This is a genomic window from Aeromonas sp. R7-1 (assembly GCF_040908115.1).
In the GTDB taxonomy this organism is placed as follows: Bacteria; Pseudomonadota; Gammaproteobacteria; order Enterobacterales; family Aeromonadaceae; genus Aeromonas; species Aeromonas caviae.
Genome location: NZ_JBFODD010000013.1, coordinates 1 through 55,771 on the forward strand (window position 1 = coordinate 1; position 55,771 = coordinate 55,771).

Below are 55,771 nucleotides of genomic sequence, written 5' to 3' on the forward strand. Positions count from 1 at the left end.
TGTTAAAGAGCGACGCAGCTTTTGGCTGCTGCGGGAGTGGCATTCTACTCAACCGCCTTCTCGAGTCAAGCCTTATTTTCAAAGGCTTTTCGAGGCTACCGACCGGGTTGTTTGCGTTGCCGCTTGCCCTGTCGATGGAGGCGCATTATAGAGACATAGATCACATTGGCAAGCTCTCATCGCAATAAAATTGCAAAAAAATGCCAATTCTTAGTTATTCATATCAAAGCACAGTTTTTATACAGGCTTATCCACAGGACAATCCCGGAAGGGGCTCATTCTGCACCCTATTGCCTCCCGTTCCTCTCTGCCCGTCTCCTGTTCGAAGGGTTGCTGACCATATCAATCCATATATAAAGGAAGAGAATCGCAAAGTGACGCTCAAACCAGTCCTGCCTCAGCAACCCAGGCAGCGATCAGCTCGGCTGCCGCCATGGAGCGGCAACCCGATATATTCTGCCCGGCCCAGAGTGGCGAGAAACCGCTGTCACCCGCCTTTTCGGCTGCGGCACGCAACGGAGCCAATGCGCCGCTGGCATACGGGAAGTCTGGCGGCAGCACCGAAAGGGGGCCGAGTTCCCGCATCAAGCGGTTGACTATCCCCCGCGCCGGACGGCCGCTGAACAGATTGGTCAGTGCGGTGTGTTGGCCATGCCTCCCCTGCAGCGCCGCACGGTGCAGGGACGAGGTCGTCGCCTCGTGGCAACAGAGGAACGCCGTTCCCATCTGGACTGCGCTGGCCCCCAGTGTCAAGGCAACCTTGATCCCCTTGCCGTCGACTATGCCCCCGGCGGCGATGACAGGCAGATCCACTGCCGCCACTACCTGTGGTAGAAGGGTAAAGGTGCCCTGCTGCAAGCTGAGATCCTCACTCAGGAAGTGGCCGCGATGGCCACCCGCCTCCAGCCCCTGGGCGATGACGGCATCGGCTCCGTGGTCAGCAAGCCACTGCGCTTCTGCCACCGTGGTGGCGCTGGCAAACACTTTTGCGCCTGTGGCTTTTACCTGGGCAAGCAATTCGGGCTCGGGCAAGCCGAAGTGGAAACTGACCACGGCAGGTCTGAACTCTGCAAGCAGGGCCGCATGCTCGTCATTGAAGGGGGCCCGAGAGGGGGCTCGCGACGGCGCAGCGGCATCCACCCCGAACTCGGCGTAATAGGGTAACAGTACCTGGCGCCAGCGCTGCTCCGCTGCCGGTTCCGGCTCATGCTGCCGATGGCAAAAGAAGTTGATGTTGTATGGGCCCGGCCCGCTGGCGGCGAGACGGCTCAGCTCCTGGCGCAGATCGGCACCACTCAGCATGGCGGCAGGCAGGGAGCCCAGAGCCCCCGCACTGGTCGCAGCCATCGCCAGGGCGCTGTTCTGCACACCCGCCATGGGGGCCTGAATGACGGGATAGCGCATCCCCAGTTCGGCAAAGAGCGTCATATGACGGTTTCCTGTTTCTGATGGTGAGTCTGCCTGTGCGCCAGAGGCGGGTTGAGTCGGCAGAGCGCACCTGACGTGCTGACACGTCGTCTGGCGATATCGCCTGTCCAGTTCCCGGCCAGACATCCTGTCTTCGCTTTCATCCATCAGGCTCCTTGAGGTTCATGGCACATCGGGCCCGCGAAGGGCCCGAACGTGAAGTGTCAACGCACGCTGCGCAGCAGGAAGTCCGGCTGGCCACAGGAGCGGCGCTCCCGCTTCTGCATCTCGTCGGAGCAGGGAACGGCATCCGTCCCCTGCTTGTTGATGCAGATGTAGATCTCCCGCAGGAAGCGGCCCCCATCAGCGCAGGCCACCGTGATGTTATCGGGGGCCAGCCACTCGTTGGCGCTCGCCAGATCGGCCTTGAGCTGGAAGCTGTTTTTTCTCAGCGGCTCTTCCGGCGATTGATAGTCGGCCGGGATCTTCACCTTCTGGCGCAGATCGCTGGCCAATTGGTGAAATGCCTCCTGGCTCAGCCCGGAACAGGTGCCGTGCTTCTCCCATTCATGGCGATAGAGGAAGCGGCTGGGGTAGAGCCCGGCAAACTGCTGCTCCATGTCCGCATCCAGCCGCTCGCGGGTGCAGCTGGCGGGGTAGCCACGCTGATACTGGGGCCAGAGCCCATGCAGCACGAACCCCAGCTTGCGGGCGCACTGCTCCCGATCCCCTGGCTTGATGGCGCAATGCTCGGGCGACCAGGAGAGTGCCATGGCGTAATAGTCAAACTCCCCCGCATAGCCTTTGCCCTGGGCGGCGGAGATCCACAACAGCGACCCCACCAGCCATACCATGACCTGCTTCATCTCTCATTCCCCCTCATCTCTTTGCACCCGGTGGCGCCCCATTTTGCGCCCTCATGCTCCCATAACAGGGAGTCAAAGAACAATCGCTCAAAATGGCCTTACTCACTGTGGGTCAGACCAGTAAAAGGTTTCCCCTGCCGGATCAGAGGCGTAAGCTGGCTCTCCGGCGGGCCTTCATGACGCGCCACGTTTCCCCGATTTCATCAGCAACAGGACGTAACATGATCCGCAAGAATCCCTCAGGTCACCTGCCCGTTATCGACGAATCCGCCTATATCGACAAGACCGCCATCATCTGTGGCAAGGTGATCATCAAGGAGAACGTGTTTGTCGGCCCCTATGCCGTGATCCGCGCAGACGAAGTGGACGAGAGCGGTGACATGGAACCCATCGTCATCGGCGCCAACTCCAACATTCAGGATGGCGTCGTCATCCACTCAAAATCCGGCGCTGCCGTCACCATCGGCGAGTTCAGCTCCATCGCCCACCGCAGCATCGTCCACGGCCCCTGCGAAGTGGGTAACCGGGTCTTCATCGGCTTCAACAGCGTGCTGTTCAACTGCCACATCGGCGAAGGGTCCGTGGTGCGCCACAACTCCGTGGTCGATGGCTGCGATATTCCCCCCGGCTTCTATGTTCCCTCCACCACCCGCATCAACCAGCAGAGCGATCTGGCGCAGATCCCGCGCGTCACCGTGGACGCCACCGAGTTCTCCGAGGATGTGGCTCACACCAACATCGACCTGGTCAGGGGTTACAAGGCGCTCTCCAACGAGTTTTGATCCGGCGAGCGGTTCACGACACACAACGGGCGCCACGGCGCCCGTTGTCACAACTGTAAAGAGGGCGAAAAGAGGGTGTAAAGGTGGTTGAGCCCGGCGCACGCGTCGCGTTTGATGGGGGCGTTCCCATCAATGGAGTCATCATCATGTCACGCTATCCTGTCGCCATTGCCCTGCTGCTGGGCACCACACTCCTTCATGCCGGCGAGATGCCGCCCCCGATGGGCGCCCGCCAGGGAGGTCCCATGACACCGCCCCCCTCCGTGCTCTATCACGCCAGCAAGCAGGGTGCGGATCCCCAGGCCCTGGTCCAGGCGCTGTCCAAAAACATTGATGCCGCCAAGCCGGATACCCGCTACGAGGTCACGGTCAGCGTGCGCGAACTGCCGCCCCAGCCACTCAAACCCCAGCCCGCCGGTGCGCCGCTCAAAGGGCAGTGAGATGAGTCTGCACCGCCCTTCACTCTGGCTGCTTGCCATGGCCATCGCCCTGCCCGCCATGGCGGGTCCGGGGAACATGGGCAGACCGGGCGGATGGGAGAGCCCTGCCCCGCAGTACGGCCATGGGGCTGGCCCCGGCTTCGGCCACCCCGTCGACAGGCTGCCGGGAGGGGTGGAAACCTTGCTGCTGGCCGGGCTCACCTACTATGTGCTCGACGGCATCTTCTACCGTCGGCAGGAGAACCACTATGTGGTGGTCTCCCCACCTCCTCAGGTCCTGGTGGTGGCAGAGACAGGGCTCATCCCCCTGGGTCTGGATGGCCGCCGCTATTACGTCAGGGAGGGTCACTACTACCTGCGAGAAATAGACGGGCGCTACACCGAGGTGCCGCCGCCAGCGGCGCTGCGCTGAATCGCACGGTGGAACAGATACGAGCAGGGGGCCTTGGCCCCCTCTTTCATTACCGGGGTGTTTACCCCACTCGGGCCTGAGCCGCGTACCTCAGGACGGGTCATGCAGGGGCAGCGTCATGGTCACTCTCAGCCCCCCCTGTGCGCGATTGCGCGCCTGGATGGTGCCCCCCTGCAGAATCACCGCCTTGCGGGCGATGGCGAGCCCGAGCCCGTAGCCCTTGCCCATGCGGGGTGAGCCGATGCGCACGAAGGGGTCGAAGATCCCCGCCAGCTTCCCCTCCTCCACCCCGGGCCCCCGATCGGCGATGGAGAGCTGCACCTCCTGGCCCAGGCGCAGCAAGCGAACACTCACCATCTGGCCCGACTGCGAGAAACGCAGGGCGTTGCGCACCACGTTCTCCACGGCGCGGCGCATCAGCTCCGCATGCCCCAGCAGGAGGCAACCCTCCCCCAGCGCCGCCTCGAGCCCTATCTCGACCCCGGATTGCTGGGCTTCGAACCTGGCATCCTGGACGACGGTCTCCACCAGCGCCCGCAGGTCGTAGTGGCTCTGCTCCAGCCCGTGGCCCTGCTCGGCACGGGAGAGGGTCAGCAGCTCCCCTATCATCCTGTCCATCCGCTCCGTCTCGAGCCGGATCCGCGCCAGGGCGTCGCTTGCCTTCTCCGGGCGCTGCTCCGCCAGGCCGATGGCCATCTGGATGCGGGCCAGGGGGGATCGCAGCTCGTGGGAGACGTCGTGAAGCAGTTGCTCGCGCCCCTCGACCAGCTGCTGCAACCGCTCCACCATGAGATCGAACTCCTTCGCCACCTCCGTCAGCTCGTCCCGGCGCCAGCGCAGAGTGGGCCACAGCCTGACCCCCAGATCCCCCCTGGCTACCCGATCGAAACTGCGCCGCAGGGCGTTCATGGGCCGGGTCAGGTGCAAGGCGAACAGAATGCTGAACAAGAGTCCCCCCAGGCCGCCAATCCAGAGCATGGGCGGGGGAATGTTGAGCCAGGAGAGGGGGCCGGGGGCCGGCCCGCCGGGGAGGACGCGCGGGTCCGCTCTGGTCTGCAGCAGATAGGTCTGCCCGTCGCTGGCAATCACGGTGCGTGTCAGCACGGTGCCCGGGCCAGGTTCCCTGGAGGCTGGCATCCTGGATGCCCGGGGCGCTGGCCGGGGAGGCGCATCGGAGACATCAAGGAGTGTTATCTGCAGCAACGGCGGAGACATCGCCTGGCTCAATGCCGTCGCAGCCTCGATCCCCCCCTTTGCCAGCACGGCTGCCGCCATCTCCAGATGCTGGCTCGCCAACTGCTGGGCCAGGTGCTCTTCCGGGGGGGCACGCTCGGCACGAAAACCGAGCCAGAGCAGTTGGCTGACCAGCACGATGGCCAGCCAGAACCCCAGCAGAATCTTCCAGAACAAACGTCCCTTGAGGATCACCGTATCTTGTACCCTATGCTGCGCACCGTCTCTATGGTGACGGCCTCCCCCGCCTTCTGCTGCAATTTCTGCCTCAGGTTGCAGATGTGCACATCGACGCTGCGATCATAGGCCTCCCGCGGGCGCCCCACCCCTTGCAGGGAGAGGGTGTCCTTGGTAACCACCTGCTCCGGTGCTCGCACCAGCAACACCAGCATGTTGAACTCGGTGGCGGTCAGCTCCAGCGGCTCCCCCTGCCAGAGGCAGACCCGGTTGGCCGGGGTGACCGTCAGATCCCCCAGGATGAGGGCATCCGGCGAGGGGGTTGCGCTCCCCCCCTCGTTGACCCGCCGCAGAACGGCCCGCAGCCGGGCCACCAGCTCCCTGGGGTAGCAGGGTTTGGGCACATAGTCATCGGCCCCCATCTCCAGTCCCACCACTCGATCCACGTTGTCCCCCTTGGCGGTCAGCATGATGATCGGCAGGCGGCTGCGCTGGCGCACCTGGCGCAGCACCTCGGTGCCGCTCAAGTCGGGCAGCATCACATCCAGCAGCAGGGCGCTGTAACGGCCGGAGAGGGCATGGTGCACACCTTCCCCTCCGGTCAGCACCTGGGTGGTATCAAACCCCTCTCCCCCGAGGTATTCACTCAACATGGCGCCCAGTTCGGCATCGTCATCCACCAGCAGGATCTTCATATGCGGTCTCCCTTGTCGGCGGCCATTTTCGCCGCTTGCCACGCACTTGGCAGCCATTTTTACGAAACCCTTACGCTTGGCGCAAAGAGCCTTAACCCGGCTCTGGGGTAGAGTGCCGCCGTTACCGTCATTCAGGATACAGGTTGTCATGCCCACGCTCTCCCCTCGTCTCTTCTGGCTGCTGCCCCTGTGCGCCCTCGCCCTGTTGCTGGCCTGGCGCCCCCAGGCCAAGGCACCCGCCAGCGACTACATCACCGCCAGCGCAAAGACCCGGGATCTGGAGCAGCTCATCATGGCGGACGGCACCCTGAAGGCGCGCAAGCAGGTGAGCGTGGGCGCCCAGGTGTCGGGCCAGATCAAGAAACTGCACGTGACTCTGGGGCAGGAGGTCAAACAGGGGGATCTGCTGGTCGAGATAGACGATCTGCCCCAGCAGAACGCCCTCAAGGATGCCCTGGCCCAGCGCGACAACCTCCAGGCCCAGCTGGATTCCAAAGAGGCCACCCTTCGCAATGCCCGCCTGGCATACCAGCGCCAGCAGCAGATCGTCGCAAGAGGCCTTGGCAGCACGGCCGACCATGACAGCGCCAAGGCGACCCTGGACGAGACCCTGGCCGATATCCGGGCCCTCAACGCCCAGCGGGTGCAGGCCGAGATCGCGGTGGACACAGCCCGGGTCAACCTGGGGTATACCCGGATCCTGGCCCCCCTCTCCGGTACCGTGGTGGCCATGCCGGTGGAGGAGGGGCAGACCCTCAACGCCAGCCAGAGCACCCCTACCCTGCTCAAGATCGCCCAGCTCGACACCATGACGGTGGAGGCCAGGATCTCCGAGGCCGACGTCATCAACGTCCGGGTCGGCATGCCGGTCTATTTCACCATTCTTGGCAACAGCCAGCGCCGCTTCGAGGGATCCCTGCGCGCCATCGAGCCCGCCCCCGACACCATCAATGACGACGACACCACCAGCAGCAGCGACAGCAGTGCCATCTATTATCACGGCCTGTTCGAGGTGCCCAACCAGGATGGTCAGCTCAAGATCAGCATGACGGCCCAGGTCTATCTGGTGGTCGCCCGGCTCAAAGATGCGTTGGTGATCCCCGCCATCGCCCTGCTGGGGGATCAGGTCAGGGTGATCGACGACGGAGGCCGGATCAGCCTGCGCCGGGTCAAGGTCGGCCTGAACAACAAGGTGGATGCCCAGATCCTGTCGGGCCTGAGCACCGGTGAGCGGGTCATCGTCAGCGAAGTGAACGCAGGCCAGAGCAACGCCGCCGGGGGCATGCCGCCCCCCATGGGGATGTGACCATGGACGCCTTGTTGCACCTGCGGGGCATCCGCCGCCACTTCGGAGAGGGTGAGCGCACCGTCACCGTGCTCGATGGCATCGATCTGGCGATCGCCCGTGGAGAGATGGTGGCCATCGTCGGCGCTTCGGGCTCCGGCAAATCCACCCTGATGAACCTGCTGGGCTGCCTGGATCAGCCGAGCGAGGGGGCCTATCTGGTGGCCGGGCGCGATACTGCCACCCTCAGCCGGGACGAGCTCGCCGCCCTGCGCCGGGAGCACTTCGGCTTCATTTTCCAGCGTTATCACCTGCTGGCGGATCTCGATGCCCGCACCAATGTGGAAGTGCCCGCCCTCTACGCCGGTCTGGATCCGGCCGAGCGACGCCAGCGGGCCGAGGCCCTGCTGACCCGCTTCGGCCTCGCCAGCCGGCTCGAACACAAGCCAAGCCAGCTCTCCGGCGGCCAGCAGCAGCGGGTCAGCATCGCCCGCGCCCTCATCAACGGCGGCGAGGTGATCCTGGCCGACGAGCCGACCGGGGCCCTCGACAGCCAGAGCGGCGCCGAGGTGATGGCGAGCATTCAGGCCCTGCATCGCCAGGGCCACACCCTGGTGATCGTCACCCACGACATGGACATCGCCCGCCACGCCGAGCGGATCATCGAACTAAAAGATGGCCGGGTGATCGCCGATCGCCGCACCCGCGAGCCACTGGCCCTTTCCCAGGCGCCCCAGGCCGCCACCAAGACGTCCGCCAGGGGGAAGACCCCGCTGATGGCGGGGCTCGGGAATGCCCTGCAGATGGCGCTCAAGGCCATGGTTGCCCAGCGGCTGCGCACCTTTCTCACCATGCTCGGCATCATCATCGGCATCGCCTCGGTGGTGACCGTGGTGGCCCTCGGCCAGGGCTCCCGGGAGCGCGTGCTGGAGAACATCAACGCCATGGGCACCAGCACCCTGGAGGTGTTCCCCGGCCGCGGCTTCGGGGACATGCGCTCCGCTACCATACAGACGTTGCGGATCGGGGACGCCGAGGCCATCGCCCGGCTGGACTACGTGCACAGCGTCACCCCCAGCCTCAGCACCAGCGCCACCCTGCGCCTTGGCAACACCGCCGTCTCCGGCACCATCAACGGCGTCGGCGCCCAGTTCTTCCAGGTCAGGGGCTATCGCCTGGCCCAGGGCATGGGCTTTGATCGCCAGAGCGAGGAGAGCCTGGCCCAGGAGGTGGTGATCGACGAGCACACCCGGGACAAACTGTTCGCCCCGACCCAGTCCCCCCTGGGCCAGGTGATCCTGCTGGGGGATCTGCCCTGCCGGGTGATCGGGGTCGCCATCAAGAACCAGAGCGGCTTTGGCAGCGACGAGACCCTCAACGTCTGGATCCCTCATACCACCGCCATGAGCCGCCTGCTGGGGCAGAGCCATCTGCGCAGCATCAGCGTGCGGGTACGGGACGAGGTGAGCCTGGACGCCGCCCAGGACGGCATCAGCCGCCTGCTCACCCTGCGCCACGGCAGCCAGGACTTTTTCCTGCTCAACACCGACAGCATCCGCCAGACCATCAGCCAGACCAGCGCCACCCTGACCACGCTGATCGCCCTCATCGCCCTCATTTCCCTGATCGTCGGGGGCATAGGGGTGATGAACATCATGCTGGTCTCGGTCACCGAGCGCACCCGGGAGATAGGGGTGCGGATGGCGGTCGGCGCCCGGACCCGGGACATCCAGCAGCAGTTCCTCATTGAAGCCGTGCTGATCTGCCTGCTGGGGGGCGTGCTCGGCATCGTCCTCTCCCTGGTGCTGGGCCAACTGTTCGACCACTTCAGCAGCGGAGTCCGGATGAGCTACTCCCTTGCCGCCATGGGGGTGGCCTGCCTTTGCGCCAGCCTGATCGGGGTAATATTCGGCTTCGCCCCGGCCCGCCGGGCCGCCAGGCTGGATCCCATCCACGCACTGGAGCGCGAATAGCCCGCATTGACGACGGGGTGACGCCACTCACCCCGACACCGGATCGAGGGCCGATGCCCGGCCCCGCCACCAAGCCTGAACGCCCGCACTTCTTCCCTGAATGCGCGGGTTCTTTGACCGGGTCCCGTACCCGGTCTTTTTTTGTCTTCCGCCCGCCACACCCACAAAAAAAGCCGCCCGAAGGCGGCTCTTGTCATCACGGGCCAAGCGGTTATTCCGGGCCATCAGGCGCCGATGATGCCGCCATCGTCCCGGGTGATCCGCAACACAGCGGAGCGGGGAATGGCGGTGCCGCCGTCCGGGAAATGGGAGGGCGCCCCCTCCTCACCCGGATGCTGCACCCCGACGAACAGGGTGCGCCAGTCTGGCGTGAAGGTGAGGCCCGTTATTTCGCAGGCCACGGGGCCGGTCAGGAAGCGGCGCACCTCGCCGCTCGCGGGATCGGCGCACAGCATCTGGTTGTTGCCCATGCCGGCAAACTGCTTCTCGTTGGAGTAATCGCCGTCGGTCTGGATCCAGAGCCGCCCCGCCTCGTCGAAGCCGATGCCGTCCGGGCTGTTGAACATGTTGTCCGGGTGGATGTTGGCACTGCCCGCCATCAGCCCCTCCTTGTGCACGCCGGGGTTGCCCGCCAGCAGGAAGAGATCCCACTCGAAGCTGTCGCTCCCGTGATCGTCCCCCATCGGGCGCCAGCGGATGATCTGGCCATAGGGGTTCTCGGCCCTGGGGTTGGCCCCATCCAGAGGTTGGTTCTCCTTGAGGCCGCGGTTCTTGTTGTTGGTCAGGGTGCAGTAGACCTCGGCCCTGTGGGGATGCACGGCCACCCACTCGGGCCTGTCCATGGTGGTGGCGCCGAGCCGGGTCGCCGCTTCCCGGGCGAAGATGAGCACCTCCCCCTGATCGGCGAAGCCGTTCTCCCGGGTCAGGCCGTGCTGGCCGTGTACCAGGGGCAGCCACTGGCCAGAGCCCTTGAGCTCCCCCTCTCTGGCGTCGAAGCGGGCCACATAGAGGGTGCCCTCGTCCAGCAGATCCCGGTTCGCAGGATCGTTACCCGGCGCCACCTTGTTCTTCGAGACGAAGCGATAGATGTGTTCCCCCCGCTCGTCGTCGCCGAGGTAGACCACGGCGCGGCCATCCTGGTTGACGGTGAAGGCTGCATTCTCATGCTTGAAGCGGCCAAGGGCGGTACGCTTCTTCGGGGTGGAGGCGGGATCGCGGGGATCGATTTCCACCACCCAGCCGAAGCGGTGCGGCTCCTGGGGATGCTTCGCGAGATCGAACCGCTCGTCAAATTTGTACCAGCCAAAGCCTGCATCCTCGGCGGCCAGGCCGTAGCGGGCAGTGCGCTGGTCCAGCACCGGCTTGCCCGCACTGCCGAAGTAGCCGTTGAAGTTCTCCTCGCAGGTGAGGTAGGTGCCCCAGGGGGTCTGGCCGTTGGCGCAGTTGTTGAAGGTGCCAAGAGCGGTGCGCCCCTCGGGGTCGGCCTGGGTCTTGAGCAGGGCATGGCCCGCCGCCGGGCCGCTCAATGTCATGGGGGTGGTGGCGGTGATGCGGCGGTTGAGGGCCCCCCTGGGGTTGGCCTGCCACTTGTCATCTTTGCGTACCAGCTCCACCAGGGAGACCCCGTGGGCCGCCTGGGCCTTGGCGACAGCCTCTGCACTGAGGGTCTTGCCGCCATCCGCAAACAGGTATTCGTAGTTGGTGTATTCGTTGTTGACGGCGAGCAGGGCGCGATCCGGGCCCAGGGAGAAGAAGCTCATGCCGTCGTTGTTGTCGCCAAACTGGCGGGCCTGGGCCTTGGCGTCGTTGCTTTGGGCAAAGGCGGGGGCATCGGGGAAGAGGGCATCTCCCCAGGCGATCAGCACCTCGGCCTTGTAGCCGGGCGGCACCACTATGGTGTCGGCCACTGAGGCGGGCACGGCCTGGAAGCCAAGCAGCGGCCGGGTGGCGGCGGCCACGGCCTGGGCCACGGGGCTCGCGGCAAAGAAGGCCACCATGCTGGCGGCGCCCACCCCTTTGAGGAAGCCACGGCGGCTGAGACCCGCCTCAATGAGGCGGTTGAACGCCGGCTCCTGCTCGCGGGGGTGGTTGGCACTGTCTTTCTCGTCAAAACGGCTCATCGGCTTTTCCTTGTTATCTCGGCGCAATCATTGCGTCATCACGGCGTCCGGCCACAGCATGGCAGCGCTTTATTAAACGAGGATGACAAATGATGAGATAACCGGCTGACCCGGCAAGACGCCACCGCCAACGACAAGGGGCGGTGGACACCAGTCCCACCGCCCCGAAAGACATGTCGCCGACAGAAGGGTTGAACCCTATCCGCACTTCTTCAGACTGATATGCCCGTTTGTGCCGGATAGCACCCGCGGGCAGCGTCTAATTGCACTTCTTCAGACTGCTATGCCCGTTTGTACCGGATAGCACCCGCTGGCAGCGTCTAGTTGCACTTCTTCAGACTGCTATGCCCGTTTGTACCGGATAGCGCCCGATGGCAGCGTCTAGTTGCACTTCTTCAGACTGCTATGCCCGTTTGTACCGGATAGCGCCCGATGGCAGCGTCTAATTGCACTTCTTCAGGCTGATATGCCAGTTGGCGCCGGATTGCACCTGATGTTTGGCGGCGAAGCTGTCCATGTTCAGGGCCACCGACACCTGCAACAGGCTGTTGAGGTAGACCAGGGGCTGGCCCTCCGGCACATCGCCAAAGCTGCTGACGTAGGGGGCCTTGCCCTCGTATTTCAGCGCATCCCCTTCGCTGATCCTGATGCAGGCGTTGTCGCCTTTGTGGATACCCGCCTTGGTCAGCAGGCTGTCGTCGATATTGGTCCAGACGTTGCCGTACTGCACGTCCAGGATCGGAATGGTGCCCTTGAGGGTACCGTCTTGCTCGGCCACCGCAGGCTGATAGGGGATGGTCACCACCTCGGCGGGCAGCAGAGGCCCCACCTGCTCGAAGCTGATGGCACTGGAGGCAAGGCGCGCGCCGGTGTAGGCGTAGACGTCGCGGCCGTGGAAGGTATAGGACTTCTCGGAGCCCTTGAGGCGGTTGGTCTTCTCGTCGATCTGGCGCACCGCCTCAATGCCGAAGTGCTCCGCCACCAGGGTCAGGGTGCCGTTGTCCGGGCTGACGATGTAGTGGCCGCTCCTGGTCTTGAGTACCACCGACTTGCGTTCGGTGCCGACACCGGGGTCCACCACGCTGACGAAGACGGTACCCGCGGGCCAGTATTGCAGGGTCTGATAGAGGCGGTAGGAGGCTTCCCAGATGTTGTAGGCCGGGATCTCGTGGGTCAGGTCATGGAGCGGCAGGGTGCGGTCCACCCCGAAGGCGACCCCCTTCATGGCCGAGACGGCGCCATCCTTGAGACCGAAGTCGGTCTGGAACACCAGAGCCTCGTTGGCAAGGGCACTCGCCCCCACCAGAGAGAGGGCGAGCACGAGGGCGCGGGGGACGATACGAATATCCATGTCAGGGCTCCTTCAAAGACGTTTGGACGTCCAGATTGCCACTCATGGAAATCTTTGCAACCCCTGATGCCCGAATGGGGGGCGAAATGACTCGCCAATCCGCCCCGTGCGGGTGTATCCATGGGGCATCCAACGCCGGGAGCACATCAGATGACCAGAGAGCATCACGACACCATTTTGCTGAGCCTGGGCAATACCCGAAGCCAGGTCGCGCTCACCGCGGCCGATGGCACCAGCCAGACATTTGCATTGACACTGGGGCTCGATGCCCTGACCCCGGGACCCTTTCGCCAGGATCCACCGACGCCCCTGGAGCTTGAGCAAGCCATCATGGTGGTGGAGGATGTACTGATGCCCCTCGCGGCACGGATCCCGCCCCACCCCGTGCTGCACCTGCAAAGCCCGGAGCCCCTGGCCGAGGTGCTAGGCAACCGGGTGCAGAGCCGGGAAAACATTGAGCGGTTGTTCGGCCAGCTTGCCGCCATGGTGGAGGGGGATCCCCTGGCATCGGCCCAGTTGCCGAGGGAGAAGCGCATCGCCGCCGCCCTGCTGATCCTGCGGGAGTGGATGCACCACCTGGATGCCGGGAGCATCGTCCTGGTCGATGGGTGATGCCCTGTCACACAGCGGGTTCGAAGCGCCGCCGAGACACCGCCCAGGCCAGCCCCAGGCTTGTCAGGGGGCTGCCGACGAAGAGCAGATCCATCGCGACGCCAAGACCGGCCCCGTCGCTCACCCAGCCCAGCAACACGGGTACCCAGTTCGCCACATAGGCGATCACATAGAAGAGGGAGAGCAGCCGCGCGTGGCTGGCCGGGGGCGCGATGCGATTGATCAGGGTCGCACTGCCCACGAACACGGCCCCCTGGGCATAGCCCGCCACCAGCAGCCCGAGTCCCGCCAGCCAGCTGGGCAGGCCGTGAACGGCCCCGGCAAAGAGCAGCACGCACAGCGCCAGGGCCAGCACGCCGCTTTGCAGGGTATGGCGGGCATCGAGGCGACGGGCCCAGAGCTGGCAAAGCCCAGAGAAGACCAGATAGGCCGCGACAAGATAGCCGAACAGCCCCAGATCCGTCATGCCCAGCATCTCGCTCACCACCTTGGGACCCATGGCCAGCAAGCTGGCCGCCACCGCCCAGGCGGTGAAGAGCGCCAGGGCGCAAAGGAAGAACCCGGCCCCCGTGGCCCTGAGCCCCTCCCCCAGGGATCCGCCACTCTGCCCGCTCGGGGCGGCCTCCGTCGCCCTCACCCCTTTGGGCCAGCTCAACACCAGCCCCCCGATGGCGCAGGCCGCCATCCCCAGGATCAGCAAAAACGGCAGCGTGGTCGGGTAGAGATCCTGCTGCAGCGCCAGCCCGCTGAACACGGGGCCAAGGGCCAGCCCGGCGGTGAAAGACAATGTGGCGCTCAGCGCCGCCCGCTTGCCCCCATCCCTGGGGCCAAAACGCAGCAGCGCCACATTGGCGGCGCCGGTCAGGCTGCCCGTGCCAATCCCGGCCAGCAGCCGCGCCAGCAAAAGGGTCCAGAAGCTGTCGGCCAGGGAGAAGAGCAGGGCTCCGCCCCCGACCGCCACCAGGGCAGGCAGGATCAGGGTGCGCAGATCCGCCACGCGTCCTGCCAGGTTGCCCACCCCGAACAAGGCGATGAGCACGCCCCCCGCATAGCCGCCATAGATGAGGCTGAGGCCGAGATCGCTCAGAGCCAGCGCCGCCTGGTAATGGGGATAGAGCGGGGTAGGCACGCTGCTGTTGAGCAGGGCCGACATCAGGGCGAGGGAGAGAAACCAGCGCAGACGAGGATGGACAACCTGACCTGGCCCGCAAGCCGGGACGCTTGAGACAGACATGGACACTCCAGTGGCAGACGAATGAAACCGCAATCGGGAGCGACATCATAGCGATCCCGCCCACCCCGGAGTACGGCAGTTCTGCATCACGCCGACTCAATCCTGCATCACGTCGGGGTGGCGCGCGCCCTGGGCCGGGGCGCGCCGGACCCGGTCTATCCCCTTGTGCTGCCATCCCCGCTGGCATCTAATATTGCGGCGCCAATCGGGCGTTCTGCTTGAGTGAGGAGCAAGCATGATCAACTGGAACGATGCCCGCTTCTTCCTGGCCCTGGCACGGCGGGGCAGCCTGCGGCAGGCCGGACTCGAGCTCGGGGTGGATCAGGCCACCGTCGGGCGGCGGATCACCCTGCTCGAGCAGCAGCTGGGGGCCAAGCTGTTTATCCGCACCCCCAGACACTATCGGCCCAGCCCCCTCGGGGAAGCGCTGCTGCCCCAGGCCGAGGCCATGGCGCTGGCGGCCCTGGCCATGATGCGCACCGCGAGCCTGGGAGAGCTGGAAGGGGAGCTTTGCATCGCCACCACGGATACCCTGGCTCAGGGCTTCGTGCTGCCCGCGTTCACCCTGCTGCGCCAGCGCCACCCCGGCATCCGCCTCAAGTTGCTGACCGCCGTCAGCGTGAGCGACATCCCCAATCAGGAGGCGGATCTCGCCATTCGCAGCGTGCGCCCCGAGCAGGGAGATCTCGTGGTCAAACGGCTCGCCACCATCAAGATGGGGCTCTACGCCTCTCCCGACTACCTGGCCAGGCGGGGCACGCCCCGCTCGGGTCAGGCACTGCAAGAGCACGACCTGCTGCTCTTTCCCAGAGAGCTGGTGGCCCGTCACTGGCTGAGTCTGTGCGGCGAACCGCTCCACGAGCCCAACGTGGTCCTGCAGAGCAATGCCCAGCTGGTGCTGATGGCCGCCGCCCGGCAGGGGCTCGGCATCGCCCTGCTCTCCACCTTCCTCGCCGAAGAAGACCCCGCCCTGGTGCGCCTGCTGCCTGACCAGCACGATCCCATCGACATCTGGATGGTGCTGCACCCGGACGTGCAGAAGACGGGCCGAATGCGCGCCCTGGTGGCAGCCCTGGAGGAGGTGTTCCAGCCCCTGCAACAGACCCAGCCCTCCGCCACCCCCTGTCAAACGCACAGGGATTGAGCGGGTATGCCCCCCATACGGGGCACTTTCTTCGCAACGAACCATGTTAGAGTCCGCCGCTGTTTTTTCCTTTGATAACGGGGCCTTACATGAAGAAGTTTGTTGTTTCATCCAGTGTCATCCTGATGGCGGGCTTGCTGACAGCCTGTGCGAGCGAGTCGTCGCGCACCCTGGAGGTACCCAAGGTTGCCTCCTATCAGAGCCACTATCAGGGCGCACGCAGCCCCATCGCCGTCGGCAAGTTCGACAACCGTTCCAGCTACATGCGTGGCATCTTCTCCGACGGCGTGGACCGGCTGGGCAACCAGGCGAAAACCGTGCTGATCACCCACCTGCAGCAGACCGGCCGCTTCAGCGTACTGGATCGCGACAACATGGCGGAGATCCAGGCCGAAGCCGGGATCAAGCAACAGGCTCAGCAACTCAAGGGCGCCGACTACGTGGTCACCGGCGACGTCACCGAGTTTGGTCGCAAGGAAGTCGGTGATCATCAGCTGTTTGGCATCCTGGGTCGCGGCAAGTCACAGATCGCCTATGCCAAGGTCAACCTGAACATCGTCAACGTCACCACCTCGGAAGTGGTCTTCTCTTCCCAGGGTGCCGGGGAGTACGAACTCTCCAACCGCGAGATCGTCGGCTTCGGCGGCACCGCCAGCTACGACTCTACCCTGAACGGCAAGGTGCTGGATCTCGCCATCCGCGAGGCCGTCAACAATCTGGTGAACGGCATCGAGACCGGTGCCTGGCGCCCGGCCCAATGAGGAGAGACGAGATGACGCTGTTCCGTCCTTCCCTGCTGCTGGTCAGCGGCCTGCTGCTGAGCGCCTGCGCCCAGGGGCCGCAGACGCTCTACAACTGGGATCAATATCAGGGAGTGGTTTACCAGCACATGCAGGGTGACGACACCGGGGTCGAAGCGCAGATCGATGCGCTGGAGAAAAACCAGCAAGAAGCGAGCGCCAAGGGGCAGGCTGTGCCACCGGGCTTTCACGCTCACCTCGGCATGCTGTACGCCCAGCTCGGCAAGGATGCCCAGACTCGCGAGCAGTTCGAAACCGAGAAGCGCCTCTTCCCCGAATCGGCCCCCTTCATGAACTTCCTGATGTCCAGCAAGAAGGGAGAGACCCAATGACCCTGCGCACCCTCCTTGCCCTCACGCTGGGCGCCCTCCTCCTGGGCGGCTGTGCACAGGGCCCCGGCTACGACTACAGCAACTTCAAGGAGAGCAGACCAACCTCCATTCTGGTGCTGCCGCCGGTGAATCACTCGCCGGACATCAAGGCGGGCCCCAGCCTGCAATCCCAGATCACCTATCCGCTCGCCGAGTCCGGCTATTACGTGCTGCCGGTGGCGGTCACCAACGAGACGTTCCGGCAGAACGGCGTGACCGAGCCCGCCGACATCCAGGCGCTGCCCATCAAGAAGCTCCACGAGATCTACGGAGCCGATACTGCCCTCTACCTCGACATCAAGGAGTACGGCACCAGCTATCTGGTCATCTCCAGCGAGACAGTGGTCACCGCCAGTGCCCGCCTGGTGGATCTGCGCACCGGCAAGCTGCTGTGGGAAGGCAGTGCCAGCGCCAGCAGTGCCGAGCAGCAGGGCAATTCGGGGGGCGGCCTCATCGGCATGCTGGTGGTGGCGGTGGTCAATCAGATTGCCAACACCCTGACCGACAAGGGCCATGAAATCGCCGGCATCACCAGCGTCAGGCTGCTCAGTGCCGACATGCCCAACGGCATCCTCCCTGGCCCCCGCTCGCCGAAATACCAGGCTCGCTAAGGCGCGTCGTCTCACTCCACACAAGAGGGCGCCATGCCCTCTTGTTTCAGCCCCCCCTTTTCCCCCGCCCACCATCGAATGCGATCTTATCGTCTATCTTTTTGATATTGCTGGCTCATTTTTGTGCACACCCCATGGCGCCCCACCAACTTCATCTGGTGATGCCCGGCAAAATCAGTTACAAAAAAGGCCTCTGTCACCACGGGAGCGTTCACGCCATGGCCGCCTCACTGCTGCGTTTCCTCCCCCGTCGATGGCTCACCCGGCTTGGCTGGCTCTGCCTGGCCCTGATGGGGCTCGGATTGGTGTGCAACTACACCTACCTTCGTATCAGGCACGACATGGCGCTCATCACCGCCAAGCAGCCCAACCTGTTCGAGGTGTTCTATCAGCGGGCTCGCATCCTGGCGCCGGAGAAACTGGCCACCTTCATCGACAACAGCAGCATCAAGATGCCCATCTTCAGCGAGAACGGGGATGCGACGGCCTATGCCTATGGCTATGATCTCCCCACCCTGAAGCGCCTGGCGGTCATTCCCGTGTTACCCCCGGCCAACCAGATGCTCCTCGCCTACCAGTACGTCATCTCCAACCCCGAGGTCCTCAACCTCTACGCCTTCTATGATGATCGCCGCATGCTTGGCATGGTCGCCAGCAAGGGGATGCTGCCGAGCCAGTTGTTGCCCATCAACACCGACCTCAGCGACATCGAGCCCTGGACCCACTATTTCGGTTGCGCCTTTTTCGCGGCCACCCATGTCCCCTGCAGCACGGATGAAGCCTGGGTCTCCGGTCTCTATACCGACACCTTCACCGGGTTGCAGGCCATCACCCTCTACTTCCCCTTCATCTATTACGAGCCCGCCATCAAGGACTACCGCTATGGGCTCAAGGGCATCGACATCGCCGTCGACCGGGCGTTCAAGGAGGTACTGCGCCCCTTCGAACATCTCAACCCGACCCGGACCGTCCTCTCCTTCGAGGAGGTCGAACCCTGCCGTCCGTTCCACCTCTGCCTGAGTACGCCGCTGATGCGCACCAAGGCGGGCAGCGACCTCTACCTCAAATGGTCATACCGCTACGGTGACTTTGCCCGGGCCGTGCTCTACGGGCCGGCCTTCAAGATCTATCTCATCGTCATGCTGCTGCTGATGCTGACGGGGCGCAGCCTGGTTACTCGCCTGCGCACCCTGGCCCAGACCGACCACCTGACCCGACTGCCGCGCCGTGACATCCTGAACGAGGCGCTGCTGCAGGAGCACGACTACCTGATGATCCTCGACATCGACAACTTCAAGTCCGTCAACGATACCCATGGCCACGGGGTGGGTGACCTGGCGCTCGTCGCCTTCGCCGCTCACCTCAAGGCCAATATTCGCAAGGGCGATGTCGCCATTCGCTGGGGCGGGGAAGAGTTCATCGTGCTGTTCAAGGGGATGGACGATGACAACATGGTGCATCACTCCGCCGCCCGCCTGCTGGAGCGGCCATTGCGCATCCCCGAACTGCCCGCCCCCATCACCTTCTCCGCCGGAGTGACCCGCATTCGCGATTACCTGACGGTGACCGAGGCGGTGCAACTGGCCGACGACCTGCTCTATCACGTCAAGCAGCACGGCAAGCGCAATATCGCCTATTACCAGGGGCAGACCATCCGCCTTGTCCGCGATCCAGGCGCCGATTCGGCCCCCTGAGCGCCCCGGCTTCTGCCGCGCCCCCGCTATCTGTTACCATCCAGCCACGCTGATTGTTTCCGTCCCTGCCCCGGGGCGGGATAACCCCATACTGGTGCCCTATGTCCATTGCCTCTTTCGCCGAACTGGCCCTCTCCCCCCGCTTGCAGCAAACCCTGACCGAGCTTGGCTACGCCGCCCCCACCCCGGTGCAGGCCAGCGCCATCCCCCTGATCCTCGCGGGGCGGGATCTGATGGCGGGCGCCCAGACCGGCACCGGCAAGACCGCCGCCTTCGTGCTGCCGCTGCTGGAGCAGTTGCTGCAACACCCGACGAGCGATGCCCCTAGCCCCATTCGCGCCCTGGTGCTGGTGCCGACCCGCGAGCTGGCGGTGCAGGTTGCCGAGAGCGTCACTCGATACGCCAGAGGCACCGACCTCACCAGCACGCTGGTCTACGGCGGGGTGAGCATCGCCGCACAGGTGGAGGCGCTGAACGCCGGGGTGGATATCCTCATCGCCACCCCGGGCCGCCTGCTCGATCACCTGCGCCAGGGGGCGCTAAGCCTCGCAGCCCTGCGCCATCTGGTGTTTGACGAGGCGGACAGGATGCTCGACATGGGCTTTATGGACGAGATCAAGGCGCTGCTGAAGCAAATCCCGGCGGATCGCCAGACCCTGCTGTTTTCGGCCACCTGCGACGACAACCTCTTTGCCCTCTGCAAGGTGCTGCTGCGCGACCCGGCGCTGGTGGAAGTGGCACCGCGCAACACCACGGCGGCCGAGGTGGAGCAGCGGGTCTATGCGGTGGACAGCGATCGCAAGGTGGCGCTGGTCCAACATATGCTGACCGTGAAGGGCTGGGCACCGGCGCTGATCTTCAGCCGCACTCGCCAGGGGGCCGACAAGCTGGCCCAACAGCTTGGCAAGGGGGGCATCAATGCGCTGGCCTTCCACGGGGATCTGTCACAGAGCGCGCGGGAAAACGTGCTGCTGGCGTTTCGCGCCGGCACCTTGCAGGCGCTGGTGGCCACCGACGTGGCGGCTCGCGGCCTCGATATCAGCGATCTCAACCATGTGATCAATCTGGAGTTCCCCCATCAGCCCGAGGATTACGTCCACCGCATCGGGCGCACCGGCCGCGCCGGCAACAAGGGGCTCGCCATCACCCTGTTCAGCCCGGAAGACGCGCCGCTTCTAGAGAAGGTGGAGGCAGTGCTCGACACCCGTCTGCCCCAGCAGTGGTTCCCGGGCTTTGAACCGGATCTCACCCGCTTCGACCCCGAGCCGCGCCGCGCCAGCAAGGGCGCCCAGAAGCAGAAGGCCAGAAAGCAGGCACTCGCGGGCAACAAGGGCGGCAAGGGACGAACATCCTGACACGACTGTTTGCTGGGGCAGCCATGTGGCTGCTCCAGCATCACCACTCTCCAGACCCAGGCCTGTGGGGTGACGCCAACCGCTTTCCTGCCGCTCCCCCCTTGTTTTTCTCCGCGCCCTCCTCCTCAGTCCGCTTGCCCTGACCCGGCGACCCTTTGCCACACTCTGCTACAAAAGAGGTAGTCAGGGGGCACACTTTCGCCACAAAGCAGGCGTGCAATGGAGGCATGGACAAGGAGGACATCATGAAACCCGCATCCCTCGTCTGGGCCCTGCCCCTGACCCTGATCTGGCTCGCTGGCCTCACCCAGTGGCCCGCCAGTGTCTGGCCCTGGCGCCACGAACTGCTGATCCTGACCGGTCTGATTGGCCTTGGCGCCATGACCCTCTCTTTGCTGCTCGCCCTGCGCCTGCCCAGGCTCGAAGCCTGGTGCGGCGGGCTGGATCGCATGTTGCACCTGCACCGCAGCAGCGCCCTCTGGGCCACCGGCACCCTGGTGGCCCACTGGCTGCTGGTGGAAGCCCCCAAGTGGGCCGTCGCCGCCGACTGGCTGACCCGGCCGGCGCGCCGCGGTGCTGGTGCTGGTGCTGGTGCTGGTGCTGGTGCTGGTGCTGGTGCTGGTGCTGGTGCTGGCAACGATGCCCTGTGGCACGAACTCGGCAATACCCTGGGGGAATGGAGTTTCTATCTGCTGCTGGCGCTGGTGGTGGTAAGCCTGCTGGCGGTGGTGCGCTACGAGCGCTTCAAGGTGGTTCACCGGCTGGCTCCGGTCATCTATCTGATGGGCTGGCTGCACGGGCTCTGCCTGCTGCCGCGCATCGGCGCCCTGACCCCGGTCGGCCTGACCCTGCTTATCGGCGGCGGGCTGGGTACTCTGGGGGCGCTTTACTCCCTGTTTGGCCGGGTGGGACGGGACGCACGCCGCCAAGGGACGGTCAGCGCCCTCATCCCTCTGGACGAGTGCACCCTGGAGATCAGGGTCACCCAGGCCTCTCCCATTACTGGCTACCGCCCCGGGCAGTTCGCCTTCTTCGACTTTGCCGGGCGCGGCGAGCCCCACCCCTACACCCTGGTCGATGTCTCGGCAGACTGCCGCACCCTCACCCTGGCGGTACGCGCCCTCGGGGATCACACCCGCTGGCTGCACCGCCACCTCAAGGTGGGGGATACGGTGATCGTGACCGGCCCCTATGGCGCCTTCGCCCTGCCGGATCCAGCCCCCGCGCTCTGGGTGGGCGCCGGTATCGGCATCACCCCCTTCGTCGCCTGGCTGGAGGCCCTGGTACGCCGTGGCGAACAACGCCCCGGCACCACCTTGCTGCAATGCGCCCCCACCGCCGAGGCCGCCCCCTATCACGGTCGGCTGGCCGAGCTGTGCCGCCGGGCCGGGGTCGAGTACCAATTGCACCTGGAATCCGAGCGCGGCCGACTGAATCTGGCCGCCCTGGGCAAACGCCAGCACACCCCGGTGTGGTTCTGCGGCCCCGAGCCCATGGCCCAGAGCCTGGATGCCCATCTGGCCGTCCCGCTGCACCGGGAGCTGTTCCGCTTCCGTTGACGGGCCAGTCGGTGCAGCCAGCCATCGGCAGCGCCGTTTTTCTCGGTGCGAGGCGCACTCGGGCCGGCAAACAGCAAGATTGTCCAAGCGGGCGACACAGGCTTGGGGCTAGATTAGGGGGGCAGTCTGGTACAGGAGGGAAAGATGGCGCAGGACAACCAGTTCATATTCGCACACAGTCAGCACCTGGCGAGCCTGACTGCGCTGCGGGTCAACATGACGGAATTTCGCTACGACCGTCACGCCCACGAGGAGTACTCCTTCGGGGTCACTCTGGCCGGGCGGCAGAACTTCTTCTGCCACGGCGGAGCCCACTCCAGCCCGGCAGGCAGCGTCATCCAGTTCAATCCCGGGGATGTCCACGACGGTCATGCCGGTGACAACGCCAGCCTCGACTACACCATGCTCTACATTCCGCCCCACGAACTCACCCCGCTGTTTGCCGATGCTGCGGGCGAGCGGGCAATGGGGACCTACCGATTGTTGAAGCCCCTGGTGCGCGATGAGGCGCTGAGCGCCTGCATCCTCGAGCTGGCCCAGGCGGTGCGCGGCCAGGCCGACAGCATAGAGCAGGAGTTTGCCCTCTATCGCCTCGCCACCCGGGTGATGCAGCAGGCGGGACGTTTTGAGCCCAATGGCCGGGTGAGCCGCATCGATCGCCTCCTGTTGCAGGCCAGGGACTTTATCCACGCCCACTTCCAGCAGGATATCTCCCTGGCCGACATCAGCGCGGCGGCCAACATCTCCAAGTACCACTTCCTGCGGCTGTTTCGCCAACAGCTTGGCATCACACCCCATCAATACGTGATCAACTGCCGCATCAATGCCGCACGGCGCGCCTTGGCCGCCGGAGAGTCGGCGCAGGATCTGGTGTACCGCTACGGTTTCACCGATCTCAGTCACCTCAACCGTCGCTTCAAGCGCATCTATGGCATGACTCCCACCCAATACAGTGCCAGCCTGATCCGCTGAGCCCAAGGAACACCCCATGATTGAGCTTCTCGCCTATGCCATCGGCATCATGTATACCCCTGGCCCCGTCAACCTTATCGGCCTCAATGCAGGCCTGGGTGGCCGCACCCGCGCCTCCCTTGGCTTCTTCCTCGGGGTCGGCTTGGCGATGTTCGTGCTCCTGCTGCTCTTTGGCTGGGCGGGCACCCGCCTGGTGCGGGAAGATACCCTGATCTATGTCAGCCTGGTGGGGTGCCTCTATATCGCCTATCTCGCCATCAAGATCGCCAGCGACAGCGGCGAGCTCGGTGCCAACGAGGCGCCTGCCCGCCCTCTGGGGGTGCGCAGCGGCTTCATCATCCAGCTGCTCAACCCCAAGGCGATGATCGCCACCCTGCCCATCACCAGCATCCAGTTCCCGGCAGCCCAGATCCACGGCTGGAGCCTGCTGCCCTGGTCCCTGCTGCTCGGCCTGCTGGCCGCCGGCGCCCCCGGCAGCTACTCGATGGCTGGCAGCCTCATCGGACGTCATCTTCAACATCCTCGCTGGTTCAGGTACTTCAACCTGCTGATGGCCGCCCTGCTGCTCTACAGCGCCATAGCCCTGGCCTACCAGCATGTCTATCTACCGCTGGCCGGCTGATCCGGCGAAGCGCCCCATCAAGAACCCCGGTGAAACGCCCACCTATGCCGGGGTTTCGCCTTCACAGAGCAGACACAGGCCGGGCACTGCTGCACCGGCCTTTTCGGGTCATTTTCGCCATGGGCTGGCTATCCTCAACGGGGTCTCTTGCCCAATATGGAGCTACCCATGGATCGCTACTACAAACACCTGGCCATCAGCGGCCTCATCTCCTTTGGAGGCCTTGCCCTGATACTGCTGCTGCAAACCATCCCGCTCATTTCCAACATCATGACCGCCATCTTCTTTGCCGGATCGGTGGGGGCCGTCATCAACAACTATTACCGCCTCGCCAGGCTGCACGACAGCGGTGCCATCGCCCACATCAGCCAACCCCGGGTGATCGTGACGCAGTTTTATGTTTCCCTGCTCTTTTCCGGCATTCTCGGTTTTATCGCCTACGGACTCTTTGCCAGCAGCCTGCTCCAGGGGGACCTGTTTCCCAAGTTCAAACACATGGAGCACCCCTATGTCTCCTTGCAGACTCTGCTGACCCTGGCCTCTCCTGCAACCAATCTGGATGCCGCCAAAGCCGTCATCTGGGCCTTTATCGCCGGTTTTTCCGAGCGATTCGTCCCCAATGCCATCGACGCCCTGACCAAGGCCGTCCCCCCTTCCGGGCAAGACACCCCGGGATAAGGGCCCGGGCAAATAGGAGCATTGCCACCCCGGGTGCAGACCGGACTACCCGGCATCCGGATGCAACACGTTGGCGCCGCCTGTTGTTGTCGTATCGCCATCACGGGCCAGCACCTTATCTCCTGGTGTCAACGCAGCAGTACAGCTGCCACGAGCAAGCCCTCATTCGGGCATTGATGCATTCGGAATGAATAAGCATCATCTTGCGGCCCCTGGTCATGGATAAGAATGTTGTATGTCCTTTGATAAAAAGCACGGTGAGTTCATCTTCAATGTGCAGGAACACCTGGTCACCTGCGAGCTGATCGGCCCTTTCAATGAAGAGGGTATGCTGGCGTGGATTGCACAGATAAAGTCCGTGGTGAACAGCCTGGACGGTAAGCGTTTCTGCGCCCTGGTGGACCATCGTCAGCATCAGGGGATGGTGCTATCTGCCCTGCCCCATCTGCAGGAAACCTATCAGTGGCTGACCCAGAAGAATCTGGTGGCCATCGCCTCCCTCTATTCGGCCAAGGTGCTCCATCACATCGCCCTCTCCTGCCTCTCTCTCACCCATCCGGACCATATCCGGGCATTCAACGACCCCCAAGAGGCCATCGCCTGGCTGGATGCGCAATATCGGGCTCAGTGACCAACCCGGCCTGTGTTGATACGCCATATGCCGCGCCCTCACCGCCCAGATCCGGATAAACAGGCCCCAATCCCTGCCCTGAGGTGCTGAGCCCGGCAGCAACCGATGGCTATTCCCCGAGCGACAGGAAAGAGGCCACCGTCAGACCCGCCGCATCTTGCCCGGTTATCTGTACCGGCAGGGCAGCATCCCGGCCAAGGGGCATCTGCGCCGCCCGCACGCTGCCGCCCCAGAAGCTCGCCACCAGTATCAAAGCCCCGGCCAACCCGTATTTGATCCAGAATTTCATCGTCTTGCTCCCCTCTCTTTGGCCCTCGCCACCCCTGTGACAAGCGGACCCATTTATCAGTGGGCAGAAGATAGGGGGGATTTGTGAAGGGAAAATGAGGTTGTGTGAAGCCAGGGTGAAGATGGTGAAAATAGCCTCTTCTCTCCATGTTTGTATGAAGAGCAATCTGCAGGCATCTCTCTCACCGTATCTTTATTCGGACTGAAAAAGTGGAAATCAATATCCCGACAAAGCCGCTCATCGGAACAAAATACCGTTAAACCCTCCATGAATGATACAAGATCACACAAAATCATGACAACGCAGCATTTTAATTTTAAAAAAACAAAAGTTGACCCAAACGAGCCACTGCAATAATGTTGTGAATACTAATCCACATCCCGACCTGTATTTTTACAACTAGTTATCAATACCCATTTATCAAAGGTGGTTTATGTCTTTTTTAACACCCGCAGAAAATTTACCACTTCTTAGATTTAATGACCTAGTAATCAGAACCGCTACGTTAGATGATATGAACAGTATCTATACAATGGGTTATGATGCTTGGGGAAATGGATTAGAACTCAACAAGTATTTGTTTTCCTGTAATAATTCTGAAAAATATAAAAAAGGAACCTGGTATATTCTTGAAGAACGCAATTGCATTTTAAGTTCTATTATATGTTATTCACTACCTTCCATTTATGACATTTCAACCATAGGTATAGGGTCTCTATCTACAGTTTCTGATAAAAGGCGAAATGGCTTTGCCAGAATACTATTAGACGCAGTAAAAAAAGAGTATCGCAACCAATTTAAAACAAGAGTATTTATTCTTTATTCCGATATTAACCCTGACTACTACAAGATATCAGGATTCGAACCTTTACCAGATTTTCTTCAAAAGAAAAAAGATACTACATGTATGGTTAATTGTAATGACATCGACATGGAAACAATAATTAAAAACTTTAGAAAAAACGCTCCATTATATTTCTAGCCCCCACTATTTTGTAGAGTTGTACCATAACTAACATAAGGAAATGAAAAATTAGTCCGCATACCGCCACGCAGCAAATCATGGCAAAACCGGCAGCATGCTTTGGATGTCAGTGGCTTCTCGGCCACTACCTGTACGCGATCGTCCGAATACGCTTCGCTATTCGAACCTACAGCACAGATAGCGGCCCCTCACCCTGGCCCTCTCCCGAAGGAGAGGGGATGGTCCGTGCCAATTCGAAGCCCGGTTGCCAGACCAAATCAGAGGCGCATATTTGCTCCCTTCTACCCTCGCGGGAGAAGGGTCGGGGATGAGGGGAGGTAACAATATGCCCCATCATGTAGGGTCGATTAGCGCAGCGTAATCGTCCGCATAGCGCCGCGCACCGAGTCATGGCAAGACAGGCAGGAAACCCTGGATATCAGCAACCGCTCGGCGATTCCTTATCGCGATCGTCCGAATACGCTTCAGTAGCCCTATGTGAAGTTAAGATCGAATGGTTTTGGAAACATCTACTCAACCCCTTCATCCCTTGCAGAAGCAGGATTGGAGATGTAAATTACATTACATATTTAAATATGGAATGCATGCAGCATATTTTTCGAAAAGTACCGAATACCATTTACTATTCGTAATAATAACGAAGTCACAGGAAGAAAAATGAAAGTAAAGGAAATAACAAATGTATCAGAATACGTAGATTATATCGAGTCACTTAAAAATAATAAATCTTTATGGTTTAGAGGGGTATCTAGCGAGACTCACAAGCCATTACCAGGGTTAGTTTGGAGAAATATCCAACATCAAGAGTCCAGTCTAGAACATGCTTTTTTAATTTCTTACAAATCATATTTAAATTCAGGAAGTTTGAACTCATGGGAAATTTTTGCTCTGATGCAACATCATGGCTTACCCACCCGACTACTTGATTGGTCAGAATCAGCACTAGTGGCGCTTTACTTTGCACTATCTTCAGAACCAAGAAGAAATGGAGATCGCGCTGTTTGGGTTATGAACCCTTATCAGTTAAATTTGAAGTCTTTAGGATTAGCCACCCTTTACTGTCCTGCTGCAATCAATAATCGTGTAATAAACACTCCATCTCAAGGATTAATAGATCTGGATGGTTATCTAGGCCCCAACCTCAAGAATAACCTCACTAATATACCTAGAATGCCAGTTGCAATAAATACAACTCAAAGTATTAGGCGAGTTAGTACTCAAAAAGGCTGCTTTACAGTTCATGGTAGTTCATCAAATAGCATAGACCAATATTTTGGCCCACAAGATGAATTCTATAAAATTAGAGTCAACATAAAGAATGATGAACACAGACTATTGATGCTAAATACCATAAGTGCGTTAGGGATTGATGAGGAATTTATTTTTCAAGATTTAGATGCACTTTGTAACAAAGTTAAAAGGCTATGCGGAGTCCATTATTAAACACTAATGAAGACTACACTAACCACTTTCTACAATATGTTTTCTAAGTAATTAAATGGCAACTTCCCCTACTCAGCAGAATTTCACTAACGATATACCGTTTGCAGTATGTGGTTGAAAGAACACGATCAAAATACGCTATGTATCGCACTACATCCAGAAAAAGGTAGGCAATGTGCTTCTTCGTGATAAGTACACTCACATGAGAGTCTACCCGCAGAGAAAAACCCACCCGCATTCCGAGTGGGTTCTTTTTTTATTATCACCAGACCAATTCGGGATATTTACCCCAACGGCGGCGTGCGCGGCGGCACCATCCGCTTGCTGCCGGTGGACTCGAAAGCCGAAGCAAAGCGCAGCAGGTTGTTGTCGTCATAGGCGCGACCGGCGAAGGTCAGGCCAACCGGCATGCCGATATCGGCCATCACGCCCATGGGGACGGTGACGGTCGGCACGCCGAGGTGGCGAATGGCGAGGTTGCCGTTGGCAACCCAGATGCCGTTGCTCCAGGCGATATCGGCGGAGGCCGGATTCACGTCCGCGTCAGCCGGGGCGACGTCGGCGACGGTCGGGAACAGCACGGCGTCGAGCTTGAGCCCGTCCATCCACTCTTCCAGATCCAGCTTACGGGTCTTCTCCAGACCACGCAGGCCGTCCGGCACAGAGGCAATCTCGTCGAAACGCTTGAGACCGCGCTTGGCCATCTTGACGTACTCGTCCATGCCGGCGGCGAGATCCCCCTCGCGGTTCGGCAAGGTGCCCGGATCGTGGGGGAAGATCTTCGGCCCATCGACATCTTCAAGTTTGTTCAACTTGGGATCGCCGTTGGCGCGCAGGAAGTCGTCGAACGCCCAGCCGGATAGCTCCCACAGCTCGTCGTTGAGAAACTCCGGGCTCACGATGCCGCGATTGAACACGGTCGGCGCGCCGGGTCGGTCCCCTTCGCAGTTGGAGACCAGCGGGAAGTCCACTTCGATGACTTCCGCGCCCGCGGCTTCCAGCGCCTTGCGCGCCTCTTCCCAGAGGGCAATCACGGACGGACGGGTATGGATACGCTGACCGGTCGGGCCGCCGATGCCGGGGTTGTCGCTGGTGCCCGCCAGGTCATCCTTGTTGATAAACATGCGCGGCACGCCGAGGCGCTTGCCCTTGAGGGCATCGGCCTTGGCAGCCAGCTCCAGATAGGAAGCCGGACGCACTTCGGAGGCCTTGGGCAGTTGCACCCAGGGTTGCATACGCCAGAGATCCCCACGAGTCTCGCTATCGTCGGCGACCACCACATCCAGCACTTCCAAGAGATCGGCCATGGTGCGGGCGTAGGGCACGACGACGTCCATGGTCGGGGTCAGGGGCCAGTTGCCGCGCACCGAAATCACGCCCCGGGACGGGGTGTAGGCACACAGGCCGTTGTTGGACGCAGGGCCCCGGCCGCTCGACCAGGTCTCTTCCGCCAGACCAAAGGCGGCGAAGCTCGCGGCGGTGGCAGTACCGGCCCCGTTGGAGGAGCCGGAGGCAAAGGGCGCGGTCAGGTAGTCGGCGTTGTAGGGGCTCTCGGCACGGCCATAGACGCCGCGCTGCATGCCGCCATTGGCCATGGGGGGCATATTGGTTTTGCCAAGGCAGATGGCACCGGCGGCGCGCAGGCGCTCGACGGTAAAGGCATCGCGCTGGGCCACCAGATCCTTGAAGGCCGGGCTGCCGGAGGCGGCGGTCAGCCCCTTGACCAGATAGCTGTCCTTGGCGGTGTAGGGGATGCCGTCGAGCGGCCCCAGGGTTTCGCCACGGGCACGGCGGGCATCGGACGCCTCGGCCTCTTTCAGGGCATCGGGGTTGGGCACCACGACGGCGTTGAGGCGGGTTGCTGTCTCGGGGCCGTCATAGGCGGCGATCCGGGCCTGATAGGCCTCGACCAGTTCGACCGCGGTGGTGCGGCCTGATTCGAGCGCGGCACGCAGCTCGGCAATGGAAACCTCGGTCACTTCGATCATGGGGATCTCCTGTAAAAGGGTGACGGTTTGTCATGATGATCGCCGCATCTGCGCCGGCGACCATCACGTCATCAAGGGATAAAACCCCACGGCGTGGGGTTTTGAATTTCTACACTCTTCGACCAGCTTATTTGCCGGAGGGGATCTGCTGAGTAATGCAGTGGATATTGCCCCCCCCCAGCAGGATCTCCCGGGCCGGCACGCCGACGACCTTATGCTCCGGGAAGATCTCTTCCAGAATGCGCTGGGCTTCGCCGTCGGTAGCGGCATCCAGCAGCGGGTAGACGATGCGATCGTTGGTGATGAGGAAGTTCACGTAGGAACCGGCCAGACGGCCCTCTGCCTCGCGCGGCACACCGCTGCCGCTCTCGACGCCGGCGGACTCTTCCTCTGTGCAGTAGAGCGGGCCCGGCTGGGGCAGCTTCCACACTTTCAGCTTGCGACCCTTGGCGTCGACCGCCGCTTCCAGCACCTGGAGGGCAGCCAGGGAGCGGGCGTACTGGGGATCGTTCTGATCGTCAGTCCAGTGCAGCGCCACTTCACCCGGACGCACGAAGCAGCACATGTTGTCGATGTGGCCGTCGGTCTCGTCCATGTAGACCCCTTCGTCCAGCCAGATAAAGCTGGTGACGCCCAGATAGTCGCGCAGGTGAGCTTCGATCTGCGCTTTGGTCAGGTGCGGGTTGCGGTTTTCGTTGAGCAGGCACTCGGCGGTGGTCAGGCAGGTGCCTTCGCCATCCACATGGATGGAGCCCCCTTCCAGAATGAGCGGCGCGTCGTAACGATCCATGCCGTGCTGTTCCAGCATCCGGGCTGCCACTTCCTCATCCTGATTCCACGGGTAGTAGAGACCGCCCTTGTGGCCGCCCCAGGCGTTGAAGCCCCAATCCACCCCACGGCACTCGCCTGCGGCGTTGGTGACGATGGTGGGGCCAGTGTCGCGGGCCCAGCAGTCATCGCTGGCCATTTCCACCAGGGTAACGTGGGCGGGCATGATGCCACGGGCCTGCTCCATAAACTGGGCCGGCACCCCCATAAAGACCGGCGTCGCGCCACCGATGGCATCCGCCACCTTGGCGAAGGTGGCCTGGGCGAAGCGACCGGCTTCCCGCCAGTTGTCCGGGCGGAACGGCCAGATCATCCAGACGGCCTGCTGGTGAGCCCACTCGGCGGGCATGGTGAAGCCGTCGGCGGCCGGCGTGGAATTCATGGTCTTGATGCTCATCGCAAGGCTCCTTGCATGGATTGAGGCTCCCGATTTGCCTGGGAACCCTGAAAAAATAAGAGTGGGTCGCAGTGTAAGAAGTTGCGCGCCCATCCATCAAATGAATAGGATTAATTGTCCCATAAACACGGCGAATAATCCCCCCATGAAACTGCACCAGCTCGACCTCAATCTGCTGCTCGCCTTTGACGCTCTGATGACGCAAGGGAGCGTGACCCGCGCCGCCGAATCGCTCTTTATCAGCCAGCCCGCCATGAGCCACTCCCTCGGCCGGTTGCGGGCCTTTCTCGGCGACCCGCTGCTGGTGCGCACGCCCCAGGGGATGTTGCCGACTCCCCGGGCGCAGCGCCTGCATCTGGGGGTGCAGCAGGCGCTGCGGCTGCTGGAGCAGCAACTCTGGGAGGAGGACGAGTTCGCGCCACGCCAGTCGAAGCGCCGCTTCGTGCTCTGCACCACGGATTACGTGGAGTGCGTGCTGATCCCGCCCCTTATCCAGCGCCTCAGGAAGCTGGCCCCCGGCGTCACCATCGAAATCCGCATCCTGCGCGATACCCTGCCCGAAGCCGAGCTGGCGAGCGGCGAGATAGATCTCGTGCTGGGGTTTGACGAGTACATGCAGGTGCCGGGGTATCTGGGCAAGGAGACCTGGCTCACCGAACCCCTGGCCGGGCTGGTGCGCGCCACCCTGGAGCTGGAGGAGGAGCGCATCACCCTCGAGCAGCTAATCGAGATGCCCCATGTGTTCCACTCGCCGCTCGGCACCTCGGAGGCGAGCCTCGACCGCTATTTGCAGAGCCTGGGCCATAGCCGCACCATCTCGGTCAACAGCCAGAGCTATATGTCCGCCGCCGCCATCGTGAGCCAGAGCGATCACCTGCTGGTGCTGCCCAGCATGGTGGCCGAGCTGCTCGCCAGCCACTGGCCGCTGAAAAGCCTGCCCCTGCCCGACGACGTGCCGGACTATCACCTCAACTGCGTCTGGCACCCGGTCCACGCCCAGCAACCGGCGTTGATCTGGTTGAAGGCGTTGATGAAGGATCTGGTGAATCCGGGCTAAGCGGCTGCGGCTGGCAGTTCCGCCCCCTCATCCCCAACCCTTCTCCCATTCTTTTGTAAATGAGCGGGAGAAGGGGGCAAACCCCCTGCTGCGAGGGGAGTTCCCAGCAACAACAAAGGCTCCCGCAGGAGCCTTTGTTGTTTCCATCCTCGCCATCACGCCCGCAGGGCGCTCATCATCCGGGCAACGACACCGGTCAGCAGAGGGCGGTCGGGGTGACACTGGGCGAAGGTGACCAGTCCCTGGATATGGACCTGCAAGAAGGCGGTCAGGGTGGGGATGTCCCCCTCTTTTGCCAGCTCTCCCTGCGCCTTTGCCAGGGCCAGCTGCCCGGCCAGATCCTGTTCCAGCTCGCCGTAAATGGCCTTGAAGCGAAGGTGCAGCTCCTCGTCCTGCTCCGCCAGCTCCATCAGGGTGCGGATCAGCAGGCAGGAGCCCTGCAGGGCATCGTCCACCACCTGCTCGAGGAAGGCGTGCAGCCCCGCCAGCGGGCTGGGCTGTGCCAGGCAGCGGCGGCGCAGGGCCCCCTTCTCTGCCACATAGTGATCGACCGCCGCCAGCAGCAGGCCGCGTTTGTTGCCAAACGCCGCGTAGAGGCTGCCCGGGTGCAGGCCGGTTGCGGCCACCAGCTCCTGCATGGTGGTCTTGGCATAGCCTTTGGCGCGAAAGGCTTCCATGGCGTTTCGCAAGACGGCATCCCGATCGTATTCGGCGCTGCGCATGGGGTCTCCGGTGGCAAGGTCCCGCGGGACGGAAAAAACAGGGCGGCAAGTTTACCCCAGCCTCCCCCGTCAATCCATGTTGAACGCTTGCTCAAAAAATACTTGCACACAAACCAAAAAACGCCTTGAATGCCCGTTCAAGAATCACTCCCTCAGGACAGACGATCATGAATACCCTGTTTCAGCCCTATCGCCTCAACGACACCCTCACCCTCGCGAACCGTTTCATGATGGCCCCCCTCACCCGCTGCATGGCTGGCCCGGGTCTGGTGCCCACCGAACAGATGGCCGCCTACTACGGCCGCCGCGCCGACATCGGCCTCATCATCTCCGAAGCCACCATCATCCGTCCGGACGGGCAGGGCTACCCCAATACCCCGGGGCTCTACAGCGCCGAACAGATCGCCGGCTGGAAGAAAGTGACCAGCGCCGTGCATGCCAACGGCGGCAAGATCTTCGCCCAGCTGTGGCACGTGGGCCGTCTCTCCCACCCCTTCTTCCACCACGCCGAAGTGCTGGCCCCCTCCGCCGTCGCCCATGAGGGCACGGTGCCGCGCATGCGCGAGCTGGTCTATCAGGTACCGCGCGCCCTGACCGGGAGCGAAATCGCCCAGCTGGTCGAGGATTACGCCCAGGCCGCCGCCAACGCCATCGAAGCGGGCTTTGACGGGGTGGAGATCCACGGTGCCAACGGCTACCTCATCGATCAGTTCCTGCACCACGCAAGCAACCTGCGCACCGACAACTACGGCGGCAGCCCCGAGAACATGAGCCGCTTCGCCCTCGAGGTAGTGGATGCCATCGCCGCCCGCATTGGCGGGGATCGCACCGGCCTTCGTCTCTCCCCCGGCGCCTATGTGCACCTGGAAGGGGATGCCCGGGATCGCGCCGTGTTCGACCACCTGCTGGCCGAGCTGAACCAGCGTACTCTGGCCTATCTGCACCTGGGTATCTTCGATGACAGCCTCACCTTCGACTACCTGGACGGCCGCGCCTCCGACTACCTGCGTGCCCGCTACGACGGCCACCTGGTGGGGGTGGGCAACTACAGCGCCGAGACCGCGCTCGAGGCCATCGAGGCGGACCGCTTCGACCTCGTCGCCATCGGTCGCCCCCTCATCGCCAACCCGGACTACCTCGCCAAGGTGAAACAGGGCGACGCCCTGGTGCCCTATGCCGACACCATGCTGGCCGAGCTGGTCTAACCCTCGCCGGCACCTTGCCAGACCAAGGATGGGATCCGCGCCCCCGCGCGGGTTTCCAATGTTTGGGCCCTCTCCCGGGCCCTTTTTTCTGCCTGTCTTTCGCCCTTTTTCACGTAAATGGTTGTCATCAACAACCAAAAGATGGTATTGGTTGCGCATAACAACCAAATGCCACCACAAGGAGACAACCCCATGGATCCCCGCCCCCTGCGCGCCCTGTCGAGGGAACTGGTACGCGAACTCGGCATGCTCTCCCAGCAGTGCGGCTCGCTGGCCCTGAGCCCCCTGGAGGCTCACCTGCTCATCGAGCTGGAGAACGGTCCCGCCACCAACCAGCAGCTTGCCGAGCGCCTTCGCATCGACAAGTCCAACGCCAGCCGCCCCCTGGCTCGCCTCGCCGAGCGGGAGCTTATCGCCTGGCAACCCCACCCCTCGGACGGGCGCAGCAAGGAGGCGAGCCTCACCGAGCCGGGCAAGGCACAGCTTGAGGAGCTGCACCGGCAAATGGACGAGACCATGGCGGGGGCCCTGGCCCAGCTCTCCCCCGCCGAGTGCGAGCAGATCTGGGAGGGCATGCGGCTCTATCGCAGCGCCCTCTCCCGCGCCCGCCGCCAGCAGGGGTTCGTCATCCGCCCCATCACCCCGGCCGACAATCCCCGGATCGCCGCCGTGGTGCGCGCCGTCTCCGCCGAATACGGCCTCACCGCCGACAAGGGGTACGGGGTGGCGGACCCCAACCTCGATTTTCTCCACGAGACCTATCAGGGGGAGCGCAGCCGCTACTGGGTGATTGAGGGACCGGACGGCGCCATTCTCGGCGGGGGCGGCATAGCGCCGCTGGCGGGGGCACCGGATGTGTGCGAGCTGCAGAAGATGTACTTCCTGCCCGCCCTGCGAGGGCTGGGCCTGGGACGGCGGCTGGTGTTGCAGGCGCTGGCCGAGGCTCGCGCCCTCGGTTACCAGCGCTGCTATCTGGAGACCACCGCCGTGCTGCGGGAAGCCACCGCCCTCTATGAATCCCTGGGCTTCGAACACCTGCCGGGGCCCCTTGGCTGCACGGGCCACGACGCCTGCGAGATCTGCATGGTACTGGCGCTCGACGGGAAGGAGGGGAGATGAGTGAACCAACCCGACTCTCTGTCGGCATACGAGATGTCAGCTTCGGTGAAAGGGTGAAGCTGGTTGAGCCTGTCAATCTCTACGGCTGTACCCTGGCTGACGATGTCTTTGTCGGCCCCTTCGTGGAGATACAGTCGAACGTCTCCATAGGTCGCGCAACCCGCATCCAGTCCCACAGCTTTATCTGTGAGCATGTGACCATAGGTGAGCGCTGTTTTATCGGTCACGGCGTCATGTTTGCCAATGACCTCTTTCAAAGCGGCGCCCCCGACCCGGATCCCGCCAGTTGGGGCCGAACCCACATCGGGGATGGGGTATCCATCGGTTCAAACGCCACCATTTTGCCGGTACGGATATGCCAGGGAGCCGTCATCGGTGCAGGCGCAGTGGTGACCCGGGACATCACTGTCCCTGGCACCTATGCCGGCAACCCCGCCAGATTGCTGCGAACTTTCTAGCCAGAAGCGCCAATTCCCCCCTCATCCCCCCTTCTCCCTCAAGGGTAGAAGGGGGCCGGACAGGCAATCTGTCGATACCCCGCGAGCCCGTTTACCCCGTATCACGGCCCCTGGCTGACACCGCGCCTCCCCAGAAGAGCGATTGCCATCCATCTCATGGACAGTGACACATAACGCCTGTCAGGCTCCAACCCGCTGGGTATAGTGATCAAAGGCGATTACCTTTTGATACCCCTCTGATTCATAAAGTAATTTTGCAGGTTGATTGGAGACAGCCGTCGCCAGTTTGACGGTCAGGGCATCTGTCTCCCTGGCAAAGCTGGCCACCCGTTTCAGCAGCGCTCTTGCCACACCCTGCTGGCGAGCTGACTCGACGACATAAAGATCATTGAGGTACCACATCCTCTTCATCGCGACGGAAGAGAATGCCGGATACAACTGGACAAAGCCTGCCCACTCTCCCGCCTCGTTGCGTGCCAGAAAGATAACTGAATCCGCCCCCTGAAGGCGTTCTCCGATGAATCGGGTTGCCTCATCTCTGTCCGGCGCTTGCCCATAAAACTGCCGATAGGCATCAAACAGACGGCTGGTTTCTTCAATGTGGGCCAACGTGGCCTGGAATATCTGCATGGCATCTCCTTGTCACCCTTCCCTGCACAGCGGTGCAATAGGATGGGGCCGTATGGCAAATACAGTGTCGGGTTTAAGAGGGGAAATAGAACCAGGCGGTCTGGATAAGACCCTCCTTCACCTCGAACACCGCCACGCTCTCGATGGGCTCTGGGGAGAGGCCGTGGATCTTCTCGTGATCGAACACCTTGTTGCCCAAGACGGTGCGTGACAGCAGCTCGGCCTTGAGCAGCGGGTTGTTGAATCTGTGCTCCGCATAGAAGGCCCGCAGCGCCCCCTTGCCGACTGTGCTCGGCGTCTCGGTCGGCATGCGATAGCCTTTGAAATCCGGGGCAAAGCAGGCCACGAAGGCATCGAGATCGTGGGCATTGTAGGCGGCAAACTGCGCCTCTACGGGTTGGGTGACGGACATGTCTCTCTCCATGAATGAAATTTAAATCACTTATCCTTGATTTTTATTCAACCATCAAGCCCCGGATGGGGATCGTCGCCCCTTCCAATGACACGCCCCATAACAAAAAACCCCGCCGAAGCGGGGTCTCTCTGGTCATCCGCCACCCGCAGGGTGCGGGCGGGGTGATCAGTGTTCGCGGGTCTGGCGGAAGTGAACGTCCGGGTGACGCTCCTGTGCCAGGCGCAGGTTGACCATGGTCGGCGCGATGTAGGTGAGGTTGTCACCCCCATCGAGGGCCAGGTTGACCTCGTTCTTGCGCTTGAACTCTTCGAACTTCTTGACGTCAGTCCCTTCCACCCAGCGGGCGGTAGCGACGTTGACCGCCTCGTAGATGGCCTCGACGTTGTACTCGCTCTTCAGACGAGAAACCACCACGTCGAACTGCAGCACACCGACCGCACCGACGATGAGATCGTTGCTGATGAGCGGACGGAACACCTGCACCGCCCCCTCTTCGGAGAGCTGCACCAGCCCCTTGAGCAGTTGCTTCTGCTTGAGGGGGTCACGCAGGCGGATGCGGCGGAATAGTTCAGGTGCGAAGTTCGGGATACCGGTGAACTTGAGATCTTCACCCTGGGTGAAGGTGTCGCCGATCTGGATGGTGCCGTGGTTGTGCAGACCGATGATGTCGCCGGCACAGGCCTCGACCGCCTGTTCACGGTCACCGGCCATGAAGGTGACGGCATCGGAGATGTTTACGTCCTTGCCGATGCGCACGTGGCGCATCTTCATGCCCTTGCTGTAAGTACCTGACACGATGCGCATAAAGGCGATACGGTCGCGGTGTTTCGGGTCCATGTTCGCCTGGATCTTGAACACGAAACCGGAGAACTTCTCCTCGGTGGCCACCACTTCACGGCTCTCGGCCTTGCGCGGCATGGGGGCTGGCGCCCAGTCGGTCAGGCCGTCCAGCATGTGGTCGACACCGAAGTTGCCGAGGGCGGTCCCGAAGAAGACCGGGGTCATCTCGCCGGCGATGAAGGCATCGTGATCGAACTCGGGAGAGGCGCCCTGCACCAGCTCCAGCTCGCCACGCAGCTGGGCCGCCAGATCTTCGCCGATGGCGGCATCCAGCTCGGGGTTGTTCAACCCCTTGACCACCCGCTTCTCCTGGATGGTGTGGCCCTGACCGCTCTGATACAGATAGGTCTCGTCCTTGTAGAGGTGATAGACACCCTTGAAGGACTTGCCGCAGCCGATGGGCCAGGTGATGGGGGCGCACATGATGTTGAGCTCGCGCTCCACCTCGTCCATCACCTCCATCGGGTCGCGCACTTCGCGGTCCAGCTTGTTCATGAAGGTGAGGATGGGGGTATCCCGCAGACGGGTCACTTCCATCAGCTTGCGGGTCCGGTCTTCAACACCCTTGGCGGCGTCGATGACCATCAGGCAGCAGTCGACCGCCGTGAGGGTACGGTAGGTATCTTCGGAGAAGTCCTCGTGACCCGGGGTATCGAGCAGGTTGACCAGGCAGTCAGCATAGGGGAACTGCATCACGGAAGTGGTGATGGAGATACCGCGCTGCTTCTCCATCTCCATCCAGTCGGATTTGGCGTGCTGGCCCGAGCCACGCCCCTTGACGGTACCGGCGCGCTGAATGGCCTGTCCGAACAGCAGGACCTTTTCGGTGATGGTGGTTTTACCCGCATCCGGGTGCGAGATGATCGCAAAAGTGCGTCTCTTGGAGACTTCACTCAGAAATTCAGCTGACATAATTCGACGTTCTTCTATTGAGCGGCGGCCTGGAGCCACCGTGGGAAAAATGCGGGACAGCACCTTGGAATCAGGGCGCCCATGCAGACAACGACACCACGCGGGCGGGTCAGTGACCGCCGGTGGAGACAGGAGAAGCGCGTTGCATTACATGGGTCTGGCCCCGGATCAAAGCAAAATTGCGCGGCATTATACCCGCGCGAGTGAAAAATACCCAGCCCGCTATCACCGGGGCCCGGGGTCGGCCTCACCGGGCCGTCATCACCCGGTTGCGCCCCGCCAGCTTGGCCTCGTACATGGCCTCGTCGGCCCGGCGTACCAGCTCGCCCAGGTTGTCATCCTCGGGTTTGTACTGGGCGCAGCCGATGCTGATGCGGATGGGGTGATCCGCAGGCACCCCCTCAATCTCGAGACGGGCGACGGCCTGGCGGATCCGCTCCGCCACCTCGACGGCCTCGTTCAGGAGGGTATCTGGCAGCAGCACCAGAAACTCCTCGCCGCCGTTGCGCCCCACCCTGTCGAGGCTGCGCAACTGCTCCTCGATGCACTGGGCCACGGCGGTGAGCACCCTGTCACCCACGTGGTGGCCCAGCTGGTCGTTCACCTTCTTGAAGTGATCCACATCCAGCAGCAGCACGCACAGGGGTTTGCCCTCCTCCCGCGCCTGGGTGAACCATTTGCGCCCCTTGGCCTGGATCTGGCGCCGGTTGTGGATGCCGGTCAGTTCGTCCGTCATGGCGAGACGCTGCATCTTGCGGGTGCGCCCGCGCTGGTGCACCACCAGGGTACCCATCACCACCAGCAGCAGGGCCACCACCAGGTATTGCCAGTAGCGCCGCTCCTGCAACTGCTTGAGTTTCTCCGCCTGCAACTGCTGCTGGGACCTGAGGGTCTGGTTCTCCAGCTCCTTGCGGGCGAGATCGAACTCGAAACGCATCTGCAAGGAGCGCTGTTCCCGCAATCTGAGCTCGAGGGCCTGGCGGGTCTCGACATAGGTCTTGAGGCTGGTGAGGGCCGACTGGATATGCCCCTGACGCTCCAGCACCCGGGCCCGTGTCTCATGCACCCGGGCGAGGAAGCGCAGGTTCTGCTCCCGGGTAAAGATGGGCTCGGCCTCGTCCAGGTGCCGCAACGCCTCGCCGGGTCGGTTCAGGGCCTCGAGGACGTCGGCCATGACGAGGTGCCAGTGGCCCAGGGTGACGCTGTCCGCCCCCTCCCCCTGATGAAGGGAGGCTGCCGCCTGATCGAGCTTGGTCATGGCCTGGTCCGGCTTGCCCTGTTTAAGCAGGATGGTGGCTATCTCGATCCGGCTCCAGGCCAGGATCCCTTCCTGGTTTAACCCCAGATAATAGATCTCCGCTTCCACCATCAGGGGCAGCGCCTTGTCGTACTCTTCGGTGTCGATGTAGAGGAGTCCCTGCTGGCTGTGAATGTCCACCAGGTGCTCCTCGTCCCCGAGCTGCCGGTAGTCGTGCTCCAGCTCGTTGAAGTAGCTCTCGGCCCGCTCATAGAGCCCCATCCTGCGATAGGCATTGGCAATATTGGCAAGCACCTCGCGCCCCTTGGCCTCCAGCCCGAGCGCCTCGTAGCGCTGGTGGGCATCGATGAGATCCATCAGCCCCTCCGCCAGCTCCCCCTGGTAGGAGTACATCTCCCCCCGCAGGCTCAGGATGTCGGCACGCTGGCGCTCATCCCCGAGCCGGCGAGCCAGGGTCAGGGCGGCGTCGTAATCCTCCCCGGCCCCGGCCATGTTGCCGAGCAGTTGTCGGTGATAGCCGCGACAGGCGAGCAACCCCACCTCGGTGACCCTGTCCTTGCGGGCACGGGCCTGCGCCAGCCCCTGCTCGGCAAACGCCACCGCGCGGCGAAACTCCTCGTCCCGTTCACCCGGCAGGGCCCAGCACTGCAGCCGGGCAAGACGCCCCTGCACCTCGGGCGGATAGTGTGCCTGTCCGGCAGTCAGGGCGGCGACGCGCTCGCGAAACACCTGCACCGGCATCGTCGACTCTTCCAGCTGCTGCAATGCCAGCTGCAACTCGTGCCCGGCCAGTGGCGCCGCCTGGGCCAGGGCAACCCCCAGCCACAGCAACAGGCCACATCCCATCAGGATCTTCATGCGGACTTTTTCTCCTCTTCACCGGCCGGACGCCGCGCTCATCGCTGTCATCATATCCCCACAGACTCTGGGCGCACAGCCGTCAGAGGGTGGGAAAACGCCTCATATCGGACGAGAGCCTCCCCTATCCCCTTCTTTACAGAAGGAGAGAGTGCATCGACTATATATGCTTTCGAACAGGGGAAGGGATGAGGAATGACCTACGAGGAGCTGAGGGAGGCTTACGACAGGTTGTTGCTGGAGAACGAGCGTCTCAAACGCATCGCGGATGATGCGCGGGAGAAGCTGGACGCAGCCATGGACGGCACCGGCCTGTGCATCTGGCAGAACCATGTGCCCACCGGCAAACTCATCATCTTCAACCGGCGCTGGGGCTCCATGCTCGGTTACCAGCCCAAGGAGCTGTCGGCCCACTTCGACGTCTGGCGCGCCCACCTGCACCCGGAGGACAGGGAGCAGGTGCTGCAGGCCTTCTTCGACCATCTGGAGGGCAAGAGCCCGTTTTATCAGGCGATGCACCGCATGATCGGCAAAGATGGCAAGACCACCTGGGTGCTGGACCGGGGCCGGGTGGTGGAGCGGGATGATCAGGGGAACCCCGTCCGGGTGATGGGCACCCACATCGACATCACCCACGAGAAGGAGTACGAGCAGCAGCTCGCCCAGCTTGCCCACCGGGATCCCCTCACCGGCCTGTTCAACCGCACCGCGCTGCACCGCCACTTTCCCGGGGAGTACCAGGCCATCTGTTTCATCGATCTCGATGACTTCAAGCTGGTGAACGACAACCTGGGCCACCGGGCAGGTGACGAACTGCTGGTCTCCCTTGCCCAGCGCCTTCGCCACTGCTGCGGCGAGGAGGTACGGCTGGGGCGCATCGGCGGGGACGAGTTCGTGCTGCTGCTGCCCTGGGCGTGCGACGATCCCCGCACCAGCCACCTCGCCCGCCAGTGCATCGATGCCATCGCCACCCCCTTCGAGCTGCCCAACGGGGACGCCTCGGTGGGACTGAGCATGGGGATTGCGACCATCCGGCCCCAGGACGATTTCGGCGCGGCGCTGGCCCGGGCGGATCAGGCCATGTACAGGGTCAAGCGCAGCGGCAAGCGGGGTTTTTATATTGCCCAGCCAAGCGGTCAGCCGCTGCTGGATCAGGAGCAGGTCAACGAACGGGGCCTCTACCACAGGCCCACTCTCTGAGCCTGATCGCCCTCAATGGCGCTGCCAGCGCCGCAGCAGGCGTCCACGCAGGCCGCAATCGAGCAGCCAGCTGTTATCGAACACCCGCAAAATGGCCGCCTTGGCGTGACGGGACATGGCGACCGCATGGAAGCGTGTCTGCTGCGCCCGTCGCCGGTTCATCCGCTCGAGCAGGGGATGGGGCAGGTTCTGGGCGATGAAGTCGGAGATCACCAGCACGTCGGCCTTGGCAAAGGCGGGTTGTTCGAGCTGGGTCAGGGCCTGCTCCAGGCAGGGCACCAGATCGGTCCCTCCGTGAAAACTCATGGAGAGAAAGCGCTCCGCCTTCTCAAGCCCGGTGTCGGCGGTGATCTCCAGGGTCGCCACCTCGGTGGAGAAGAGCATCAGATAGCAGCCCCGCTTCTCCTCCATCGCCCCCTTGAGCAGGGCGAGAAACAGCGCCTTGGCACACTCCTCCGGATAGCCCCCCATGGAACCTGACGTATCGACGCAGACGATGAAGGGGCCCCGCGGCTGCACCTCCTGCCCTCCCTGCTCGGGGGAGCGCAGCATCAGACGCTGGCGCGGCAGGGTGCCCCGTGACTGGTAGCTCAGCAGGCACCGCTCCAGATAACGGCGATAGAACTCCAGCTCCAGCTCCGGCAGCGCCAGCATCACCGCCTCGCTCGGCAGGAGGCGCATCAGATCGCTGGCCGGGTGCACCCCCACCAGATCGTCGGGCACATCGTCACTTTGCACCTCTTCCAGCTCGTGCACAGGCACCGGCGGCAGCGTCCTGTCCTCGCTGCGCCGCTCCCGCTCGCTGCGCCCAAGCAGGGCGGCGATCTCCGCGAGCAGAGGCTCCTGCTGCAACATGCGGGCGTACTGCTTCACCAGCGCCAGGCTGCGCTTGTGCCAGCTCCCCTGGGCCAGATCCCAGAGCCCACCGGCGGAGATCTGGTGCGGATCCAGGGCATCGGCCAGGGTCCGGTTGGCCAGCAGTTGATCCTCTATCTCCTGGCGCTGCTTCTCCCGCTCCGCCTCCGCTATCTGCTGCTGCAACTGCAACAGGCTGCCCACCAGGCTGGCGCGCCACTTCTCGATGAAGAGCTGGCGCAGCCCCTCGGTGGGCTGGGCCACCATCTGGCGCACCAGGCTGCGGGCATCCCCCGCGAAGGGGCTGTGCTGCTCAAGGGCTTCCAGCAAGGCGGGCAGGCGCCCCACCAGCTCCGGCAGGGGCAGTTGCCGGTGGGCCTGATAGAGCAGGTATTCCCGCTCGAGGGCCACCGGCACCGGCTTGTGGCGCATCTCCTCCCCAAGCTGTTCGCTCCAGGTCTGGATGCGCTTTCTGAGCAGCTTCCCCTGCAGGGGCGAGCGCTTGAGGAACTCGGAGATCTTGGGGGTGGAGGCAAGCAGCAGCGCCATCTCCCCCGCCAGCTCCCCCTCCCCCATGAGCAGCCCCAGGTCCATCATGCCGATCTCTAGCATGGACCACCCCGAGCGTTGAGATGTGATGGAATATCATGCTGACTAAACATGTTTTTCATCCTGTTTATTTCGCCAATCCCACGTCAGGCGCGACGTCATCCCTGTGCATCGAGAAGAGGCAGACGATCACGCCACTGCTGCAGCTCGGTCCCCAGCCGCTCCAGGTCCCGGCTCAGCACGAAGAAGCTGTCCTCCACCTGACGCAGCCAGTGGTCCCCCACGAACAGATGGGGCTGGTGACGGTCGAACAGGTTGCGCTGGCCCTTGAGGTTTTGCAGCACCCGGTTCACCTGGCCCGTCAGGTCGTCCAGGGCCGACAGCCAGGGGGCCATCACCACCTCGGGGATGGGGGTGCGCTCCACCAGCATCAGGGGCACGGGCTGGCGCTGGATATCCAGCACGTGCAGCCGCAACTGCTCGTCCAGCACCAGCTCGTAGTGCCCCTCCTTGGGGTTGCCGAGAGGCCAGCCCACCAGCGCTTCCCCGGTGGGGTGCCAGTGAGAGAGCAGGGTGCGATCGAAGGTGAGGGTGCCGGTGAGGCGCTCGGGATCGCTGCCATCCAGGGGCGCCGGAGTGAGCAGCTGGAAATGCACCAGCTTGCCGAACGGCCTGGCGTTGGCCAGCGGCAGTTCGGTGCCTCGGGCGCGGCGGCCGAACCACTGCTTGCGCTTGACCGCCTTGCAGCCGATGCGCAGGGCGACCGCCCCCTGCAACTGCTTGAACTGCTCGCGCAGGGAGAGCAGCTCCCGGGTCAGCGCCAGTTGCTGGTAGCCGTAGAGGCGGGAAAACTCGCCGATCATCTCCAGCAGCGCGGTGCGGGAAGCCTCGTCGTGCCAGAGGCAATCCTTGAACAGCAGCAGATCCAGGGGAGCCACCTCGTCGCGGCCATTGAAGAAGGCGCTCGCCTTGATGAGCCGCACCGCCTTCTTCCAGCGCCGATCCGAGACATAGCAGCCGTGTCCGAGCTGGCTGTCGAGCTGCTGGCGCAGCTGGTAGATGAGTTCGAAACAGGCGTCCGGCAGGCGCACCTGCTCGATGGCATCCTGCCAGGCGTCGTACTCTTCCCCCCGAATCTGCACCGAGGGGGTCAGGTTCTGATGGGACTGGCCATCGCTCGCCAGCATGGCCTGGAAGTTGGATTTCTCCTGCACCCTGTCCATCCAGACCCGCACCAGCATGCGGTCGTAGAGCGCCTCCAGCCCGCTGTCCGGGGCCGGCAGCTCGTTCGAGGCGGTGACCAGCAGCCGCATGGGAATGGGGTGCTGGCTGTCGCCGTTGCGAAACTGCCGCTCGTTGATGGCGGTGAGCAGGGTGTTGAGGATGGCGGGGCCCGCCTTCCAGATCTCGTCGAGGAAGACCACCTCGGCCTCCGGCAGGTAGCCGCTGGTCAACCGCAGGTACTTGCCATCCTCCTTGAGCGCCTGGATGGAGAGGGGGCCGAACACCTCCTCCGGCGTACTGAAACGGGTCATCAGGTATTCGAAATGGCGGGCATCCTGAAACGCCAGCTTGAGGCGCCGCGCGATCAGGCTCTTGGCGATGCCCGGGGGGCCCAGCAGAAAGACGCTCTCGCCACTCAGGGCCGCCAGCAGGCCGAGCCGCAGGGCATCCTGGCGCTCATACAGTCCCTCACCAAGGGCGGAAAGGAGCCGTGGCAGGCGCTCATGAATGGGGGTGGCACGAACAGTATTCTGGGCTAAAGGCGGCATAGGCACAGTTCCGAAGCTGATAGGTCATCCGTGGTGACGGGGTCCGGCCTCTGGCCCCGCCCCACTCTCATTGTCTGTCATCTCTGCCCCCGGGGAGGCGCTCGTTTGCCATCGCCACAGGGCGAAAAGCGCACGTCCGGGGTGCAGCAAATCCCGCGAGAGTGTACTCTGCGCATCATTATTTACCCCAACGCAGATCAAGAGTGAGCCTTCGCCATGCAAGATCCCCTGCTGGACCCGCTGCGCCAGCGCATCCTGGCCCGCATGGGCATCCCCCTCTGGCAACAGAGAGGCCGACTCCTGGCGGGAGGCACCAGCCCCGACGGCGCCGCGCAGCCGGCAAACACGCCCGCCGACGAGGCGCTGGCCCCGCAGGAGACTGCCCCTCTGCCGACCGGCAAGCTCTGGCTGCTGGCAGAGACGCTGCCCGCGCCCTCCCTGCTCGGGGACATCTGCCGCTGGCTCGGCCTTGGCACGGACGAGGTCTCCCTGCTGTCCGAGATACCTTCCCTGCCCGCGGGGGTCACTTCGCCCCTGCTCTGGCTGACGGCGCCGGACCCTCGCTGGCCCGATGCCCTGGTCTGCCCGCTCAAGCCCGATGGGGCGCACAAGCGCGCCCTCTGGCAGCAGTGCCGGCAGCGCCACACCCCTTGATGCTCACGACCATGGCACGGCCATGGTGTCCATCGCAAGCCTGAATCCCGTCCGGAGTGACCATGTCTGACCTCTTGCCCCATTTTCGCCCCCTGCTCGAATCGGACTTCGAAGCCATCTACCCCATCGAGCAGGCCGCCCACCAGGAGCCCTGGAGCCAGGCCAACCTTCTCTCCTGCTTCGGGCCGCGCTATCTCAACGGCCTGATGCTGGTGGACGGACGACCGGCCGGTTTCTACATCTCGGATCTGGTGGCGGGAGACAGCTCCCTGATGAATCTCTGCGTGCATCCCGATTTTCAGGGCAAGGGGCTGGGGCGAGCGCTGCTCAGGGAGTACCTGGCCCGCAGCAAGGCCGGCAAGGCCGAGGCCTGGTTCCTGGAGGTCAGGGCCGGCAACCGCACCGCCATCAACCTCTACGAGAGCGAGGGGTTTGCCGAGTATTGCCGCCGCGCCGACTACTACGGCACCGGGCAGGAGAGGGAGGATGCCGTGCTGATGTCCCGTCTGTTCGACTTCGGCTGACAACCCGCTGCAGACCGCCGTCAGCGGGCAACACCCCCTCTGACCTCCCAGACTCCCCCGCTTCGCTTCCCCCTCAGGGCAGGGGCGCGTTGTCGATGGAGGGGTCTTCCAGGCTCAGGGTCACCCTCAGCACGGCCTCGAAGGCGGCTCCCGAGAGGGGCATGAAGAAGCCGCGACCATAGGTGACGCCGGGCATCCAGATCTGTTCGATATCCACCGCGATCTTGATGGGGCGAAGCGGCTCACCCGGTCGCTGGACATAGATGCCAGGGGCCGTCGCAACCTGGGGGAAGCGGCGCAGAATGTGCTCGCTGCCATCCCCCGCATCCGGGTTGAGTCGCACCTTCACCAGCCCCGCCAGGGCGGATTGCATCTCGGGGGCACGCCACAGCCAGGTATTCAGCGCCTTGCAGCGTCGGCACTTGGCGCGCTCGATCACGTAGAGCAAGGGGTATCCTTCCCTCAGCGCCAGCCGCTGCGCCTGCTCATAGCCCTCGGCGCCACTCAGCCAGGGATTATCCTGCTCCCCCGCGCCCCCCAGCAGATACCAGAGGGCGCCTGCCCCCGCCAACAGCAGCAACACGCCGGTGAACAGGCTCTTGATCCCGATATTCATGGTGCAACTCCCTGAATGAATCCGATCCCTGCCCCCTATCATGCCTCACTCTCATCTGGTTGACGACTTTGTGATCCAGGACAAATGGCGCACACTTGTAAGCTGTAATGTTAGAGTTTAAACTCCAGCCCCGATTTTGGTGCCCCTGCGGGCGCACAACTGTTACTTGAGGATGCGTGAGATGTCGCAGTTTCATCTGGTTAGAGTGATGCGTGAGCGTATTGCCCGCCTTGGCAACAAGGCCGCCCTGCGCGTCCAGCAGGATGGCCAGTGGCGCGCCATCGGCTGGCGAACACTGGGTCAGGCCATGGATTATTGCGCCCAAGGCCTGATCCGGGCGGGCCACCAGTCCGGCGAGATGGTCGGCATCTATGCCCGCAACATGCCCGAGTGGACCCAGGCCGACCTCGGCATCCTGGCCGCCCGTGGCGTCAGCGTGCCCATCTACCCCACCAGCACCCTCGATCAGCTGCGCTACATCGTCAAGGATGCCGGCATCAGGATGCTGTTCGTGGGGGAGCAGCCCCAGTTCGATCAGGCGCTGCACCTCATCGACAGCGGCGAGATAAGCCACATCGTCGCCCTGGACGGCACCGTCGATCTGCGCGGCTGCGCCTCGGCCAGCCACTTCCAGACCTTCCTCGTCTCCGGCAACCACCAACCCAGCGAGCTGGTGCTGCGCGAGCGCGAGCGCCACTACCGCATGGACGACCTGCTGACCCTCATCTACACCTCGGGCACCACGGGCGAACCCAAGGGGGTCATGCTCGATTTCGCCAACATGGCCGCCTGCTTCGAGATGCATGACGCTCGCCTCGACCTCAGCGAGCAGGATGTCTCCCTCTGCATGCTGCCGCTGAGTCATGTGTTCGAGCGCGCCTGGAGCTACTACGTGCTCTATTGCGGCGCCGAGAACGTCTACATTCGCGACCCGCAGAAGGTGATGGATGTCATCGGCGAGGTGAAGCCCACCGTGATGTGCGCCGTACCGCGCCTCTACGAGAAGGCCTACGCCATGATCCAGGCCAAGGTCGCCCAGGCGCCGCGTCTGCGCCGCGCCCTGTTCGGCTGGGCCACCCGGGTGGGCAAGCAGATGGTCGCCACCCGTCAGGCGGGCAAGTCCGCCTCTCCCCTGCTCTATGGCCAGCTCTGGCTTGCCGAGCGCCTGGTGTTTCGCAAGCTGCGCGCCCGTTTCGGCGGTCGCACCCGCTTCCTGCCGGTGGCGGGCGCCCGTCTCGCGGACGAGGTGAATCTCTTCTTCCAGGCCATGGGGCTCAACCTCAAGTACGGCTACGGCATGACCGAGACCACCGCCACCGTCTGCTGCTATGAAGACACCCAGTTCAGACTGGGCTCCATCGGCACGGCGCTAAACGGCATCGAGGTGAAACTCGGCGAGAACAACGAACTGCTGGTGCGCGCCCCCACCGTGATGCGTGGCTACTACAACAAGCCGGAGGCCACCGCCGAGGTGATGACCGAGGATGGCTTCCTGCGCACCGGCGATGCAGGCGAGCTGGATGACGAGGGCAACATCTACTTCACCGAGCGCTTGAAGGAGCTGATGAAGACCTCCAACGGCAAGTACGTGGCGCCGCAACTGGTGGAGGGGACCCTCGGCAAGGATCGCTTCATCGAGCAGATTGCCATCGTCGCCGATGCCCGCCACTTCGTGTCGGCGCTCATCGTGCCCTGCTTCGAGTCCCTGGAGGAGTACGCCCGCTCCATCAACCTGCAGTACCAGTGCAAGACCGAGCTGCTGCGCCACTCCCGGGTGATGGAGTTCTTCGAGGCCCGCATTCAGGATCTGCAAAAGGAGCTGGCCAAGTTCGAGCAGGTGAAGAAGTTCACCCTGCTGCCGAGCGCCTTCTCCATGGAGCTCGGGGAGATCACCCCCACCATGAAGCTGCGCCGCAAGATCATCGAGGCCAAGTACCAACGCGAGATAGAAGCCATGTACAGCCATGTTTAAGAAATTGTATTGCTTGACATGCACCAGATAAATAATGGCCACCCTGAGGTGGCCTTTATTTATCTTACAAAGACCATTAGTTGGCTACTACCATATGAGACATCTTGCTGCTGTGGCCAATTTGTTCTAATCCATAAGTCTGGATAATTAGCAGTCCAAACACCTTTTTTATACCGATAGAAGTTACCTTGATAATCCAAACTACCAGGATGGCCGACTACGGTATAGTCTAAGTTTTCGAGTGAGCACCCTTCTTTTTCAGCATGGACTAAAACCTTTTTACTTAAATTCTCATTCAATGGTGAGCATAATTTTGGATTACTCGCTTGTGATATATTCATAACCCCCCATATCTCTGTGTCGGGTTGTAAAAATAGTATCTCCGTTGATTCATCCTTCAATTGCCCCCATGCACCTGGATTCAGATACTGGTTGCTATTTAACTCAGTCAATTGTTCAACAGGAACATGAGTCTCTTTATTATACCTAACTGCAACTAATCTCCAGCCCCCACCATCAATATCTACATTACAGTATAAACCGTTATACCAGCCGGTTTCTGTTGCCAAACGGCAATCAGGTCTTTCTTCATCACCCCACTCGATGCGGAAGTCACCACCATTACCATTAATATCATACCAAGTACCTTGATACTGCCGGTCTGATATTACCTTGCCAAGATAATAAGTTTTGTTTTGATTTATGTCTTGCTTCAGTTGTATTATTTTTCTATTCTCAACGAAACTACCAGTTATACTATCGCCACTACTTCCGGGAGTGATGATGTCACCATTTACATTCACAATTACCGTTGTTGATGATGCAGTCTCCTTGTCTATATTTCCATCAACCCAAGCATCTTTTGTCATTCGGTAATCTTGTTCAATAGCGGAAACCCCTATCGGAACTAACAAAGCTAACATGAACAATTTCATACAACATATCTTCCATTTCATTGTGAAATGGGAAGTATATGTTATCAATGCACAAAAAAAAGGCCCATATGGATACTTGATTTTGACAGGTAAAGCATTTTCAGAACTTAGGAAAAACTATTCTTGAATTACAAAAAAATGGATTTTATTACTAATGATTTCAGTAATAATCCGTCAATATCATACCTTAAGTATTTTCAGATAACTCCTTGTAGCTCATTTCGTCACATAAAGTATCTATCGTGCCTTTCAATGTATAGTTCTAAATATAAATATTGCTGATATCAATCTACTCGTCCACCATTACCTACAGTTTAATCAGACCTCTCAGGGACTTTCATAACAACACCAGCTCAAAAGAATCCACTGACCTGCTCTGCTGGTGCGTTCTAGTTACAGTTATCTCAGTCCGCCATCGAGAGTATTACTTATATATAATTATACTTTAACACGCCAACCCCATTTACAAGCCCGTAACACGGTAAGCTATGGAAATATAGTAGCCAGCAAGTAACTGTACCCAATTTATTTATTACAATTAACTTTAGAACTATAAAATAAAGGAGCTATCCGATAATAAGGATATGTCGCTGGGAATAGAAAAGCCGCTCATGGAGCGGCTTTTTGCTGGGCGTCTCTCCCTTATGGCAGCTTGACCAGGGGTTGCTCGCGCAGCTCGGTGGCCCGACCGCCCTGGATCTTCTCCACCTGGGCCAGGGCCTGCTTCACTTCGTCGGCATTTTGCAGCAGGCGATAGGTCAGATCGAAGGTCTTGGTCTCCCCCGGCTGGATCTTGGGGACCAGCCCGAGCGGGCGCTGGTACTTGGTGCTGTAGGCATAGCTGGTACCGGGTTCGATGCCAGTCACATAGCCCTGGGCCCGGGTGTCGGTGTTCTTCCACAGGGTCAGCACCGGCAGCTGTCGGGTGTTGTAGCCCACCGCCACTCCGGCGTTGCCGGCCCGGTTGTTCAGCACTGCCAGGGTATTGCCGTCGGCGTCGCTGTAGGGCACCAGGTTGAACACCATCTCGTCGAAGCCCTTGGTGGGCCCCAGATAGGTTTGCCAACCCTTGAGTCCGGCCTTGGCGTAGTCATTGAACGGGGAGATCTGCTTCACCGGCGTGCTCACCCTGGCTCCCTCCTCCAGAATGGGAGCCCCGAAGTTGCCGTGATAGATGATCTGGTACTCGTTCTCGTAATCCGCGTGGTTGGTCAGCTTGTCCTGCAGGGCAAACTCCGCCTGACCGGGCACCACGCTCAGCTGGGTCCAGGTGACCAGTTCGCTCATCTTGAAGGTGCGCTCGTCCACCCGGCCCAGCACGTGGATGGCATAGGGCGGCTCTTCGTCCACGGTCACGCTGACCACGGAGGCGGGAATGTTCTGCACCCGGCCATGGAGGCTCTTGAGGCGGCCGTCGTCATCCACCCCGGGATGACCCGTCCACTCGTAGCCGCAGCGCACCAGCATCTCGTTGAAGCCGTCGAGCCAGCCGAGGCCGCCACGGCTCTCGAGATCGATGAAGGCGGGGTTGACCACCTCCTTGACCGGTGAATCCCAGCCGAGGCGCAGATCCGCCGCCTTGACCTCCTTGATCCCCATGCCGCGGGTCGGCACCAGGGTGATCTTCATGACGCCGTTGTCGACGATGAGCAGATCCACCCCTTCCTGGCGGCCGCCGTGCAGGCGTTTCTTCTCGATGGTGAAGGGAACCGGGCTTTTGATGCCGAGCTTCTCGCTGGTGATCTTCCAGTCCCCCACATCCAGCCCTTGCTGGGAGTCGGTCAGCAGAAATTCGGCGGCGTGACCCGCGGTGGCGCCCAGGGCGAGCAGCACGGCAATGGAGAGTTTCTTCAACATGGATTTATCCTCGTGTCTCTTGTTTTTGTGAAAGCTGAATCGTTTCAGTGATCGAAAACTAGGCGTCTGACGCCCCGGACTCAAGAGACAAAAGGAGGAAATGTGAGCCGATTGACAATAAAAACGGCTTCAGCCCTGCTGAAATGAAGGCTGACTCACAGTTATGAAAGGAGGAAAAAACAGGCGGGGCGCCGAGAGGGGCGCCCCGCCCGCATCACATCAGGCAAGGGCCAGCGTCACCGCGGCTTCGGCGTGGATGGCGGTGGTGTCATAGAGAGGCACGGCGGCCTGGCACGCCCCCACCAGCAGGGCGATTTCGGTGCAACCCAGGATCACCGCCTGGGCACCGGCCTGTGCCAGATCGGCGATGATGGCCAGATACTCGGCCTGAGACGACTCGCGAATGTCGCCGAGGCAGAGCTCGTCATAGATGATGCGGTGCACCCGCTCCCGTGCAGCGTCATCAGGCACCAGCACCTCCAGCCCGAAACGCTCCTGGAGCCGCCCCTTGTAGAAATCCTGCTCCATGGTGAAGCGGGTGCCGAGCAAACCCACCCGGGTCACCCCGTCGGCCTGGAGGCGATGGGCCGTGGCATCGGCGATGTGGAGCAGGGGAATGTCGATGGCGGCCTCGATCTCCGGCGCCACCTTGTGCATGGTGTTGGTCCCGATCAGCAGGAAATCGGCGCCACCGGCCTGGATGGCCCTGGCCTCGGCCGCCAGCAGACGGGCGGTGGCGGGCCAGTCACCGGCGTGCTGCAACCGCTCTATCCCGGCAAAATCCACGCTGCTCAGCAGCACCCGCGCCGAGTGCAGACCGCCGAGCCGCTCGCGTACCCCCCGGTTGAGGGCCTGGTAATAGCTGACGGTGGACTCCCAGCTCATGCCACCCAGCAGACCGATACATTTCATGGGATCTCCTTATGTCACCCGATGGTGCAAACCAATGCTGCAATCCCTCAGGGGGCGCGTTTGATCGCACCGCCCCGGCAATAAAAAAGGCCCCGAAGGGCCAACAAGACAGCCGGTAAAGGCTCAGGCCGAGACCTAAACCCAGATCATCAGCACGCAGGCCGCCGTGGCGAGCCCCATGCCCAGATTGAAACGACGCCAGCCGGTGGCGGTGCGGATGAGGCGGCGCACCTGGGCACCGAACAGCACCCAGAAGGCACCGGTATAGAGGCCGGTTACGAAGAAAATGCCGAGCACCCAGCCCGCGGACGGCCAGTAAGCCTCCCCCGCCAGGGTGAAGCCGCTGATGGCGGAGAGCGCCATCATCCAGGCTTTGGGGTTGAGCAGTTGCAGCATGGCCCCCTGATGGGCCGGGATGAGCGGCCGGTTCCCCTCCGCCGGGCCACTGGCGTTGGCCACCTTCCAGGCCAGCCAGAGCAGGTAGGCCGACCCCACCAGCTTGAGGCCGTCGTGCAGCAGGGGCAGACGCTCGAACACCACCCCAAGCCCCAGGGCCGTGGCCAGGATCATCAGGTTGATGCCCCCCACCACCCCCACCAGCAGAGGCACGGAGCGGCGAAACCCCTGGGCCGCCCCGGCACTGGTGAGCAGCATGTTGTTGGGGCCCGGCGTGCCACAGGTGATAAGGGCAAAGCCCGCCAGGGGGAGCAACCAGTTCAGATCCATCTCAACCTCGTTCAGATACGGCAAGCCTCCTAATATGCAGAGCCGACGCCCTGACGACAAGGTCAGCAATGCATTTTCTTTGCATGAATAATCAAGGCGCTGTTAATACCAGAGCATCACCACGCACAGGGCGGTCAAGGCACCCAGGCTGCCGTTGAGACGACGCCACCCCTTGTCCGAGTTGATCCAGCGGCTGAGCTGATGGCCAAACATCACCCAGGCGAAGCAGACCGGGAACCCCGCCATGGGGAAGACACTCATGATGCCCCACATGCTCGGCCAGTAGTCGCTCCCCGGCAGGCTGAACAGACTGATGGCCGAGATCCCCATCATCCACGCCTTGGGATTGAGGAACTGGAAGCCCAGCCCTTCAAGCAGGGTCAAGGGGCGGGCACGGCTGGCGGGATCTCCGGGGGCGCCTGCCACCGCGATGCGCCACGCCAGCCACAGCAGGTAGAGGCTGCCCAGCACCTGCAGGCTCAGCTTGAGCAGGGGCCAGCGCTCGAACAGCGGATAGAAGCCGAGCGCCAGCACCAGTTGCAACACAGGCTGGCCCACCGCCACCCCGATGAGATGGGGCAGGGTGCGACGCACGCCGAAGTTGGCGCCGGACGCCGTCAACATCAGGTTGTTCGGCCCGGGCGTGCCGCAGGTGAGCAGGGCGAAGCCAAACAGGGTGGCATACCATTCGATGGTCATGGGGAGACTCCTTTCTCGCCACATTGTACCGATACAATGTGTGCTTGTTGGTTGTGTAAAGACTGATAATCACGCTATATTGCGGACAATCTTGGATCAATGGATTTATTGTCACCATGACAATCTGGACGCCCGACCTCACCCCTTTCGAGGGGCCTCTCTACCTCAAACTGGTCAAGGCCATCGAGCAGGCCATCGCCACCGGCATCCTCTCACCCGAGACCCGGCTGCCGACCCACAGGGCCCTGGCAGACAAGCTGGGGGTCACCGTGGGCACCGTCACCCGCGCCTACACCGAGGCGGAGCGACGGGGCCTGCTGGCGGCCCGGGTCGGGCACGGCACCTGGGTCAGGGGAGCGGCGGATCCCGCCAACGAATGGGTGATCCGCAATGAAGACAGCCAGCGCATCGAGCTGTGGCAGAACCTCCCGGTCCAGCTGGACAGGGGCGCCATCATCCGGCCCCTGCTCACCGAGCTGGCGCAGGGGGATCTCAACGGCCTGCTCGGTTATGACAAGGAGGCCGGACGCCCCGCACAGCGCCAGCTGTTCGTCGACTGGCTCGCCGAGCAGGGCATCACGGCGAGCGAAGATCGCCTGCTGTTCAGCCATGGTGCCCAGCACGGCATCATGCTGGCCCTGCTGGCCACCGGCTGCGTGGGAGAGACCCTGTTTTGCGAGGGACTGAGCTACCCCGGCATGCTGGGCAATGCACGCCAGCTCAAGAATCAGGTGGTGGGACTGGCGATGGATGAGGAGGGGCTGCTGCCAGAGGCGCTGGATGCCGCGTGCCGTACCCGCCGGGCCAAGCTGCTCTACCTCACCCCCACCCTGCAAAACCCCACCACGGCCACCATGAGCCTGGCGCGGCGCGACGCCATCGTCGCCATCGCCCGTCGCCACGATCTGCTGATCGTCGAGGACGACGTCAACGGCCTGCTGCCCGAAAGTGCGCTCCCTCCCCTGGTCAACCTGGCACCGGAGCGGGTCATCTACCTCGGCAGTCTCGCCAAGATCGCCTGCGGCGGCCTGCGGGTCGGCTTCGTGTTGTCCCCTCCCGCCCTTCGCAACGGCTTCGCCCAGGCGATGCGGCTGTCGAGCTGGATGGTGAGTCCGCTGCTCATCGAGCTGGCCTGCAAGCTGGTGAGCCAGCGCCAGATCATGCCGCTCATCGAACACCAGCGAAAAATCCTGGCGCGCCGGGGTGAGCTCCTGCGCCACCTGCTGCCGGGAGCGCGCTGGCAGGCGGGGTCCATGCACGCCTGGCTGCCACTGCCCGAGCCCTGGCGCAGCCAGGAGTTTGCGGAGGCCGCCAACGCCCTTGACGTGGGGGTCGCCAGCGGAGAACACTTCGCCGCCGGCCAGTTTGCCGCCCCGCAGGGAGTACGCCTCAGCCTGAGCCAGCCCGCCACCGACGCCCGCGTCGCCGAAGGGCTGGAGCGCCTCGCCGGGCTGCTGAGGGGCACGCCGCCCACCAATCCCCTGCTATAGTCATTGACCCTGGCACCCGAGGAGCCTTCATGTCTGCCGTCCGTCCCGCCCTGCTGATCGCGACCCTGCTGCTGGGAGGCTGCGCCTCCCCGGCCCATCAACAGCTTGGCGCCGCCCTGAGCGGACTGGAGGGGGAGCTGACGCGGCTGGAGGAGGAGTTGGCAGCCATGAACGGCCTTCACTATCAAAAAGCCATCGACGCCCCGGTGGCGCTGCGCCGCTATCTCAAGGCCCCCGCACCGACGGCGGAGGGGCTGGTGCCCGTGCAGAGCCGGCTGCAAGATGGCCCTCTGCTGCGCTACGACTACCGGCTGCCCGCCGGGATGACGCAGCTGCCCACCGACAACCCCTGCCTGCGCTACGAGTTCGAGCTGCGCCGCCTCGGGCGCCTGGGCCAGCTCGAGCTCGCCTGGCAGGGAGAGTCGGGAGCCGGGGAGCTGCGTGTCCCGCAGCGGGACTGCCCCTTCTCGGCCAGGGGGCCCGGCCTTCAGTGACGCTTTCTTTGTCCCGCCCGAGGCCGGTACTGAGCCATCCCTGACCCAGGTGGGGTATTGACCCCCTCTGGCTCTCGCGGGAGAGTGG

Annotated in this window: 53 protein-coding genes; 30 read left to right on the forward strand and 23 right to left on the reverse strand. The window is 62.6% G+C overall.

Going from position 1 to position 55,771, the window contains the following annotated elements; translation table 11 throughout:
• Positions 1-188: hypothetical protein (locus AB5Y51_RS01465; protein ID WP_270825592.1), on the forward strand; the 188-nt coding region annotated here is incomplete at its 5' end.
• Positions 189-381: 193 nt separating this feature from the next.
• Here the strand turns inward: AB5Y51_RS01465 and AB5Y51_RS01470 are convergent.
• Positions 382-1,428 carry a nitronate monooxygenase family protein gene (locus tag AB5Y51_RS01470; protein WP_042877805.1) on the reverse strand — a complete coding sequence of 349 codons (1,047 nt, stop codon included), beginning with the start codon at positions 1,426-1,428 and terminating at the stop codon, positions 382-384.
• Positions 1,429-1,631: 203 nt separating this feature from the next.
• The gene (locus AB5Y51_RS01475) at positions 1,632-2,273 is read right to left on the reverse strand and encodes a ribonuclease (RefSeq protein WP_201895143.1); all 642 of its coding nucleotides are present in this window, start codon (positions 2,271-2,273) and stop codon (positions 1,632-1,634) included.
• Positions 2,274-2,494: 221 nt separating this feature from the next.
• On the opposite strand from AB5Y51_RS01475, the gene AB5Y51_RS01480 reads away from it, so the two are divergent.
• The 3 genes from AB5Y51_RS01480 to AB5Y51_RS01490 all read left to right on the forward strand — a co-directional run bounded on the left by AB5Y51_RS01480 (position 2,495) and on the right by AB5Y51_RS01490 (position 3,907).
• Positions 2,495-3,055: a carbonate dehydratase gene (locus tag AB5Y51_RS01480; protein ID WP_010672952.1), complete on the forward strand. Its 561-nt coding sequence runs from the start codon at positions 2,495-2,497 to the stop codon at positions 3,053-3,055.
• A gap of 146 nt (positions 3,056-3,201) precedes the next feature.
• Positions 3,202-3,495 carry a hypothetical protein gene (locus AB5Y51_RS01485; RefSeq protein ID WP_010672951.1) on the forward strand — a complete coding sequence of 98 codons (294 nt, stop codon included), beginning with the start codon at positions 3,202-3,204 and terminating at the stop codon, positions 3,493-3,495.
• Position 3,496: 1 nt separating this feature from the next.
• A complete protein-coding gene (locus AB5Y51_RS01490; protein WP_368177941.1) occupies positions 3,497-3,907 on the forward strand; it encodes a DUF6515 family protein in 411 nt (136 codons plus the stop codon).
• Between the two features lie 90 nt (positions 3,908-3,997).
• On the opposite strand, the gene AB5Y51_RS01495 is transcribed toward AB5Y51_RS01490, so the two are convergent.
• Both AB5Y51_RS01495 and AB5Y51_RS01500 read right to left on the reverse strand, forming a co-directional pair.
• Entirely contained in the window at positions 3,998-5,317 is a 1,320-nt protein-coding gene (locus AB5Y51_RS01495) for an ATP-binding protein (RefSeq protein WP_368177942.1), read from the reverse strand.
• A gap of 14 nt (positions 5,318-5,331) precedes the next feature.
• Positions 5,332-6,012, reverse strand: coding sequence for a response regulator transcription factor (locus tag AB5Y51_RS01500; protein WP_010672948.1), 681 nt, complete (start codon positions 6,010-6,012; stop codon positions 5,332-5,334).
• A 148-nt stretch (positions 6,013-6,160) separates the two neighbouring features.
• Between AB5Y51_RS01500 and AB5Y51_RS01505 the strand changes: the two genes are divergently transcribed.
• Together AB5Y51_RS01505 and AB5Y51_RS01510 are read left to right on the forward strand one after the other, a co-directional pair.
• Positions 6,161-7,318 (forward strand): efflux RND transporter periplasmic adaptor subunit, encoded by a 1,158-nt coding sequence (locus AB5Y51_RS01505; protein ID WP_368177943.1) that lies wholly within the window; start codon positions 6,161-6,163, stop codon positions 7,316-7,318.
• A 2-nt stretch (positions 7,319-7,320) separates the two neighbouring features.
• Positions 7,321-9,270 carry a MacB family efflux pump subunit gene (locus AB5Y51_RS01510; protein ID WP_368177944.1) on the forward strand — a complete coding sequence of 650 codons (1,950 nt, stop codon included), beginning with the start codon at positions 7,321-7,323 and terminating at the stop codon, positions 9,268-9,270.
• A gap of 224 nt (positions 9,271-9,494) precedes the next feature.
• On the opposite strand, the gene AB5Y51_RS01515 is transcribed toward AB5Y51_RS01510, so the two are convergent.
• Together AB5Y51_RS01515 and AB5Y51_RS01520 are read right to left on the reverse strand one after the other, a co-directional pair.
• On the reverse strand, positions 9,495-11,390 hold the full coding sequence (locus tag AB5Y51_RS01515; RefSeq protein ID WP_368177945.1) for a PhoX family phosphatase: 1,896 nt from the start codon (positions 11,388-11,390) through the stop codon (positions 9,495-9,497).
• 442 nt (positions 11,391-11,832) lie between these two features.
• The gene (locus tag AB5Y51_RS01520) at positions 11,833-12,741 is read right to left on the reverse strand and encodes an S-adenosyl-l-methionine hydroxide adenosyltransferase family protein (RefSeq protein ID WP_160838962.1); all 909 of its coding nucleotides are present in this window, start codon (positions 12,739-12,741) and stop codon (positions 11,833-11,835) included.
• A 150-nt stretch (positions 12,742-12,891) separates the two neighbouring features.
• On the opposite strand from AB5Y51_RS01520, the gene AB5Y51_RS01525 reads away from it, so the two are divergent.
• Positions 12,892-13,353 (forward strand): hypothetical protein, encoded by a 462-nt coding sequence (locus tag AB5Y51_RS01525; RefSeq protein WP_323944437.1) that lies wholly within the window; start codon positions 12,892-12,894, stop codon positions 13,351-13,353.
• Positions 13,354-13,360: 7 nt separating this feature from the next.
• Here the strand turns inward: AB5Y51_RS01525 and AB5Y51_RS01530 are convergent, their stop codons facing one another.
• Positions 13,361-14,587 (reverse strand): MFS transporter, encoded by a 1,227-nt coding sequence (locus AB5Y51_RS01530; protein WP_368177946.1) that lies wholly within the window; start codon positions 14,585-14,587, stop codon positions 13,361-13,363.
• A 235-nt stretch (positions 14,588-14,822) separates the two neighbouring features.
• Between AB5Y51_RS01530 and AB5Y51_RS01535 the strand changes: the two genes are divergently transcribed.
• From AB5Y51_RS01535 to AB5Y51_RS01585, 11 genes are all read left to right on the forward strand, one after another.
• Entirely contained in the window at positions 14,823-15,731 is a 909-nt protein-coding gene (locus AB5Y51_RS01535; RefSeq protein WP_368177947.1) for a LysR family transcriptional regulator, read from the forward strand.
• An 89-nt stretch (positions 15,732-15,820) separates the two neighbouring features.
• Positions 15,821-16,492, forward strand: coding sequence for a CsgG/HfaB family protein (locus AB5Y51_RS01540; protein ID WP_029313711.1), 672 nt, complete (start codon positions 15,821-15,823; stop codon positions 16,490-16,492).
• 11 nt (positions 16,493-16,503) lie between these two features.
• On the forward strand, positions 16,504-16,863 hold the full coding sequence (locus AB5Y51_RS01545) for a DUF4810 domain-containing protein (protein ID WP_080989864.1): 360 nt from the start codon (positions 16,504-16,506) through the stop codon (positions 16,861-16,863).
• Positions 16,860-17,513: a DUF799 domain-containing protein gene (locus AB5Y51_RS01550; RefSeq protein ID WP_039041300.1), complete on the forward strand. Its 654-nt coding sequence runs from the start codon at positions 16,860-16,862 to the stop codon at positions 17,511-17,513. Before AB5Y51_RS01545 ends, AB5Y51_RS01550 begins: the two co-directional genes overlap by 4 nt.
• 218 nt (positions 17,514-17,731) lie before the next feature.
• On the forward strand, positions 17,732-19,207 hold the full coding sequence (locus AB5Y51_RS01555) for a GGDEF domain-containing protein (RefSeq protein ID WP_042864385.1): 1,476 nt from the start codon (positions 17,732-17,734) through the stop codon (positions 19,205-19,207).
• Between the two features lie 101 nt (positions 19,208-19,308).
• Positions 19,309-20,562 carry a DEAD/DEAH box helicase gene (locus tag AB5Y51_RS01560; protein ID WP_368177948.1) on the forward strand — a complete coding sequence of 418 codons (1,254 nt, stop codon included), beginning with the start codon at positions 19,309-19,311 and terminating at the stop codon, positions 20,560-20,562.
• A 227-nt stretch (positions 20,563-20,789) separates the two neighbouring features.
• Positions 20,790-22,121, forward strand: a complete 1,332-nt coding sequence (locus AB5Y51_RS01565) for a ferric reductase-like transmembrane domain-containing protein (protein WP_368177949.1) — start codon at positions 20,790-20,792, stop codon at positions 22,119-22,121.
• Positions 22,122-22,265: 144 nt separating this feature from the next.
• Complete coding sequence (locus tag AB5Y51_RS01570; RefSeq protein ID WP_069784922.1) at positions 22,266-23,093, forward strand: AraC family transcriptional regulator; 828 nt, start codon at positions 22,266-22,268, stop codon at positions 23,091-23,093.
• A 16-nt stretch (positions 23,094-23,109) separates the two neighbouring features.
• On the forward strand, positions 23,110-23,715 hold the full coding sequence (locus AB5Y51_RS01575) for a LysE family translocator (protein ID WP_221365812.1): 606 nt from the start codon (positions 23,110-23,112) through the stop codon (positions 23,713-23,715).
• A 168-nt stretch (positions 23,716-23,883) separates the two neighbouring features.
• Complete coding sequence (locus tag AB5Y51_RS01580; RefSeq protein ID WP_050485224.1) at positions 23,884-24,393, forward strand: hypothetical protein; 510 nt, start codon at positions 23,884-23,886, stop codon at positions 24,391-24,393.
• Between the two features lie 235 nt (positions 24,394-24,628).
• Complete coding sequence (locus AB5Y51_RS01585) at positions 24,629-25,024, forward strand: hypothetical protein (protein WP_368177950.1); 396 nt, start codon at positions 24,629-24,631, stop codon at positions 25,022-25,024.
• 109 nt (positions 25,025-25,133) lie between these two features.
• Here the strand turns inward: AB5Y51_RS01585 and AB5Y51_RS01590 are convergent, their stop codons facing one another.
• Positions 25,134-25,313, reverse strand: coding sequence for a hypothetical protein (locus AB5Y51_RS01590; protein ID WP_141651334.1), 180 nt, complete (start codon positions 25,311-25,313; stop codon positions 25,134-25,136).
• Positions 25,314-25,746: 433 nt separating this feature from the next.
• Here AB5Y51_RS01590 and AB5Y51_RS01595 point away from each other — a divergent pair, with 433 nt between their 5' ends.
• Together AB5Y51_RS01595 and AB5Y51_RS01600 are read left to right on the forward strand one after the other, a co-directional pair.
• Positions 25,747-26,295 (forward strand): GNAT family N-acetyltransferase, encoded by a 549-nt coding sequence (locus AB5Y51_RS01595; RefSeq protein ID WP_141712048.1) that lies wholly within the window; start codon positions 25,747-25,749, stop codon positions 26,293-26,295.
• A gap of 660 nt (positions 26,296-26,955) precedes the next feature.
• Positions 26,956-27,741, forward strand: a complete 786-nt coding sequence (locus tag AB5Y51_RS01600; protein ID WP_368177951.1) for an FRG domain-containing protein — start codon at positions 26,956-26,958, stop codon at positions 27,739-27,741.
• 284 nt (positions 27,742-28,025) lie between these two features.
• On the opposite strand, the gene AB5Y51_RS01605 is transcribed toward AB5Y51_RS01600, so the two are convergent.
• Entirely contained in the window at positions 28,026-29,729 is a 1,704-nt protein-coding gene (locus AB5Y51_RS01605) for an amidase (RefSeq protein WP_368177952.1), read from the reverse strand.
• Between the two features lie 127 nt (positions 29,730-29,856).
• Positions 29,857-30,954: an agmatine deiminase gene (gene aguA / locus AB5Y51_RS01610; RefSeq protein ID WP_368177953.1), complete on the reverse strand. Its 1,098-nt coding sequence runs from the start codon at positions 30,952-30,954 to the stop codon at positions 29,857-29,859.
• Between the two features lie 145 nt (positions 30,955-31,099).
• On the opposite strand from aguA, the gene AB5Y51_RS01615 reads away from it, so the two are divergent.
• Positions 31,100-32,011 (forward strand): LysR family transcriptional regulator, encoded by a 912-nt coding sequence (locus AB5Y51_RS01615; protein ID WP_039041291.1) that lies wholly within the window; start codon positions 31,100-31,102, stop codon positions 32,009-32,011.
• 155 nt (positions 32,012-32,166) lie between these two features.
• Here the strand turns inward: AB5Y51_RS01615 and AB5Y51_RS01620 are convergent, their stop codons facing one another.
• The gene (locus AB5Y51_RS01620; RefSeq protein ID WP_323582571.1) at positions 32,167-32,733 is read right to left on the reverse strand and encodes a TetR/AcrR family transcriptional regulator; all 567 of its coding nucleotides are present in this window, start codon (positions 32,731-32,733) and stop codon (positions 32,167-32,169) included.
• 167 nt (positions 32,734-32,900) lie between these two features.
• On the opposite strand from AB5Y51_RS01620, the gene AB5Y51_RS01625 reads away from it, so the two are divergent.
• The 3 genes from AB5Y51_RS01625 to AB5Y51_RS01635 all read left to right on the forward strand — a co-directional run bounded on the left by AB5Y51_RS01625 (position 32,901) and on the right by AB5Y51_RS01635 (position 35,515).
• Entirely contained in the window at positions 32,901-33,938 is a 1,038-nt protein-coding gene (locus AB5Y51_RS01625) for an alkene reductase (protein ID WP_041214552.1), read from the forward strand.
• A 192-nt stretch (positions 33,939-34,130) separates the two neighbouring features.
• On the forward strand, positions 34,131-35,057 hold the full coding sequence (locus AB5Y51_RS01630; RefSeq protein WP_010672921.1) for a MarR family transcriptional regulator: 927 nt from the start codon (positions 34,131-34,133) through the stop codon (positions 35,055-35,057).
• Positions 35,054-35,515: an acyltransferase gene (locus tag AB5Y51_RS01635; protein ID WP_039039413.1), complete on the forward strand. Its 462-nt coding sequence runs from the start codon at positions 35,054-35,056 to the stop codon at positions 35,513-35,515. Before AB5Y51_RS01630 ends, AB5Y51_RS01635 begins: the two co-directional genes overlap by 4 nt.
• 180 nt (positions 35,516-35,695) lie before the next feature.
• Here AB5Y51_RS01635 and AB5Y51_RS01640 read toward each other — a convergent pair whose 3' ends face one another.
• The 4 genes from AB5Y51_RS01640 to AB5Y51_RS01655 all read right to left on the reverse strand — a co-directional run bounded on the left by AB5Y51_RS01640 (position 35,696) and on the right by AB5Y51_RS01655 (position 40,428).
• Positions 35,696-36,145 (reverse strand): N-acetyltransferase, encoded by a 450-nt coding sequence (locus AB5Y51_RS01640; protein WP_010672919.1) that lies wholly within the window; start codon positions 36,143-36,145, stop codon positions 35,696-35,698.
• Between the two features lie 73 nt (positions 36,146-36,218).
• Positions 36,219-36,557: a nuclear transport factor 2 family protein gene (locus AB5Y51_RS01645; RefSeq protein ID WP_041214549.1), complete on the reverse strand. Its 339-nt coding sequence runs from the start codon at positions 36,555-36,557 to the stop codon at positions 36,219-36,221.
• 168 nt (positions 36,558-36,725) lie between these two features.
• Positions 36,726-38,315 (reverse strand): peptide chain release factor 3, encoded by a 1,590-nt coding sequence (gene prfC, locus AB5Y51_RS01650; protein WP_103255304.1) that lies wholly within the window; start codon positions 38,313-38,315, stop codon positions 36,726-36,728.
• A gap of 244 nt (positions 38,316-38,559) precedes the next feature.
• On the reverse strand, positions 38,560-40,428 hold the full coding sequence (locus tag AB5Y51_RS01655) for a diguanylate cyclase (RefSeq protein WP_368177954.1): 1,869 nt from the start codon (positions 40,426-40,428) through the stop codon (positions 38,560-38,562).
• 195 nt (positions 40,429-40,623) lie between these two features.
• Between AB5Y51_RS01655 and AB5Y51_RS01660 the strand changes: the two genes are divergently transcribed.
• Positions 40,624-41,628 (forward strand): sensor domain-containing diguanylate cyclase, encoded by a 1,005-nt coding sequence (locus AB5Y51_RS01660; RefSeq protein WP_323938069.1) that lies wholly within the window; start codon positions 40,624-40,626, stop codon positions 41,626-41,628.
• Between the two features lie 12 nt (positions 41,629-41,640).
• On the opposite strand, the gene viaA is transcribed toward AB5Y51_RS01660, so the two are convergent.
• A complete protein-coding gene (viaA, locus tag AB5Y51_RS01665) occupies positions 41,641-43,095 on the reverse strand; it encodes an ATPase RavA stimulator ViaA (protein WP_368177955.1) in 1,455 nt (484 codons plus the stop codon).
• Positions 43,096-43,190: 95 nt separating this feature from the next.
• On the reverse strand, positions 43,191-44,804 hold the full coding sequence (locus AB5Y51_RS01670) for an ATPase RavA domain-containing protein (RefSeq protein WP_368177956.1): 1,614 nt from the start codon (positions 44,802-44,804) through the stop codon (positions 43,191-43,193).
• A 216-nt stretch (positions 44,805-45,020) separates the two neighbouring features.
• Between AB5Y51_RS01670 and AB5Y51_RS01675 the strand changes: the two genes are divergently transcribed.
• Positions 45,021-45,458: a hypothetical protein gene (locus AB5Y51_RS01675; protein WP_368177957.1), complete on the forward strand. Its 438-nt coding sequence runs from the start codon at positions 45,021-45,023 to the stop codon at positions 45,456-45,458.
• Between the two features lie 74 nt (positions 45,459-45,532).
• The gene (gene rimI, locus AB5Y51_RS01680) at positions 45,533-45,982 is read left to right on the forward strand and encodes a ribosomal protein S18-alanine N-acetyltransferase (RefSeq protein ID WP_103255305.1); all 450 of its coding nucleotides are present in this window, start codon (positions 45,533-45,535) and stop codon (positions 45,980-45,982) included.
• A gap of 73 nt (positions 45,983-46,055) precedes the next feature.
• On the opposite strand, the gene AB5Y51_RS01685 is transcribed toward rimI, so the two are convergent.
• Positions 46,056-46,598, reverse strand: a complete 543-nt coding sequence (locus AB5Y51_RS01685) for a thioredoxin family protein (protein ID WP_368177958.1) — start codon at positions 46,596-46,598, stop codon at positions 46,056-46,058.
• A gap of 181 nt (positions 46,599-46,779) precedes the next feature.
• On the opposite strand from AB5Y51_RS01685, the gene AB5Y51_RS01690 reads away from it, so the two are divergent.
• Positions 46,780-48,570 carry a long-chain fatty acid--CoA ligase gene (locus AB5Y51_RS01690; protein ID WP_043155384.1) on the forward strand — a complete coding sequence of 597 codons (1,791 nt, stop codon included), beginning with the start codon at positions 46,780-46,782 and terminating at the stop codon, positions 48,568-48,570.
• Positions 48,571-48,629: 59 nt separating this feature from the next.
• On the opposite strand, the gene AB5Y51_RS01695 is transcribed toward AB5Y51_RS01690, so the two are convergent.
• From AB5Y51_RS01695 to AB5Y51_RS01715, 5 genes are all read right to left on the reverse strand, one after another.
• Positions 48,630-49,505, reverse strand: a complete 876-nt coding sequence (locus tag AB5Y51_RS01695; RefSeq protein ID WP_141651332.1) for a hypothetical protein — start codon at positions 49,503-49,505, stop codon at positions 48,630-48,632.
• 642 nt (positions 49,506-50,147) lie between these two features.
• Positions 50,148-51,362, reverse strand: coding sequence for an aldose 1-epimerase family protein (locus AB5Y51_RS01700; protein WP_039039404.1), 1,215 nt, complete (start codon positions 51,360-51,362; stop codon positions 50,148-50,150).
• Between the two features lie 219 nt (positions 51,363-51,581).
• On the reverse strand, positions 51,582-52,274 hold the full coding sequence (locus tag AB5Y51_RS01705) for an aspartate/glutamate racemase family protein (RefSeq protein WP_041214542.1): 693 nt from the start codon (positions 52,272-52,274) through the stop codon (positions 51,582-51,584).
• Between the two features lie 135 nt (positions 52,275-52,409).
• On the reverse strand, positions 52,410-53,000 hold the full coding sequence (locus AB5Y51_RS01710) for a LysE family translocator (protein ID WP_010672906.1): 591 nt from the start codon (positions 52,998-53,000) through the stop codon (positions 52,410-52,412).
• Positions 53,001-53,102: 102 nt separating this feature from the next.
• Positions 53,103-53,699: a LysE family translocator gene (locus AB5Y51_RS01715; protein ID WP_039039402.1), complete on the reverse strand. Its 597-nt coding sequence runs from the start codon at positions 53,697-53,699 to the stop codon at positions 53,103-53,105.
• 116 nt (positions 53,700-53,815) lie between these two features.
• Here AB5Y51_RS01715 and AB5Y51_RS01720 point away from each other — a divergent pair, with 116 nt between their 5' ends.
• A complete protein-coding gene (locus AB5Y51_RS01720; protein WP_200164802.1) occupies positions 53,816-55,189 on the forward strand; it encodes a PLP-dependent aminotransferase family protein in 1,374 nt (457 codons plus the stop codon).
• A 29-nt stretch (positions 55,190-55,218) separates the two neighbouring features.
• A complete protein-coding gene (locus tag AB5Y51_RS01725) occupies positions 55,219-55,683 on the forward strand; it encodes a hypothetical protein (RefSeq protein ID WP_041211035.1) in 465 nt (154 codons plus the stop codon).
• The last annotated feature ends 88 nt before the right edge of the window (positions 55,684-55,771 follow it).

Excerpts from the sequence above, each read along its gene's own strand:
- AB5Y51_RS01520 (WP_160838962.1), bottom strand. The coding sequence starts at position 12,741 with ATGGATATTCGTATCGTCCCCCGCGCCCTCGTGCTCGCCCTCTCTCTG.
- AB5Y51_RS01560 (WP_368177948.1), top strand. The coding sequence starts at position 19,309 with ATGTCCATTGCCTCTTTCGCCGAACTGGCCCTCTCCCCCCGCTTGCAG.
- AB5Y51_RS01575 (WP_221365812.1), top strand. The coding sequence starts at position 23,110 with ATGATTGAGCTTCTCGCCTATGCCATCGGCATCATGTATACCCCTGGC.
- AB5Y51_RS01530 (WP_368177946.1), bottom strand. The coding sequence starts at position 14,587 with ATGTCTGTCTCAAGCGTCCCGGCTTGCGGGCCAGGTCAGGTTGTCCAT.
- AB5Y51_RS01570 (WP_069784922.1), top strand. The coding sequence starts at position 22,266 with ATGGCGCAGGACAACCAGTTCATATTCGCACACAGTCAGCACCTGGCG.
- AB5Y51_RS01715 (WP_039039402.1), bottom strand. The coding sequence starts at position 53,699 with ATGACCATCGAATGGTATGCCACCCTGTTTGGCTTCGCCCTGCTCACC.
- viaA (WP_368177955.1), bottom strand. The coding sequence starts at position 43,095 with ATGCTAGAGATCGGCATGATGGACCTGGGGCTGCTCATGGGGGAGGGG.
- AB5Y51_RS01645 (WP_041214549.1), bottom strand. The coding sequence starts at position 36,557 with ATGTCCGTCACCCAACCCGTAGAGGCGCAGTTTGCCGCCTACAATGCC.
- AB5Y51_RS01705 (WP_041214542.1), bottom strand. The coding sequence starts at position 52,274 with ATGAAATGTATCGGTCTGCTGGGTGGCATGAGCTGGGAGTCCACCGTC.
- AB5Y51_RS01725 (WP_041211035.1), top strand. The coding sequence starts at position 55,219 with ATGTCTGCCGTCCGTCCCGCCCTGCTGATCGCGACCCTGCTGCTGGGA.
- AB5Y51_RS01480 (WP_010672952.1), top strand. The coding sequence starts at position 2,495 with ATGATCCGCAAGAATCCCTCAGGTCACCTGCCCGTTATCGACGAATCC.
- AB5Y51_RS01690 (WP_043155384.1), top strand. The coding sequence starts at position 46,780 with ATGTCGCAGTTTCATCTGGTTAGAGTGATGCGTGAGCGTATTGCCCGC.
- AB5Y51_RS01505 (WP_368177943.1), top strand. The coding sequence starts at position 6,161 with ATGCCCACGCTCTCCCCTCGTCTCTTCTGGCTGCTGCCCCTGTGCGCC.
- AB5Y51_RS01475 (WP_201895143.1), bottom strand. The coding sequence starts at position 2,273 with ATGAAGCAGGTCATGGTATGGCTGGTGGGGTCGCTGTTGTGGATCTCC.
- AB5Y51_RS01675 (WP_368177957.1), top strand. The coding sequence starts at position 45,021 with ATGCAAGATCCCCTGCTGGACCCGCTGCGCCAGCGCATCCTGGCCCGC.
- AB5Y51_RS01620 (WP_323582571.1), bottom strand. The coding sequence starts at position 32,733 with ATGCGCAGCGCCGAATACGATCGGGATGCCGTCTTGCGAAACGCCATG.
- AB5Y51_RS01585 (WP_368177950.1), top strand. The coding sequence starts at position 24,629 with ATGTCCTTTGATAAAAAGCACGGTGAGTTCATCTTCAATGTGCAGGAA.
- AB5Y51_RS01545 (WP_080989864.1), top strand. The coding sequence starts at position 16,504 with ATGACGCTGTTCCGTCCTTCCCTGCTGCTGGTCAGCGGCCTGCTGCTG.
- AB5Y51_RS01590 (WP_141651334.1), bottom strand. The coding sequence starts at position 25,313 with ATGAAATTCTGGATCAAATACGGGTTGGCCGGGGCTTTGATACTGGTG.
- AB5Y51_RS01660 (WP_323938069.1), top strand. The coding sequence starts at position 40,624 with ATGACCTACGAGGAGCTGAGGGAGGCTTACGACAGGTTGTTGCTGGAG.
- AB5Y51_RS01635 (WP_039039413.1), top strand. The coding sequence starts at position 35,054 with ATGAGTGAACCAACCCGACTCTCTGTCGGCATACGAGATGTCAGCTTC.
- AB5Y51_RS01500 (WP_010672948.1), bottom strand. The coding sequence starts at position 6,012 with ATGAAGATCCTGCTGGTGGATGACGATGCCGAACTGGGCGCCATGTTG.
- AB5Y51_RS01685 (WP_368177958.1), bottom strand. The coding sequence starts at position 46,598 with ATGAATATCGGGATCAAGAGCCTGTTCACCGGCGTGTTGCTGCTGTTG.
- AB5Y51_RS01710 (WP_010672906.1), bottom strand. The coding sequence starts at position 53,000 with ATGGATCTGAACTGGTTGCTCCCCCTGGCGGGCTTTGCCCTTATCACC.
- aguA (WP_368177953.1), bottom strand. The coding sequence starts at position 30,954 with ATGAGCATCAAGACCATGAATTCCACGCCGGCCGCCGACGGCTTCACC.
- AB5Y51_RS01695 (WP_141651332.1), bottom strand. The coding sequence starts at position 49,505 with ATGAAATTGTTCATGTTAGCTTTGTTAGTTCCGATAGGGGTTTCCGCT.
- AB5Y51_RS01510 (WP_368177944.1), top strand. The coding sequence starts at position 7,321 with ATGGACGCCTTGTTGCACCTGCGGGGCATCCGCCGCCACTTCGGAGAG.
- AB5Y51_RS01615 (WP_039041291.1), top strand. The coding sequence starts at position 31,100 with ATGAAACTGCACCAGCTCGACCTCAATCTGCTGCTCGCCTTTGACGCT.
- AB5Y51_RS01595 (WP_141712048.1), top strand. The coding sequence starts at position 25,747 with ATGTCTTTTTTAACACCCGCAGAAAATTTACCACTTCTTAGATTTAAT.
- AB5Y51_RS01720 (WP_200164802.1), top strand. The coding sequence starts at position 53,816 with ATGACAATCTGGACGCCCGACCTCACCCCTTTCGAGGGGCCTCTCTAC.
- AB5Y51_RS01525 (WP_323944437.1), top strand. The coding sequence starts at position 12,892 with ATGACCAGAGAGCATCACGACACCATTTTGCTGAGCCTGGGCAATACC.
- AB5Y51_RS01655 (WP_368177954.1), bottom strand. The coding sequence starts at position 40,428 with ATGAAGATCCTGATGGGATGTGGCCTGTTGCTGTGGCTGGGGGTTGCC.
- AB5Y51_RS01540 (WP_029313711.1), top strand. The coding sequence starts at position 15,821 with ATGAAGAAGTTTGTTGTTTCATCCAGTGTCATCCTGATGGCGGGCTTG.
- AB5Y51_RS01485 (WP_010672951.1), top strand. The coding sequence starts at position 3,202 with ATGTCACGCTATCCTGTCGCCATTGCCCTGCTGCTGGGCACCACACTC.
- AB5Y51_RS01640 (WP_010672919.1), bottom strand. The coding sequence starts at position 36,145 with ATGCAGATATTCCAGGCCACGTTGGCCCACATTGAAGAAACCAGCCGT.
- AB5Y51_RS01490 (WP_368177941.1), top strand. The coding sequence starts at position 3,497 with ATGAGTCTGCACCGCCCTTCACTCTGGCTGCTTGCCATGGCCATCGCC.
- AB5Y51_RS01555 (WP_042864385.1), top strand. The coding sequence starts at position 17,732 with ATGGCCGCCTCACTGCTGCGTTTCCTCCCCCGTCGATGGCTCACCCGG.
- AB5Y51_RS01625 (WP_041214552.1), top strand. The coding sequence starts at position 32,901 with ATGAATACCCTGTTTCAGCCCTATCGCCTCAACGACACCCTCACCCTC.
- AB5Y51_RS01515 (WP_368177945.1), bottom strand. The coding sequence starts at position 11,390 with ATGAGCCGTTTTGACGAGAAAGACAGTGCCAACCACCCCCGCGAGCAG.
- AB5Y51_RS01580 (WP_050485224.1), top strand. The coding sequence starts at position 23,884 with ATGGATCGCTACTACAAACACCTGGCCATCAGCGGCCTCATCTCCTTT.
- AB5Y51_RS01600 (WP_368177951.1), top strand. The coding sequence starts at position 26,956 with ATGAAAGTAAAGGAAATAACAAATGTATCAGAATACGTAGATTATATC.
- AB5Y51_RS01565 (WP_368177949.1), top strand. The coding sequence starts at position 20,790 with ATGGACAAGGAGGACATCATGAAACCCGCATCCCTCGTCTGGGCCCTG.
- AB5Y51_RS01550 (WP_039041300.1), top strand. The coding sequence starts at position 16,860 with ATGACCCTGCGCACCCTCCTTGCCCTCACGCTGGGCGCCCTCCTCCTG.
- AB5Y51_RS01630 (WP_010672921.1), top strand. The coding sequence starts at position 34,131 with ATGGATCCCCGCCCCCTGCGCGCCCTGTCGAGGGAACTGGTACGCGAA.
- AB5Y51_RS01470 (WP_042877805.1), bottom strand. The coding sequence starts at position 1,428 with ATGACGCTCTTTGCCGAACTGGGGATGCGCTATCCCGTCATTCAGGCC.
- AB5Y51_RS01700 (WP_039039404.1), bottom strand. The coding sequence starts at position 51,362 with ATGTTGAAGAAACTCTCCATTGCCGTGCTGCTCGCCCTGGGCGCCACC.
- AB5Y51_RS01670 (WP_368177956.1), bottom strand. The coding sequence starts at position 44,804 with ATGCCGCCTTTAGCCCAGAATACTGTTCGTGCCACCCCCATTCATGAG.
- AB5Y51_RS01605 (WP_368177952.1), bottom strand. The coding sequence starts at position 29,729 with ATGATCGAAGTGACCGAGGTTTCCATTGCCGAGCTGCGTGCCGCGCTC.
- AB5Y51_RS01535 (WP_368177947.1), top strand. The coding sequence starts at position 14,823 with ATGATCAACTGGAACGATGCCCGCTTCTTCCTGGCCCTGGCACGGCGG.